The organism is Streptomyces sp. NBC_00207, from assembly GCF_045160965.1.
Taxonomy (GTDB): domain Bacteria; phylum Actinomycetota; class Actinomycetes; order Streptomycetales; family Streptomycetaceae; genus Streptomyces.
Map to the genome: position 1 here is coordinate 1,458,070 of NZ_CP130715.1, position 56,192 is coordinate 1,514,261.

The window sequence follows — 56,192 nt, forward strand, 5'->3', positions numbered from 1 at the left end:
TCACGCTCCCCGCCGAAAAGGTCACCCTGGTCGCCGGATTGCTTGCCGACCGGGTCAGACAGTACGACGCCACACACGATCACCGGGCCGCCTTCGCCTACACCTACTACCGCCTCACGACGACGCTCGCCACAGGCTTGGATACGGGCACCCCCGCGTTCAACGACCCGCCGTGGGTCGCCGAGCTGTGCGAGACGCTCGCATCGGCCTACTTCAGCGCGATGGACAGCATCGACGAATGGCTGGCAGGACGATCCGGCGGCTCTGCAGACGAGATTCAGCCCGGTGATCTGCCGGACTCCATCCCTCAACCATGGCGAGATGTCTTCGCCGCTTCGAGTGTCCGGCGCACCTACCTGCTGGAAGACGTGATCTTTTCCATGATGGCGCACATGTCGTACGACTTGCCGGAGGCATTGCGGCGCATGGCGACGACCACGGGCGACCGCAGCCACATCGCCGACTTCCACCGCATGAACGACGTGCTGGCGTCCTGTATCGACGGGGTCCAGGACGACCTTTCGTCCAGGTACATTCGCGGGATCAGCTCTTTGGACAGGCTGTTCACCCGTAGTGACGAACTGTTGACCAATTACGGGATCCGGGTCGCACGGAGCTTGGCCTGGTTCAACTGCGACAGACTCCTGGACCCGGATTCGACCGAGGAGGCGTCGCGGTCGATCGGCAGGAGCACCGCCGCGCTCATCTCCGAGATCCGCTCCCCCGGCGACTGGAAACTGCGCGCCGGCCTGTGGATCCTGCGCAGGTTGATTCCCGACCGCCGGCGCTGGCCCGAAGCGAGTACGCCCTTCGCATAGAAGGCCGAAGCCTGTACGGACCGGCCCGCTGCCGATCGGACAGCAGGGCGACGAGCCGCGCGCGCTTCGCCTCGAACACGGCTCGGAATCACCGTACGACCGACCGCCGGCGGCCGGCGGGCAGGGCCCATCGGTCCGGGTTTCACATCGGGTCCACCGGATTCACAGGGGATTCATACGGAACACCGGGCTCCGGACATAGGTTCGGCGGGCAGGGTGGAGTCATGATCCACCGCATGCACCCCCGGCCGGCCCGGCGCATCCGTGCGCGGCGGGCATCACGGATCCTGCTCGCGCTGACGGCAATGGCAGCACTGCTCGGCGTGGACGTGCCCGACGCCACGGCCGGAGCGCCGCCCGGGATCACCGCGCAGGCGCTGCCCGACGCCACGACGGACCGGGTGGGGGCGCTGTTCGCGGACGGGCTCGACGGCGGGCACTTCTGCACCGCCTCCGTGGTGCACAGCGACGACCGCGACGTGATCGCCACCGCCGCGCACTGCCTGGAGAGCCCGTACACCACCGTCTTCGCGCCGGGCTACCGGGACGGCGAGGCCCCGTACGGCCTCTGGAAGCTCACCGGGGTGTACCTCGCCGCGGGCTGGACGGAGGGCCAGGACCCGGACGACGACATCGCCTTCGCGACGGTGGCCCCGGTGGACGGCGGGCGGAACGGATCCGTCGAGGATCTCGTGGGCGGCTTCCCGGTCGCCGCCGAGCAGCCGGACGACGCCGCGGTGACGGTCATCGGATACCCGCGGACCCTGGAGACCCCGCTGCGCTGCGCCAACAGCACCGAACTGTTCTCCGAGACCCAGCGGCGGATCGGCTGCCCGGACCTCAGCGGCGGAACCAGCGGCAGCCCCTGGCTGGTGGACGGCGCGCTGGCCGGGGTGCTCGGCGGCCACGAGGGCGGCGGGAGCGTACCGGAGGTCTCGTACAGCGCGGTGATGGGCGACCAGGCGGTGGAGCTGTACCGGGAGGCGGCCGACGCCGGCTAGGTCGTCTCTTTTGGATCTTGCCCGGGGCAGGCCGGATCCGAAGGAGACGGCCCAGGTCCGACAGGGGCTAGCGGACGGCCGGGATGCGTTCCGCCTCGGGCGCGGAGGGCTGCGCGGGCAGCCGTTCGAGCGGGGGCCGGCCCGGGGTGGCCGAGCGGATGTCCTGCATGCCGCGCCGCAGCCTGTCGCGCAGGAAGCGGCCCAGCGGGCGTTCGACGAACCGGTGGATGAGCCAGGCGAGCAGCACCATGAGGGCGGTGACGCCGACGGCCAGGGGCACGGGCGCGACCTCGTGGCGGAAGTGGTGGATGAAGGTCAGCCCGGCCAGCATGTGGATCAGGTAGAGGGGGTAGGTGATCGCTCCGGCGTGCGGGAGCCAGCGCCACCGGATGCCGTCGAGGGCCCCGAGGGCTATCGCCGCCATGACGGTGAAGCCGAGCAGGATGATCACGTGGGCGGGCCAGGAGGGCGTCTGCCGGGCGACGCCGGGGCCCAGGCTGGCGATCATGCGGGCGTCCACGTGGTGCTGCGCGAGGAGGAACTGGACGCCGACGACGGCCCACAGGACGGCGTTCGGCCCGAAGCGCCGCATCAGGTAGAAGGCGATTCCGGCGATGAAGTACGGGGAGGCGGACGACGCCGCGAAGAAGGACAGCACGCCGCTGTCGACGGTGGGGGCCACGACGCCCGCGAGGGTCCAGGCCCCGCAGAAGAGGACGCAGTTGCGGTAGGTCACGCCGCGCATGACGACGACGGCGAACAGGACGTAGAACTTCAGCTCGACGAAGAGCGTCCAGTACGCGTCGTCGACGTGGGGGACCCCGATGCCGCCCTGCAGCATCGACAGGTTCACCACGACGTCGCTGACCTGCTTGATCTTCCTCACCTCGGGCCAGTTGAACAGCACGAGGGAGGTGAACGCGACGGCCGCCCAGTAGGCGGGGAACAGCCGGGAGACCCGGGACACCGCGAAGTCGCCCACGGTCCGGCCCCAGGTGCTCATACAGATGACGAACCCGCTGACCAGGAAGAAGATCTCGACGCCGAGCCAGCCGTAGACGGCGACCCCGTGGGCGGCCGGGAAGAGGCCCGCGGTCGGTTCGCCCCAGGCGCTGTCGAGGACCACGTAGTGGTAGAAGAGCACGGAGAGTGCGGCGAGGATCCGGACACCGTCGAGGGCCGCCAGGCGTCCGGCGGCGGCTCCGGTGCGCTGACCGGCTCCGGTGCGCCGGCCGCCGTCACGTATGCCGCCGTCACGTATGCCGCCGGGCTGCGGGCCGCCGCTCGGCTGCGGCCCTCCGGCTGAACTGCGCGCGCCCATTCCTCGACCGTCCCCCGTTGAACGTACGACTGTCCGCTGACCGCCGTCGGATCAGCGGAACCTTACAGCGCACCCCGGCCACTGCCGGGTGAGCCGGACCACACCCGGCCGGTTTGCCGGCCGCACCTATTCCGGGATCTCCACGGGCGCCGCGAACCAGGTGGGCTCGTCCCGCAGGGCCCGGTGGATCCGGTCCAGGCCGAAGGGGTCCAGCGGCGGCAGCGCGTCCACCGCGAACCAGGCCACTTCGAGGGACTCGTGGTCGTTGGCCCGCGCCTCACCGCCCGTGGCGCGGCAGCGGAAGGTGATGTCCTGGAACTGGCAGATGTCGCCGTTGGGGTAGGTCATCGGCTCCGTCATCTCGACGAGGACCACGCGCTCGACGACGCAGCGCACCGCCGTCTCCTCGTACACCTCGCGCACGGCGGTCTCGGCGGGCTGCTCCCCCGGCTCGGCGATCCCGCCGACCACCGCCCACTGCCCGGTGTCGGAGCGCCGGCCGAGCAGCACCCGGCCGAGGTCGTCGAAGACGATGGCCGTGACTCCGGGCAGCAGGAGCAGCTGGTGCCCGGCGGTGGCGCGGATCCGGCGGATGAAATCGGGTGTGGTCATGCCCCGACCCTACGAGGCCGGGGCGCCGGCCCCCGCCTCAGACCGCCCGGCGCGCGCGGATCCGCCGGGTCAGGATCCAGCCGAAGCCGCCAGCGGCGAGGAGGAGCAGCGCGTACTCGGGCAGCGGTCCGACGACGGTGGCCGGGGTGCGGGTGGAGCGCAGCGGGATCTCGGCGACCAGCGCGTCAGCGGTGAACATCTTCGTCTGCGCCGTGATCCTGCCGTCGGGGCGGATGACCGCGCTGACCCCGCTGGTGACGGGGACGAGGACGGTCCGGCTGTGCTCGACGGCGCGGACCCGGTCCATGGCCAGCTGCTGGTAGGTCATCTGGGTCCGGCCGAACGTGGCGTTGTTGCTGGGTACGGCGATCACCTGGGCGCCGTCCCGGACGGTGGAGCGGACGGCGTCGTCGAAGGCGGCCTCGAAGCAGGTGACCATGCCCACGCCGCTGCCGGCCATGTCGAAGACGCCGGGGTCCTTTCCGGGGCCGAAGTCCCGGCGCACCCGGTCCACGTCGGAGCTGAAGAGCCGGACGAAGGAGCGCATCGGGATGCGCTCGCCGAAGGGCTGGATCTTGCGCTTGTCGTAAGTCACGGTGGGGCCCGCGACGGGGTCCCAGAGGATCATCGTGTTGCGCAGCGGACCCGTCTCCGGGGACACGACGGCGCCGATCGCGACGGGCACGCCGATGGCCTTGACCGCCTCGTCGATGACGGCGCGGGCGTCGGCTTCGGCGTACGGGTCGAGGTCGGAGGAGTTCTCCGGCCAGACGACGAAGTCGGGCTTCGGGACGCGGCCGGCCTTGACGTCCTCGGCGAGCTGGACGGTGCGCTTGACGTGGTTGTCGAGGACGGCGCGGCGCTGGGAGTTGAAGTCGAGGCCGAGGCGCGGCACGTTGCCCTGGATGACGGCGGCCACGACGGTGCCGTCCTCGGCCGCGTCGGAGACCAGCGGGCGGGCGGCGAGGCCGGCGCCGATCGGGGCGGCGACGGCGAGTGCGGCCAGCGCGGCGGTGGTGCGGCCGGGGTGGCGGCGGGCGATGCGCAGGGTTTCGTAGAGGCCGAATCCGCAGAGGGCCACGCCGAAGGAGAGCAGGGGTGTGCCGCCGAGGGCGGCGAGCGGGGTGAAGACGCCGTCGGCCTGTCCGAAGGCAAGCTTGCCCCAGGGGAACCCGCCGAAGGGCGCCCGGGCGCGCAGGGCCTCGCCCGCGACCCAGACGGCGGCGGCGAACAGCGGCCAGGCCGGGAGCCGGCTGACGAGGGCGATGCCGAGGCCGGTGAGGCCGATCAGGAGGGCTTCGAGGCTGACCAGGGCCAGCCAGGGCACCGGGCCGACCTCCTCGCCGGTCCAGACGAGGAGGGGCAGCAGGAAGCCGAGGCCGGCGAGGAAACCGAGGCCGAAGCCGGCCCGGGCGCGGCGGCCGTGGAGGCAGCCGGCGAGCAGGGCGATGCCGAAGGGGGCCAGCCACCACAGGGGGCGGGGCGGGAAGCTGAGGTAGAGCAGCACGCCGGAGAGGACGGCGAGCACCGCGCGCACCAGCCAGGCTCCCTTCCGCGGCGCGGGGGCGGAGGCCGGGGCGGGGGCGTTGCCACGGGCCGTGGCGTGGGGCGGCGCGGCCTCGGCCGGGGCTCCGTCGGCGGGCTGCGAGGGCTCGTTCCCGGCCGCGCGGGTGACACTGCTGCTCATCTGGCGGAGTGTACGTCCCCGGGCCTCCGGGACGGGTAAGCGCCCGGGCCGGTCCGGACCCGTCGGAACCACCACCCAAGTAATCCCAAATGGGACAAGTAGCCCATATCTCGCATTCAAGTCAGCTCAATACATACGCCTCTTGAGGGTGTGTCAGTCGCAAACGCGCGGGGCATAATCGGGCCCGGTCGTCTCCGGAAGCGGTGGAGCCATCGGGACACCGACTCACTCCCTCGGCGGAAATTCCGCACCGGACCGATCCTCAAGGCGTTGCAGATGTCCCTGGCCAGCCGCAGCCGCCTCGCTGCCCTGCTCACCGTGCTCACGATCAGCGCCGCCGGGGTCACGACCTGGGCCTACGGATACGGGACCGTGCAGGAGCCGGCGGCCCCCGAGACCGTCTTCCGCCCGAGTGTGACCGAAGGCACGGTCCTCCACGTCGTCGCGCACCCCGACGACGACCTCTTCTTCATGAACCCCGACCTGAGCCGCTCCATATCGACGGGCGTGAAGGTCGCCACCGTGTACCTGACCTCCGGCGAGTCCGACGGCAGGAACGAGGCCCACAGCCCGCACCTGGAGGACCCGGAGCGCCCCGCCGACCACGCCGCCTACGCGGAGGCCCGGCAGAACGGCATCCGGGCCGCCTACGCACAGATGGCCACCGGCAACCGCGCCAGCGCCTGGCAGCGCCGGTCCATACCCACCGCCGGCGGCGGGAGCGCCGAGGTGGACGTCCTCGTCGCCCGGCCCGAGGTCAATCTCATATGGATGCAGCTGCGCGAGGCCCGCAGCATCTCCGGTGACAATCCGGACAGCCTGCGCGGCCTGTGGGACGGCAAGGTTCCCGCCCTGGGTGCCCAGCTCACCTCCGGGACGCCGGTCAAGCCCTGGTTCTCGTACACCAAGGAACAGGCCGTGGAGGCCATCGCGGACGTCTTCGCGAGGTACCGGCCGACCACGATACGGACGCAGGACCCGACGCCCGGCCGGGCGCAGGGCGGCGGCGCCTTCCTCGACCACCAGGACCACATGTACGGGGCCCGGTTCGTGCAGGCGGCGGCCGAGCGCTACGCGAAGTCCACGGACCGCCCGCACTTCTCCGTCCAGAACTACGTGAGCTACCCCAACAGCTCCCTGCCCCCGACGCTCGACCCGCAGGCCGCCGAGGAGAAGCTCGGCTACCTCAAGACCTACGCCTGGACGGACCACCAGGACTGGTGCGGCAGCACCGCCGGATGCGGCGACCGCAAGACGGCGACCCGGCCCACCGGCGCCGGATGGAACCAGACCATCCGCTACAGCCGGGGCGACGGCACCTCCTGGATGACCGAGGGCGCCCCCGGCCGGCTGTGGGCCTTCGCCGTCCTGGACGGCCGGATGGCGTACTGGACGCGCAGCGGCCCCAAGGCCCCCTGGCAGGGGCCCGAGTTCCTCCCCGGCTCCGGGATCGACGCGGGCGCGACGTCCGTCCGGCTGTCCGACGGCAGGATCGCGGTCTTCGGCACCCGCACCACCCTGGGCACCGCACCCCAGGAGTACGGACGCGACCTCGTGTACGCCGTCCAGACCGCGCCCGGCGGCGCCTTCGGCCCCTGGCAGTCGCTGGGCACCCCGGACACCGTCGACATATCCGGCACCTCTGCGATCAGCGCTCCGGCCGTCGCCGTGGACGGCGCGGGCCGGATGACCGTGTACGTACGCGATTCCCGGCGCACCCTGCGCGCCCGCGCGCAGGACGCCCCCGAAGGCGCCTTCGGCGCGTGGCAGGCCCTGGGCGGCGCCGGCCTGCAGGGCGACCCGGTCACCGCGACCGACGCGGCGGGGCGGCGCCACGTGTACGCGGCCACGGCCCAGTCCGTGCTGGCGTGGGTCCGGCCGACGCCGGACGCCCCCCTCGGCGGCCCCTTCCCGACCGGGCTGCCGGCGACCACCGGACCCCTGTCGGCGAGCCCGCAGGGCGACGGCGTCCGCCTCTACTTCCGCCGCCCCGGCACGGGCACCGTCGGTACGAGCCTGGCCACCGCGGGCGGCCCCGTGCCGACGTTCTCCCCGGTCGCCGAGGCCGGCGGCGACGGCGGCTACGGCGCCGTCGGCGTGACGGGCGGGCTCCTCACGGGCCGCGCGGGCGCGGGCACGATCGGCGTGTCGGGCCCGGGCGACGCGCCCTCCTGGTACGAGTCCCAGATGCTCTACACCGGTGCGCCGGCGGCCGTGGCCGAGCCGGACGGCACGGCCCTCGCCGCCGCCCTCGGCCTGGACGCCGGCCTGCACGTCACGACGGCTCCCCCGGCCGGATCCGAGCCGCCCGGCAGCCGCCCGCCCTCTTCCCCGTGGCACCGGGCGGTCCAGCCGGCGACGGTCGTACAGGCCGGGCGCTAGGTCGGCCGTCGGCTCCGGGTGGCCGGGCCGGCCGGTGCGGGCGACGATGGCGGGCACCACGTCGGGACGCGGACGGGGCCGGCGCCCGACCGGCCGACCCGACAGACCGGCTGACCGCTGGTGATCGGAGCTCCCATGGCCGCTCGCTCCACCGCGCGCGGGAGCGCGGGACCGGGAAGGGTCCGCGCCGTGGCCTGCGCCGCCGTGCTGGTGGCCCTCGCCCCGGGATGCCGGAACGACGCGGCGCCGGCCTGGGGGTATCCGGAGCTCGGGGCGACCGTGCGGTCGCTGTCCCGGGCCCTCGACGAAGGCTGCGCCGGGCAGGGCCCCGCAAGCTGCTCCGACGACCTCGACCGGCTCGACGCCCTGGCGGAGCGCGCCCTCGCCGAGGTCCTCGACCAGCGGCTCCTCGACGACGCGTACGTCGCGGCCACGAACGAGGTGCGCCGCACGAGGCGGCTCCGCCTCGCGGCCGCGGCACAGGCCCGCTCCCGCCGCGATCCGCACCACCCGCCCCTCGCGCGGGCGGTGGCGGCCGAAGTGCTCGCCTACCGGCACCTGCTGACCGCGATGGAGCGGGTCCGCACCGCTCCGCCGCCGGGCGACGGGACGGACCCCGTCTGAGACACCCCTACGGCCGCATGGGCGGCGTGGGCAGCCCCGTGCCGTCGAGTGCCACGAGGGCCAGGACGGTGATCGAGCCCGTCCACGCGAGGGGGGCCACCGAGGCGGCCCTGCCCTCCTTGTCCACCTTCTCCGGCAGCTCGCCGAGCGAGTTCCGCTTGGCGATGATCCAGTCGAGGACCGGTCCGGCCTTCGCCGTGTCGCCCGTGGCGGCCCAGGCGAGCGCGAAGAGCGCCGTACTGGGTGTCCAGGCGTTCGCACCCCAGGGCGCCGTGGAGTCGTTTCCGGGGGTCAGTCCCCCGTTGGGCAGGAGCAGGGCCCGGTAGGTGGCGTCCAGCGCCCCGGGCAGGCCGGCGGGGGCCGCGTTGAAGGGGGGCGCCATGAACGTCACCGCGCTGTCGCGTCCGTGCCGGCCGTCCACGGTGCGCTGGTACCCCAGGGGGGCGAACCGCGCGGAGATCCCCGAGTCGAGCCGCCGCGCGGCCCGCGCCCAGCGCGCCGCGTCGTCCGGGCGGTTCGCCTCCCGGGCGAGGTCCGCGGAGGCGTTGAGCCCGGCGAGCAGCGGCGCGGCCGTGCCGATGTTCGTGGTGGGCGTCATCAGTTCCCAGTAGTCGGGGGAGGCCGGGGGCAGCCCGTCCGCCCGCAGGGAGGCCGCCGCACGGTCGGCGGCCTTGCGGACCATCGGGTAGAGGGTGGCCAGCCGGGCGCGGCGGCCGGCCGCAGGGGCGGTCCGGTACCACTGCCAGGTGGCCCAGGGGACCCATCCGTTGGCGTCGAGCTGCCACCACCTGCCGTCGGGCGGGCCGGTGGCGTCGAGCTTCGTCCGCGCCTCCCAGGTGCCGTCCTTGCGCTGGGTCACGGCGCTGTAGGACAGGATCCGGTAGGCCTCCGCGTCATGGCCGGTGTGCGCGAACGCGGCGGAGGCGAAGCTGGAGTCGCGCGGCCAGGAGTAGTTCCAGCCGGGGCTCCACGCCGCGGCCACGGCGCCGTTGGGCCGGAGCAGGGCGCGCATGGCCAGCAGGGCCCGCCCGGCCGCGGCCCGCTGTGCGGGCGACCGGCCCGGGACCCGGCCGGAGGCCAGCCAGGCGCGGCTCTCCGCGATCTGCCGCACCGCCGGCGGGTGACCGGCCGGGACCACGGCCGACTCCTTCCCGCCGGCGGGAAGGTACTTCCACCGGCCCGACGCCAGCCGCAGGACGTTGCTCCCGTCGACGTACCGCGCGCCCTCGGCGACGGACCGCGGAACGCCCTCGGCGGCGGTCGTGTTGGAGAGGAGGCCGACGGTGGGGGCGACGAGCGCCGACAGGGGTGCGTAACTTCCGGTGGGGCACAGGGGAACGGCGAAGCTCGCGAAGGCCGCCGTGGCGAGCGCCCAGCAGCCGAGGACACCGGGCATCGCCACTCCCTCCGCCGGCCCCCGGGTCCGCGCGGACCCGGCTTCCCCATCCTGGGAGAACGGGGCGGAGGCTGCCACGGCTCGCCCGCCGCCCGGGTGAACGAGGAGCTCCGAGGGGTGCCCGATCGGCGCCGAGGGGTTTCAGGGGCTTCCGGGGGGCTTCGCTGCTCCGTACCCGTCCAGGCGCACCCGGGATGCAGGTGGCGGCGGACCGTGCACACGATGGGGGTTCCCGGGCCCCCGCTGCGAAGAGCGGGCCCTGCTGCGAAGGGGTGGTGGATGAGCACTGCTGCGATAGAGGACGAGGGCGTCCGGGCCCCTGGTCCCGCGGTGGGCGGGGGAACGGGCCGCCGCCCCGTCCTGCGCAGGCTCCTCCCGGCGGCCGGGGCGACGCTCGTCGCGGCGGCCGGAGCCCTGATCGCCGTCGGATGCTTCCTCGGTCTCTACGTGCGGCCCACGTCCGACGACTGGTGCGCCGCGTGGAAGGCCCGCGATCTGGGGGTCCTCGGCATCACGTCCGACTTCTACCGGACCCAGAACGGCAGGATCACCAACGCCCTCCTGAGCGGCGTCGTCTACGGCGACGGACCGGCCGGGACCAAGATCCTGCCGACGGTCATCGTCGTCTGCTTCACGGCCGGACTGGTCCTGCTGGGGCGTGAGCTCGTCCGGTTCCTCGGCGGCAGGCCCCGGCTGCTGGTCCTGACCGCCTGCGCCCTGGTCGTCCAGGCACTGGTCTACTTCGCGGGCACCCACAGCTACCAGGTACTGCTGTGGGCCCCGTCGACGATCTCGCACACCCTGCCGAGCGTCATCGGCGTGTGGGCGATCCTGCTGGCCCTGTGGACCGTACGCCGCCCCCGGGGCCCCGCCCGCGTGGCCGGCTTCGTCTCGGCGTTCCCCATCGCCTTCGCGATCGGCACCCTGAGCGAGCCGTTCGCGCTCGTCAGCGCTCTGCTCGCCGGCCTGGTCGGGCTGGTCTGCGTGCCCAGGTTCGGCCTGGCGCGGAACTGGCGTCCGTTCATCTGGTGCCTGCTGTGGTGCTCCGGCCTCGTCTGCGGTCTGGCCGTGCTGTACACCTCCCCGGGCGCCCGCTGGCGGCGGGCCCAGCGGCTGAACCAGGAGTCCATGCTCTCCGCGGGCGAACTCCGGAGCGCCTTCGCGGACTGGCTGCGCGTGTGGGACACCGTCACCGGCCAGTGGGCGTACCTCGGAGCCGCGGCCGCCGGCGTCCTGTTGGGCCTGGCGTGCTGCCTGCGTGGGCAGGCGTCCGAAGGGCGGGAGCCGCGGCGGACCGTCCCGCGCCCGACGCTGACCGCCGCGCTGCTGCTGCCGGTGCCCGTGGTGGTGCTGGGGTCGTTCGCGGTGGTGTTGGGGCTGCACAGCGGCTACGGCCCGAGCGGGTGGACCTTTGGCCGCGCCTGGACGAACTTCATCGTGCCGATGGAACTCGCGCTCTGCGGCTACGGCGCACTGCTGGGAGCCCGGGGCGGCCGGTGGCTCGCCGTCCGCCGCTCCGCCGACCGCCGCTCCGCCGACGCGGCCCTCGCGACCGGCGCCGTGGTGGCGGGCTGCCTGGCGCTGGCCTCGTTGACCGCGCTCGTCCCGAGCGTCCGGGAGCTCACCACGAACACGGTCGCCCGCTCCGTGGCCTGGGACGCCCAGAACTCCCGCATCCTCTCCGAGACCGCGCAGGGCGCCACGGACGTGGGCTACCGGCCCATGTACATCGGGGTCCTCTCCGAGCCCTTCTTCACGGAGGACTACGACCGGGACTGGGTCGCCTCGTGCGTGTCGAACTGGTACGGCGTCGACCGCATCCACCGCCTCTGACACAAGGGCAGCGCCGTCGGAGTGGCCCCGTCGGTCAGGGTCCGGGTCACGGCCGGGAAGAGGCCCGTTCAGCGGGCGAGGGCTCGCAGGTGGGCGCGGATGACGCGGACGGCGTCCTCCGCGTCGTCGACGGTGACCGTGAAGAGCTTTCCGTCGCCGAGCCGGAGCTCCAGGCCCTCGCCGCGGCGGACGATCACTGCGGTGCCCTTCTCGGGGCGCCAGCGGTAGCCCCACCCGCCCCACTGCTGCGGGGTGATCCGCGGGAGGAACTCGGCGGAGGTCACCTCGGCGAGCCGGATCGTGCGGCGCGGCAGCCCGATGTGGCCGCAGCGCACGATCAGGGCCTCGGAGTCGATGGTGACGGCGACGTGTACGAAGGCGAGCGTGCCGTAGAGGATGAGCAGTCCGGCGGCGAGGCAGCCGGCCACGGCCATGAGGAGCGGGACGAAGCCCGAGGTCCAGGCGTTGTCGACGGCGAGCTCGATCCCGAGCGCCAGACAGGCCGCACCGGCCGCTGCGAGCAGCCACTGCACGCGGTTGGAGGCCCGGCCCGTCCAGAACGGACCCGGGGGGTGAGCCGTCATGTGTAGCAGCGTACTCACGTTGCGCTGGTACGCCACTGCCCCTCGCCCAGTCGGATCAGCGCGTCCGGTCAGCGCCTCGGATCAGCACGCCGCGCCGGCCCGCCACCGGGCAGCAGGCCGAGGAGCGCGTCGCGCAGGGCGGGCCGGCGGGTGGTCACGAACCGGTGCAGGTTCCGGGAGCCGAAGGCGATGCGCTGGGCGCTGCGGCGGCGCTCGGCGTCGTACGCGCGCAGGGCGCCGGGCAGCCCGGCCGGTCCGCCGGTGGCGCCGATGCCCGCGACGGCGCGGGTCAGCGCCTCGGCGTCGAGCAGGGCGGTGCAGGCGCCCTGGCCGAGGTTGGGTGTCATGGCGTGGGCGGCGTCGCCGACGAGGGCGATCCGGCCGTCGGCGACGAAGGTGGGGAGCGCCGGGTAGAGGTGCCGCATCTCGTACCGGATCCAGGTGGCGGGGTCGGTCTCGGCCAGGACGCGCGGGACGGGGTCGTGCCAGTCGGCGAAGGCGTCCCGTACGTCGCGGGCGGTGGTGGCCCCGGGGACCGTGGCGTACCAGTTGGTGCGGCCGGGCTCCACGGGTGTCATGCCGAAGAAACGGCCGTCGCCCCAGGTCTCGCCGTACAGGCCCGTCTCGAATCCGGCGATGCCGATCCAGGCGACCGTGCCGATCGGGCGCGGGCGGCTGCGGCGGCCGAAGTACGCCGTGCGGACCACGCTGTTGATGCCGTCGGCGCCGACGAGCAGGCAGTCCGGATCCGCGGCGAGCGCTGCCGGGTCGGTGAGGCGCTGCCCGTACGCGATCGGCACGCCGCCGAGCCGGTCGAGCTCGGCGAGCAGTGCGTCGATCAAGTAGGGCCGGGATATGAGCAGTTCCGGCCTGCCCGCCTTGCGTTCGATCCGTTCGAGCGGGAGCGCGGCCAGCACCGTGCCGTCGGGGCGGCGGATACGGGCGCCGCGGTACGGGACCGCGCGTGCCCGCAGCGCGTCGCCGAGGCCGAGCCGGTCGAGCGCGGCCTGGGCGGTGGGGTGGATCCCGAAGGCGGTGCCGTAGCGGTCGAGTTCCGTCCGGCGCTCCAGGACGGTCACCGTCCAGCCCGCGCGGCGCAGGCCGATGGCGGTGGCGAGCCCGCCGACCCCCGCCCCGACCACGACGGCCGTACCCGCTCCGCGCCCCCGCCCGCTCTCGGCCCCGCCCCCGCCCCCGTCCTGCGTCCTGGTCCCGGTCTCGCTGCTCATGGCGCGCCCCCTCACCTGCATCCCAGCCGACTACCACATCCGTGGTACTACATCTGTGGTACCACGGATGTAGTTAAGGTGGCAACGTGAATCAGGACCGGAGGGACCGGCTGCGGGACGCCGCCGTCGCCGTACTGGCCGAATCGGGCGGGCGCGGGCTGACGCACCGCGCCGTCGACGCGGCCGCCGCCGTGCCCACGGGCACGGCCAAGAACTACTTCCCGACCCGAGACGCCCTGCTGCGGGCCGTCGCCGAACGCTGCGTGGAGCAGTACCGGGCGCTGGCCGCGTCCCTGGCCGGGGCCGGCCCGGGACCCGCCGACGCGCAGCAGCTCGCGGCCCTGCTCGCCGGGCTGCTGCGGGATGTCGCCGGGCCCGGCCGGCCGCGCGTCCTCGCGTACCTGGAGCTCCAGACGGAGGGGACGCGCCGGCCGTGGCTGGCCGGGCTGCTGGACCCGATCGCCGCGGCGGACTTCGCCGCGCACGCGCACCTGCTGCGCGGGGCGGGGCTGCCGGCCGGGCCGGAGCAGGCCCGCGCCCTCACCCTCGCGCTGCACGGCGCCATCCCCCACCTGCTGTCCGGCGCTCCCGCCACCCTGGCGGCGGCCGGCCTGGACGACCTCGACCGGTTCGCCCGCGCAGTGCTGGCCGCCGTATGCCCTGAGGAGATGCCTTGACCACTCGTCTCGACCGCGCCGTGGGGGCCGTCGTGGGCTCGGCGGCGGGCGACGCGCTCGGTGCGCCGTACGAGTTCGGCCCGGCGGGACAACTGACCGCGCGCGGGGAGGAGATGTGCGGGGGCGGCGGCTGGGATCCGGGCGAGGCGACCGACGACACACAGATGGCCGTGCTGGTCGGCGAGTCTCTGCTGGAGCGGGGCGGTCTCGAACTCCCGGACGTCTTCGCCCGGTTCCAGCGGTGGGCGGCCGGGCAGCCCAAGGACATCGGCCTCCAGACGGAGGACGTGCTGACGAACGGCGAGCCGTGGGACCTCGCGGCCGCCCTGCACTTCCGGGTCAACACCCGGGCCGCGGGCAACGGTTCCCTCATGCGGGCCGCCACCTCCGCGGTGTACTTCGCCGCCGCCGGCCGGGAGCGGACCATGGACGCCGCGCGCCGGATCGCGGCGCTGACGCACGGCGACCGGGCCGCCTGGGAGGGGACGGCGGTCCTGCACGAGCTCGTCCGCGTCGCCCTGGACGGGGCCGATCCGCTCGCCGCCCTCCCGGGGACGCTCGCCGTGGTGCACCCGGACCACCGCGAGCGGTACGGCCGCGTACTCGCCCCCGACTGGCATCCCGACATGGCCACCGAGTTCAACGGGGCGGTGTGGCCCTGCCTGGGCTCCGCGGTGTGGGCGCTGCGGACCACCACCGGCTTCGCGGACGCCGTACGGGCCGCGGTGGACCTCGGCGGCGACACCGACACGGTGGCCGCCGTGACGGGGGCCCTGGCCGGGGCCCGGTACGGACAGGGGGCGGTCCCCGAGGCCTGGACGGCCGCGCTGCACGTGCCGCTGCCCGGGTTCGGGGACCGGGTCCTGGACGCGGACGGCCTGCGGGCGCTGGCTCAGCGGCTCGCGGCGGCCGGCCCGCCGGCGGCCGCCGGCTCCCGCTGAAGCTCCAGGCGGCGTCCCCGGAAGGCGGCGCGGAGCCGCCGGTCGTGCGTGACCAGGATCAGGGTCCCGCCGAAGTGGGCCAGGGCTGCCTCCAGTTCCTCCACCACGGCCGGGGCCAGGTGGTTCGTCGGCTCGTCCAGGAGCAGCAGGTCGAGCGGGCGGGACACCAGCCGGGCCAGCTCCAGCTTGCGGCGCTGGCCGGCCGAGAGGAGGCGGACCGGCCGGATGAGGTCGTCCGGGGTGAGCAGGCCGTTCCGGGTGGCCTGGTCGGCGTGCTCCTCGCCGAACACCTCGACGGCCGACCGGGGTTCGCGGGCCCACCGGTCGTCCTGCCGGAGCAGTCCCACGCGCGGGGGCGTCCGTACGAGCCCCTGCGCGGGCTCCAGTTCACCGGCCAGCAGGTGCAACAGGGTTGATTTGCCGGTCCCGTTGGGGCCGGTCAGCAGGAGCCGCTCCCCCGGGGCGAGCGTGAGCGAAACGGGTTCGAACCGTCCCGGCACGGCCGCGCGGTCCAGCTCCACGGCTCCGGCGGCGCCTCGGGTGAACCGGCCGGTGAAGACGAGCGGCTGCGGGGGCGGCGGTACGGGGTTACCGGTCAGCCGGTGCAGCCGTTCGCGGGCGGTACGGATCCGGCCGGCGGCGCCGTGGGTCCGGGAGCGGGCCCGGAAGGCGCCGGCTCCGCTGAAGCCGCGGGGCAGCTTGCGCGGGATGGCGGCGAACCGCCCGATGTTGGTGTCCGCGAGCCGCTCGGCACTGCGGACCTCCTCGCGCCACTCCTCGTACTCCCTTTCCCGGCGGGCGCGTTCGGCGGCGCGGGCGGTCAGGAACCCGGCGTAGCCGTTGCCGTAGCGGCGGACCGTCCGCCGGTCCTGGTCCACCTCCAGAATGGTGGTCGTGACGCGGTCGAGGAAGAGCCGGTCATGGGTGACGGCGACGACGGTTCCGGGGTGGGCGCGCAGGTGCTCCTCCAGCCAGCCGACCGCCTCGTCGTCGAGGTCGTTGGTCGGTTCGTCGAGCAGCAGCAGCTCCGGTTCGGCGGCGAGGGCCGCCGCGAGTGCGAGCCGGGAGCGCTGACCTCCGGAGAGGGTGCCGAGCCGGCGGTCCGGGTCGAGCGCGCGGCGTTCACCGAGGTGGCGCAGGGTGGTCGCGACGCGTCGTTCGGCGTCGCGGCCGCCGCGGGCCTCGTGGGCGGCGAGGAGGTCCCCGTACGCGGCGAGTTCCTCGGGGCCGGCCCGGTGCAGGCAAGATTCGGCGGCGCGGATCCGGCGTTCGAGGGCGCGCAGGTCGGCGAGGGCGAGGTCGACCGCGTCGCCGACCCGGGCAGAGGGCGGGAGTTCGAGGGTCTGCGCGAGGTGCCCGAGGCCGCCGGGGGCGGTGACGGTGACCTCGCCGCGGTCGGGCCGTTCCCGTCCCGCGAGGAGGCGGAGCAGCGTGGACTTGCCGGAGCCGTTGTCGCCGACGACGCCGACCCGCTCGCCGGGCCGGACCGTACAGCTCACGCGGTCCAGGACGACACGGGTGTCGTAGCTCTTGGTGACCTCGGACAGGACGATCTGGGTGGAGGCGAGTGGAGCACGCAAGGGCGATCCTTTCGAATGAGACGAACCGTTTCGTCTCGTTAGACGGCCATCGTAAACGGCGCCTCGATCGCACACAAGACGGTACGTCTCGCTATCTCTTGTCAGCCGGCGTGTGTCAGCCCGCGTGTGTCAGCCGGCGGCCGTCAGCCGACGGGCGCGTCCTGGCCCGCCAGCAGTCGGCCCTCCGCGTACCGGAGCGCGGCGGCCGGCAGGGACCCCTCGCGCCCGCTGCGCAGTACGGTCAGTCCGCCGGTGCGGGGCAGGGCGGGCTCGGGCCGGGAGCCCAGGCGGCGCAGCGCCTGGACGGCGACGGCCTCGGCGGAGCCGTGGTAGACCAGCTCGGCGCCCCCCGTGCGCGCGGCGAGGGAGGCCCTGATGGCGCTCTCGACCAGTTCGTAGTGCGTGCAGCCGAGCACCACATCGGTGACGTCGGCCGGGGTCAGCGCGGCAGCCGCGGCCACGGTGTCCGCCACGGCGGCGTCGTCGGCGGCCTCCACGGCGTCGGCCAGCCCGGGGCAGGGCACCTCGGTGACGCGGACCCCGTCGGCGAAGTCGCGGATCAGCCCGCGCTGGTAGGCGCTGCCGGTGGTGGCCGGGGTGGCCCAGATCGCGACGCGGCCGCCGGCGGCCGCAGCGGGCTTGATCGCCGGTACCGTCCCGATGACCGGGATGGCGGGCTCCAGCTCCGCACGCACGGTGTCCAGGGCGTGCACGGTGGCCGTGTTGCAGGCCACGATCAGCGCGTCCGGGCGAAGCTCGGCGGCGGCCCGGGCCACGGCGAGTGCCCGCTCGGTGAGGTTGGCGGGGGTCCGCGGGCCCCATGGCATGCCGTCGGGGTCCGAGGACAGGACCAGGTCCGCGTCCGGCCGCAGCCGGCGCACCGCCGCGGCCGCCGCGAGGAGGCCGATTCCGGAGTCCATGAGCGCGATCTTCACCGGGCCACCTTAGTCGACCCCCACCCGGCCCGGGCCGTCGCCGCCGATACCCGCCCTCGATCTCCGCGGCCGGCCGACACCTTCCACCCCGGCCACCCCGTCCTCAGCGCGGGCCCGGACCCGGGCATCCGGACCAGGCATCCGGATCCGGCGAACACCTCCGGCGGCACCCCACGCCGGCCACCCGGCGAACGGCCGCAACCACCCGGCGAACCAGGTCACGGAGCCCGCCCAGCCCAGCCCGGCCCTGGTTCCGGGCGCTCGCGCGCACCCACCGTCACTGTCCGGCATGCCTGACGCCCCGCCCTGGTCCCCGTACGGCACGCTCTGCCGCCCGACCCGGCCTGCCCCGGCCGCAGGGACCGCACGGGGCACGCGCCCCGGCCACCGGCGGCCCGGGCGGCAGCCGCATCCCGCCCGGCCCTAGTCCCGGGCGCTCGCGCACACCGGGCCGTCACCGTCCGGCGGGCCCGACGCCCCGCCCCGGTCCCCGTACGGCACGCCCTGCGGCCCGGCCCGGCGGCGGGACCGCACGGGGCACGCGCCACGGCCACCGGCGGCCCGGGCGGCAGCCGCATCCCGCCCGGCCCTAGTCCCGGGCGCTCGCGCACACCGGGCCGTCACCGTCCGGCGGGCCCGACGCCCCGCCCCGGTCCCCGTACGGCACGCCCTGCGGCCCGGCCCGGCGGCGGGACCGCACGGGGCACGCGCCACGGCCACCGGCGGCCCGGGCGGCAGCCGCATCCCGCCCGGCCGTCCGAACTGCCCGCCCGGCGAGGGCCGCCGCACCCGGCGCGGGCGGATGCGCGACACGCCCGCCGGGGCCCGGCACACTGCCGCCATGGGCCTCTACACCGCCGCCTGCGCGGCCTACGCCTCCCTCGCCGCCTGGCTCTGGCTCACCCTCGCCCAGGGCATGTTCTGGCGGACCGACGTCCGCCTCCCCCCGCGCACCGCCCCCACCCACTGGCCGTCCGTCGCGATCGTCGTCCCCGCCCGGGACGAGGCCGAGGTGCTGCCCCGGAGCCTGCCCTCGCTCCTCGCCCAGGACTATCCCGGCGAGGCCGAGGTGATCCTCGTCGACGACGGCAGCACCGACGGTACCGGCGGCCTCGCGCTCCGGCTCGCGGCCGGGCAGCCGGGGCTCCCGCTCACAGTCGTCTCCCCCGGCGATCCCGCCCCCGGCTGGACCGGCAAGCTCTGGGCGCTGCGCCACGGCATCTCCCTGGCCCGCACCGCGCACGCCGCCGAGCCCGACTTCCTCCTCCTCACCGACGCCGACATCGCGCACGAGCCCGACAGCCTGCGCGAACTCGTCGCCGCTGCGACCTCGGCCGACCTCGACCTCGTCTCCCAGATGGCCCGCCTGCGCGTGGCGGGCTTCTGGGAACGGCTCGTCGTACCGGCCTTCGTTTACTTCTTCGCCCAGCTGTACCCGTTCCGCCGGATCAACCGGCCCTCCGCCCGGACCGCGGCCGCCGCCGGCGGCTGCGTGCTGCTGCGCACCGAGGCCGCCGTGCGGGCGGGGATCCCCGACTCCATCCGCCAGGCGGTCATCGACGACGTCTCCCTCGCCCGCGCGGTCCACCGCTCCGGCGGCCGGATCTGGCTCGGACTGGCGGAGCGGGTGGACAGCGTGCGCCCGTACCCGGCGCTCGCCGACCTGTGGCGGATGGTCTCGCGCAGCGCCTACGCACAACTGCGCCACCAGCCCCTCCTGCTGGCCGGGACGGTCGCCGGGCTGGTGCTCGTCTACCTGGTGCCCCCGGCCGCCCTCCTGGCGGGGCTCGCGACCGGACACCCCGCCGTCGCCTGGGCCGGGGGGCTCGCCTGGCTCCTCATGGCCGGCACGTACCTGCCGATGCTGCGCTACTACGGGCAGCCCGCCGCGCTCGCGCCGCTGCTTCCGCTCACGGCCCTGCTGTACCTCCTGATGACCGTCGACTCGGCCGTTCAGCACTACCGGGGTCGCGGTGCGTCCTGGAAGGGCCGTACCTATGCCCGTCCCAGCGACGCCTGAAACGACGAACCGCTGCCCGGAACCGAGTCATCCGAGGTCACCGCGTTGTGACACTGCGTCAGCGCGAAGTCGGTGCAACACCCAACCTGTGAGTACGAGTAGGAACAAGGTGGGGTGGAAGTGGCGAATCGTGCACGTGAACGTCAAGTGAAAGGTGAGGCTCTGACCTGCGAAGATGCAGGTCAGGGCGGTGTTGACGGCACCTCGCTATGGACCCGGTGAAGTCGTGGGCTTAACTTAGGTCCCATGACCTCCCCCCGCTCCACTTATGGCGGCGGTTACTACTCCGCGCCCTCCTTCCCGGACACCCCCATCTACGACTCCCTCGTCGCCGAACGCGGCACCCCGCAGATCGCCCCGATCCGCGTTCCGGCCGCCTACGAGTCTCCGAGTGCCGGATATTCGAGCGGCGGGTACCTGCCGGCTCTGGCGTCGGCGCTGCCCGCGCTGCCGCCGGCCGCCCCTCAGCAACAGCAGGCTTCGGGTTACGGCTACCCGTACCAGCAGCAGGCCGCCCCGCAGCCGATGCCGCTGCAGCACGCGCCCGCCCCGTACATCCCGCAGCAGCAGCCCGTGCGGACCGGATACGTGCCGCAGCCCCAGCCGCAGCAGCCCCGCCCGGCCGCCATGGCCACCGGGTACGAGGCGATGCGCCCGGCCGCGCCGCGTCCGATGCAGGTGCCCGCGCCGGTGCCCGCGGCCTCGTACGAGGACCCGTACGGCCGCCAGTACCAGGGACGTGGTTACTGACCGGGGCACCGACCGGCGCCGGGACAGCGGAGGGGGCTGGCAGTATTCCCCCATGTCGAATTTGCACGTCCAGGCGCTCCACGTCCATCCCGTCAAATCGGTAGCGGGTACCGCTCCCGAAGAGGCGGCCGTGGAGCCCTGGGGTCTGTCCGGAGACCGGCGGTGGGCGCTGGTCGACACCGGGGGCACGGTCATCACCCAACGCCGCCATCCGCAGCTGGCCTTGGCGGCGGCCCGTCCGATGGCCGGCGGCCGGATCGCGGTGACCGCGCCGGGCATGGCGGAGCTGGTCGTGGAGGTGCCCGACCCGGGTCCGCTGGAGCCGGTCGTCCTGTTCGGGAAGAAGGTCGAGACCGTGGTCGCGGCGGCTGCCGCGGCCGACTGGTTCAGCGCGTACCTGAAGGAACCGGTGCGGCTGGTACATCTGGACGATCCGTCCGTACGCCGCCCCGTGGATCCGGACTACGCACTGCCCGGCGAGATGGTGAGCCTGGCCGACGGCTATCCGCTGCTGGTCACGACCCTCGCCTCGCTGGACGCGCTCAACTCGCTGATCGCGCAGGGGGACCACCCCGAAGAGGGTCTCCTGCCCATGGACCGTTTCCGCCCCAATGTGGTGGTATCCGGTGCCGAGGCGTGGGCGGAGGACGGCTGGCGGCGCATCGCGATCGGCGACGCCGTCTTCCGTGGGGCACGGGAATGCGGCCGGTGCGTCGTCACCACCACCGACCAGGCGACGGCCGAGCGGGGCAGGGAACCGCTGAAGACCCTGGGGAAGCACCGGCGGATCGGCAAGTCGCTGGCGTTCGGGCGGCTCCTGGTCCCGGTGCGGCTGGGCACGGTGCGCGTCGGCGACGAGGTGCGCGTCCTGGAATGACGCAAATGACGTGAATGGCATGAATGACGCCCCTGCCCGGGACGACGCGGGTGGCACGCACGGCATGGATGACACGGATGCCCCGGCACTGACCAGCCGACCCGGAATGACACCTTCGGGGGGCTCCGCATCCACGCTGGAACCAACAGGCACGGCCACGCCGTTGGAGCAGTCAGGACACGTGGGCAGAGGGAGACTGGCACAAGTTGGGGGAGCCGGACCGTGCGGACAGCAATGGGTGTGTGGCGTTGGCGGCGCAATCCGCTGCGCCGGCCGACCGATCTCTTCGAGGCGTGGGTGGCGTTCGCCGCGCTGGTGTGCGTGATCGTGGTGGCTCCGGCCGTCGGATGGGTCGCGGGCCTGCGGGTGGACGGCACACTGCAGCAGGCCGCGCAGGAGCAGCGGCAGGAGCGTCATCTCGTTCCGGCCGTGGTGGTCCGGCCGGCGCCGGAGTCGGCTGCGGAGGTGGAGGTGACGGCCGACGCGTCGGCGCAGCGGACCGCCCCGCGCCGTACGCAGATCGTGGCCTCGTGGACCGCGCCGGACGGCAGCAGCCACGAGGGCACCGTGCCGGCCGCGGAGGAACCGCCGCGCGCCGGCGACCGGTTCCGGATATGGACCGATGCGCACGGCCGGCTGGTCGGGCAGCCGCTCGACCCGTCCGCGGCCGCCTTCCACGCGGGGATGGCCGGCCTGGCCGCAGCGATCGGGGTGGCCGCGCTGGGCGAGACGGTCCGGCGGCTGGTCGTACGACGGCTCGTGCATCGGCGGTACATACGTCTGGACCGGGCCTGGGCGGCCGCCGGGCCGGACTGGGGTCGAGCGGGCGCGGGCAGTTGACCTGGCACCTCCCCGGCTCCGCGCGCGCTACGGTGGGGCGGCCGGAACGGTCGCTCCGGCAGCTTAGGTGGCCCCGGCCGTTCCCACGGTTCTGAACCACACGGATCGGCTGCGGCGGATCCGGTGACTTCAGTGGTTCCGGTGGATTCAGACTTCAGTGGCTTCGGTCGCATCGGCAGCGCGAGTACGAGGGTGGGGGCACGACAGCACCATGGTTCAGGGCACGGTCCAGGTGACGCACGGCGGGTCCTCGCGGTGGCGGCGCCGCTCCGGTGAATATCCGACGCTGGCCGCCGCGCTCGCCGTCGCGGGAGACGGAGACGTGCTGACCGTCGCCCCCGGCACCTACCGGGAGAACCTGGTGCTGCACCATGCCGTGACCCTGCGCGGAGCCGAGGGCGGCCTGGGGTCGGTGCGCATCGCCCCGCTCGACGGGGTCGCGCTGACCGTGCGCGCCTCGGCCGTGGTCCAGGACCTGTACCTGGAGGGCCAGGACCGGGCGGCGCCCGCGCTGCTGGTGGAGGACGGCTGCCCCGAGCTCACCGATCTGCGGGTCAGCACCCACTCGGCGGCCGGCATCGAGGTACGCGGCCCGGGGGCCCGGCCCCTCGTGCGGCGGTGCACGGTGGAGAACCCGGCCGGTGTCGGGATCGCCGTGGTGGACGGCGGCGGCGGGGTATTCGAGGAGTGCGAGGTCGTGGCCGCCGGGCAGACCGGCATCTCGGTGCGCGGCGGCGGCCGGCCCCGGCTGGAGCGCTGCCGCGTCCACCACGCCACGGGCGCGGGCATCGGGGTGACCGGCGAGGGCTCGGGCCTGGAGGCCCTGGGCTGCGAGGTGTACGAGGTCAAGGGCTCCGGGGTGCAGATCGCCGCCCGCGCCACGGCCCGGCTCACCGACTGCGCGGTGCACCGCACCTCGGCCGACGGGGTCACCCTCGACACCGACGCGGTCCTCACCCTGACCGGCTGCGACATCCACGACATCCCGGAGAACGCCGTCGACCTGCGGTCCCGTTCGGTGCTCACCCTCAGCCGCACCACGGTCCGCCGCTTCGGCCGCAACGGGCTGTCCGTGTGGGACCCGGGCACCCGCGTGGACGCCGAGTCCTGCGAGATCCACGACAGTACGGGCGACTATCCGGCGGTGTGGATCAGCGACGGCGCCACCGTCGCCCTGGATTCCTGCCGGGTCCACGACGTGCCGGACGCACTGTTCGTGCTGGACCGGGGCTCGCGCGTCGACGTGGTCGACAGCGACCTGTCCCAGGTGCGCAACACCGCCGTCTCGGTGAGCGACGGGGCGACTGCGCAGCTCGACGACTGCCGGATCCGCGAGGCGGCCACCGGCGCGTGGTTCCGCGACCACGGCAGCGGCGGCACGCTCGCCAACTGCACCATCGACGCCGTGCAGACCGGCGTGATCGTCACCAAGGGCGCCGACCCCGCTCTGGAGCGGTGCACGGTCACCTCCCCGGCCGAGGCCGGGTTCTACGTGTCGGCGGGCGGGCGCGGCACCTTCACGGCCTGCCGGGTGACGGGCAGTTCCGGTTTCGGCTTCCACGTCATGGACGGCTGCCGCACCACGCTGACCCGCTGCCACACCGAGCGCTGTGCCCGCGGGGGCTACGAGTTCGCGGAGGACGGGCCGCTCGCCGAGGAGTGCACGAGCGACGAGTCCGGCCCGCGCCTGGCGGCCCAGTCGGCCTCGGGCGGCGGATTCGCAGGGGCGCAGGCGGGGATCCGTACGGTCACGGCGGCGCAGAGCTCCGTACCGCAGCCGGCCCCGGCGCCCGCGACCGTACCGCGGCCCGCGGCGGAGCGGCCGGAGGCCGGCGCGGATGCGGGCGTGCGGGGTTCCGGCGAGGTGCTGGGACAGCTCGACGCGCTGGTGGGCCTGGACAGCGTCAAGCGCGAGGTGCGCGCGCTCACCGACATGATCGAGGTGGGCCGGCGGCGGCAGCAGGCGGGCCTCAAAGCCGCCTCGGTGCGCCGGCACCTGGTCTTCACCGGCTCCCCCGGCACGGGCAAGACCACGGTCGCCCGGCTGTACGGGGAGATCCTCGCCTCCCTGGGGGTACTGGAGCGCGGTCACCTGGTCGAGGTGTCCCGTGTGGACCTGGTCGGCGAGCACATCGGCTCCACGGCCATCCGTACGCAGGAGGCCTTCGAGCGGGCGCGCGGCGGGGTGCTGTTCATCGACGAGGCGTACGCGCTGGCCCCGGAGGACTCGGGCCGGGACTTCGGGCGCGAGGCGATCGACACGCTGGTGAAGCTGATGGAGGACCACCGGGACGCGGTGGTGGTGATCGTCGCCGGGTACACGGCGGAGATGGACCGTTTCCTGACCGTCAACCCCGGTGTGGCCTCGCGGTTCTCCCGGACCATCACCTTCGGCGACTACGGGCCCGGGGAACTGCTGCGGATCGTGGAGCAGCAGGCGGAGGAGCACGAGTACCGGCTCGGGGAGGGCACCTCCGAGGCCCTGCTGACGTACTTCACGGAGCTCCCCAAGGGTCCGGCGTTCGGCAACGGCCGCACCGCGCGCCAGACCTTCGAGTCGATGGTGGAGCGGCACGCGGGCCGGGTGGCCCAGCTGTCGGAGCCGAGTACGGACGAGCTCACCCTGCTGTTCCCGGCGGATCTCCCGGCCCTGCCGGCGCTGCCCGCTCCTTGCTGACGCGGGCCGGCTGAGCGGGTACTCCCCCGGCTGCCGCCGGGCGGGGCCCCCGGCTCCCCGCGGCCGTGTCCAGCCGGGCGAGCAGGGCGTCGCGTTCGGCGGCGAAGGCAGGATCGGCCTGGTAGTCGGAGTGGCCCAGGATCGGCGCGGGCAGCGGGTGGCGGGCGCTGCGTCCGTAGGCGATCGGGTCGGCGAGCGGGCCGCGGTCCACGTCCGGCCCCGCGCCGGGAAGCGCCGGGCCGCCGATGGGGTCGGTGGCCCGCCAGAGGTTGCGCCAGCAGTCGACCTCCTGGTGCAGGGCGGCGAGCGGTCCGGGACCGAAGTAGGCGGGGAACCAGCGGCCGTAGAGGCGGCCGAGCGGGGATCCGTACGTGAGCAGGGCGACCCGGCGGCGGGCGGGCGGCGGGAGTTGCCAGACGGCCGCCGCGGCGAGCACGCTGCCCTGGGAGTGGCCGGAGATCACCAGGCGGCCGCCGGTACGGCCGGTCCAGCCGGCCATCCGCCAGGTCAGGTCGGGGACGGCGCGCTCGGCGTAGCAGGGCGGTGCGAAGGGGTGGGCCGCGCGCGGCCAGAAGGTGCCCACGTCCCACAGGATGCCGATGGTCCGGCGGGCGGAGGGGTCCCGGTAGGCGCGGCGGCCCCAGGTGACGAAGACGGCGATGCCGAGGCCGATGAGCCAGGACCCGGTGTCCTGGGCGGCGCGGGCGGCGCCCTCCAGCAACGGCCGGGTCCCGCGGGCCGCTTCGCCCGGGACCTGTCCGCTGAGCCAGGCTCCGGCGAGGGCGCCCGCGCCGAGCACCAGGGTGATCCCGGAGACGGCCGCCACGAACCAGGGCGCGGAGTCGGTGAGCGCGGCCGCGGTCCGTGCCCCGGCGATCCGGCGGCTGCGGGCCCCGTCCGGCGCCTCCCCCGGATACTCGGCGGCCACGGCTGCGGCGAGCCGGGCCCGGGAGCGGGCACCGCGGACTGCGAAGCAGACGGCGAGCAGGGCCAGTACGAGGAGCATCGGCGGTAACACGGCGGCCTGCCAGGACAGCAGCACGGGCGGCCCGGGCAGCGGGGTGCCGGCCATTCCGGGGGTGCCGCCGCCGTCCAGCCAGTCGGCGACGCGCTGGGCGACTCCGCCGGACATCACCCCGCCGAGCGCGCAGCCGAGCATGGCGACGGCGGGCCCGCCGAGGCCGTGCAGGGCGGCCGACGGATCGGGGGCCCGCCGGTGCAGGGACCGGGCCACGGCGGCGAGGGCGAGCACGCAGCAGCCCTGCCCCAGCATGAGCACGCCGAAGGCGAAGTCCCCGGGGAGCCGTCCGGTGGAGGCCCAGCCGGGGCGTGACCAGCAGGCGTGGAGGAGGACGGCGGCGAGGAGGGCGAGGGCGGCGCCGGGCAGCAGGGTGACGGCGGCCCGGTCGAGCCGGTGGTCGGCCCGGGCTTCGGTGCGGCCGCGCCGGCAGACGACCCAGGCCACGGTGACGGCGCCGGCGGCGAGCAGCGCCTGGATGGTCCAGCCGAGGGCTTCGAGGGCGGGGGCGCCGGCCCGCCGGTCGTAGCGGGCGGTGGGCATGGCGACGGCCACCGCCACGGTGAGCAGCCCGGCGGCGGTGTGCGCGGCGCGCAGCCGGGCGACGATCCGGCGGCCGTACCAGAATCCGGGGCGGCCGAGCGCGGGCTCCGTGTCGGAGGCGGCGTCCGGGTCGGCGGAGCCGGCGGGCGGCGGCTGGGACTCGTAGGCGCTCCAGGTGCGGTTCGACAGGAACCAGAGCAGCCCGGTCAGCGCGGCGGGGAGCAGCGCTCCGAGGGCGAGGCGGCGCCCCGGCTGGGCCCACCAGCCGCCTCCGGGCGCGAGGAAGCCGAGCCGGGAGCGGGAGCCGGTGCAGGTGCGGGAGCCCGCGCACTGCCAGGCGAACAGGTCGAGCGCGACCTCGCAGGCGGCCGCGATCAGCAGCACGGTCAGGCTGAGCGCGAGGATCCGTACGAGGACCCCGTACGTGCGTACCGCGCGCGGGGCGGGGTCGGCGGAGGGTGTGGCGGGCCGGGCCCAGTGGGCGAGGTTGGCCACCATGAAGGGCAGGAGCAGCAGCCACAGCGCGCGGGCGCCGTTGCCGGAGGTGAGCCGGGACCAGCAGTAGGCCTCGGGGACGGGCCGCCCGGCGTAGCGCTCGGGGTGTGCTTCGGCGTCGGCGTCCTCGGTGCGGCGGAAGACGGCGGCGGTGGAGTCTCCGGTGACGCGGACGGTGCGCGGGTCGCCGAGCAGCTCGCCGGGGGCGGCGCCGGCGACTCCGTGGACGAGGAGTTCGAGGGCGAGGGGGTGGTCGGGCGTGGAACGGTCCGGCACAGCGGCCTCCGCTTGCGGGGGCGGGATCGGCGCGACTCCAGCATCCCGCGCACCGCCTCCCGTGCCCAGGCCCCGCGCCGCGCGAATCCCCCACGCGGGGTGAAAGCACCGGGACCGCGACCGGGACGGGAATCCGCGCGAGATCGCAGCGGACATCTCGGGGCCGCCCGGCTATGGTGACGCCCACGCAGACCCGAACCTCGTCCCAGGGGGTACCGCCATGGCTCGCCGACTCCGTCCGGTGGGGCTGGACTTCATCGACGCCGCGCCGATCCGGCTGGTGTTCGCCACCGAGGCGGCGGCGCCGCCCGAGGCCGTGTACCAGGCGCTCGCCGAGGAAGTGGCGGGCTGGCCGGGCTGGTTCAAGGCGGTGACCCTGGCCCGGCCCACGCACGGCGGCGCGGGCCGCGAGGTCCGGTTGATGGGCGGGGTGCGCTTCCAGGAGACGATCATGGCCGCGGATCCCGAGCAGCGCTACGCGTACCGGGTCGACACGACCAACGCCCCCGGGGTACGGGCGCTGCTGGAGGAGTGGCGGCTGACACCGGCCGGCTCCGGCACGCACGTCCGCTGGACCTTCGCCGCGGACGGCTCGGCCCCGTTCCGCCTCGGCCTGACCGCCGCCCGCGCGGGCCTGGGCCACTCCTTCCGCACCGCGGTCCGCACACTGGACGGGCGGCTCACCGCCCGGCGCGCGGCGGATCAGTAGCCTGGTCCGCCACCGTGCCGGTCGCGCGGTGCACTTCGGCCAGGTCGCCGTAGTCCCCCGCACCCCAGACCGCCCTGCGGAACTCCTGCAGGGTCATCGCCGGCCCGGTGCCGAAGTGGACCACCGCGCACCGTGCGCAGCACCAGCCGCGGGACCAGACCTCCTCGGCGGCGTCGCGGCCGGCCGCGAGCCGGGCGCGGAACGCCCGTTGGACCCGTACGGCCGAGACGATCAGCACGGCCGCCCCCAGCAGGGCGAACCCCGAGATCCAGGCCAGGAAGAGGAGCTCGGCCCCGGGCTCGGGCGGGGTGGCCCACGTCGCGCCGCCCCACAGCGTCATCGACCCGTGGTTCTCTTCGGCCGCGGGCGCACCGGCGAACCAGTGCCCGCCCTGGGCGCCGCCGATGAACGTACCGATCGACACCAGGACCAGCAGCACTCCCAGCGCCGTCCGTCCTGCGGTCACCGGCGGCGGCGGGGCCAGGGCCAGCGCCTCGGCCAGCCTTGGGACGACCTCGAGGGCGCCGGCGCTCCGGTCGCGGCCGCCGGCTTCCTCCTGGTACCTGGTGTGCCCGCTCACGCAGATGGCGGGGACGGCCCGCACCTCGTCGGAACGGTGGCAGCGCGGACACTCCAGCTGCGTCGCCCGGGGCTCGGCCCGGGACTCGGCCCGGGACTCGGCCCGGGACTCGGCCCTGGGCCGGTCCGGCCGGTCAACCGGCCGCGGCCGCCCGCCCGCACCGGTCTGTTCCCGTGTACGGGCGTCCCGTTCCGGTCTGTTGTACTCGATGCCCGCCATGGCTCCCCCGAAGCTCCGCCGCGCTCAAAAGTCCGCACAGCGTAGCCAGCCGATTCGGCTCCGCCCAGGGCGTTTTCGTCCCCGGACCGTCACGGTCGCGCCACGGACCGGCCGGGCCGGCCGCTCCCGCGACAGGCCGGTCAGGCCGACGGCTCGCGCCAGACCCCGGTCGTCAGCAGGGTGTCGATGGTCTTCGCGTACGGGGCGATGTCGAGCCGCTGCGCCGCCAGCCACTCGTCGGAGTAGTACTTGTCCAGGTAGCGGTCGCCCGGGTCGCACAGCAGGGTGACGACGCTGCCCGTGCGGCCCTCCGCCACCATCTCCGAGATGATCTTCAGGGCGCTCCACAGGCCGGTACCGGTCGAACCGCCCGCCTTGCGCCCTATCGCCGTCTCCAGCGCGCGGCAGGCGGCGACGCTCGCCGCGTCCGGGACCTTCATCATGCGGTCGATGGCGCCGGGCACGAAGCTCGGTTCCATCCGCGGCCGGCCGATGCCCTCGATGCGCGAGCCGCAATCGCTGCTCGCGTTCGGGTCGTTGTCGGTCCAGCCCTCGAAGAAGCAGGAGTTCTCCGGGTCCGGGACGCAGATCCGGGTGTCGTGCTGCATGTAGTGCACGTAACGCGCGATGGTCGCCGAGGTGCCGCCCGTACCGGCGGTCGCCACGATCCAGGCGGGCTCGGGGAAACGTTCCAGCTTCAGCTGCTGGTACATCGATTCGGCGATGTTGTTGTTGCCGCGCCAGTCGGTGGCCCGCTCGGCGTACGTGAACTGGTCCATGTAGTGCCCGCCCGTACGGGCGGCGAGCTCCGCGGACTCCTCGTACATCTTCATCGGGTCGTCCACGAAGTGACATGCGCCGCCGTGGAATTCGATGAGCCGGCACTTCTCCGGGCTGGTCGTGCGCGGCATGACGGCGATGAAGGGCACGCCGATCAGCTTGGCGAAGTACGCCTCGGAGACGGCGGTGGAGCCGGACGAGGCCTCGATCACCGGGCGGCCGGGGCGGATCCAGCCGTTGCAGAGGGCGTACAGGAACAGCGAGCGCGCGAGGCGGTGCTTGAGGGAGCCCGTCGGGTGGGTGGACTCGTCCTTGAGGTAGAGGTCGATGCCCCACGCCTCGGGGAGCGGGAAGCGCAGGAGGTGGGTATCCGCGGAGCGGTTGGCGTCGGCCTGGACCTTGCGGACGGCTTCCTTCAGCCAGGCGCGGTAGTCCGCGTCGCTGCGGTCGACGTCGATGGTGGTGACCGTCGTACCGGTGCTGCTGGTGGTGCCGGTGGTGCTCATGCGCCGCGCTCCTTCATGGGTGTAATTCGCCCCCTCCTTTCGCAATGTACCTCGCTCACCTGCACAAACGTTCGCTTTGGGTTTCCATGCACATCGCTTTCGATGGCGTTCGGTTGCACTGCGGCGCACCGTGGGTGACCCTGGTGGAGCATTACCGAGGGTGCAGCACCCGTAACACTCATGTCGGGGAGTCGCAGCCGTGATCACTCATTCCCGCAGGCACTGCGTCGTCGAACTGCAGGCCTTGCCGTCGCGGATCGGCCAAATCCGCAGAATCGTCTCAGCACAACTGCGCCACTGGCAGCTCGATCCGCTCATAGACCGGGCTGCGCTCGGCGTGACGGAACTGCTCACGAACGTCCATCGCCACGCGCAGCCGGACAAGACCTGCACCGTCGAGATCGAACTCCGCCTCGGGCGCCTCACCGTCTCGGTGATCGACAGCGATCCGCGGCTTCCGGTGCTCCACGAGGCGCAGGCCGGCTCGCTGGAGACCTGTGGACGGGGCCTCGCCCTCGTGGCGGCGCTCAGCGAGTCCTGGGGCGCACGGCAGCAGTCCGACGGGCCGGGCAAGGTGGTGTGGTTCTCGCTCACGGCGGCTCCCGCCCAGGCGGCGCCCCCACAGCCGGTGCGGATCGAGACCAGGCCCGTACGAGAACCCGCGCGGACGGTGCTCGTCGCCGTCGACCCGGGTGCCGTCGGAGCGGGCCTGCCGGTGGCCTCCCCGGTCGGCGCCGGGCCCGGGTAGTCCCACCCCGCGCCCCCCTCCCGCCCGGCGCGGTCCGGGGGGAGACGGCCTAGGCCAAGGCTCCCAGCGGATCGTCGAGCACAGGCTGCCAGGCCAGTTCCGCCGCGCCGACCAGACTGTTGTGGTCCAGGGTGCACGGCAGGATCGGCACGCCGCCGCTGCGCCCCCACAGGCTGCGGTCGGCGACCACCGCGCGCAGCCGTTCCGGGTCGGCGTGCAGCAGTTCCCGGTGCAGGCCGCCCAGAATGATCCGGTCCGGATTCAGGATGTTCACCAGGCCGGCGAGGCCGAGGCCGAGCCGGTCGATCAGCTCCTCCGTGGCGGCCCGTACCGCGGGCTCCGCGGGTTCGTCGCGCAGCAGGTCGCGGGCCTGCTGGAGCAGCGAGACCTCGGGGCCGGGGCTGCGGCCCGCCGCGGTGAGGAAGGCCAGCGGGTCCGCCTCCACGTCCAGGCAGCCGCGGCCGCCGCAGTGGCAGGCCCGCCCCTCGGGGTTCACGGTGAGGTGACCGACCTCCAGGGCCAGGCCCGAACTGCCGCTGTGCAGGCGGCCGTCCAGCACCAGCGCCCCGCCGACCCCGCGGTGCCCGGTGGCCACGCACAGCAGGTGCTGCGCGCTGCGCCCCGCGCCGTGCCGGTGCTCCGCCAGTGCCGCGAGGTTGACGTCGTTCCCGGTCAGTGCCGGACCGTCGATCCCGGCCGCCTTCACGCACTCCGCGAAGATGGCCCGTACGGGAGAACCGGCCGGCCAGGCCAGGTGCAGCGGGTTCAGCGCGGTGCCCTCCGGCTCGGCGACCGCCGAGGGGACCGCGAGCCCCGCGCCGATGCAGCGGCGGCCGCTGTCCGCGAGCAGTTCGGCGCCCGCCTCCACGACCGCGCCGAGCACCTGGGCCGGGTCGGCGGAGACGGTGACCTTGCCGGGGGCGGTGGCCACGATGCGGCCGCCGAGGCCGACCAGGGCCGCCCGGAAGCCGTCCGAGTGCACTTGGGCCGCGAGGGCCACCGGGCCGTCCTCGGCCACGGAGAGGCGGTGCGAGGGGCGGCCCTGGGCGCCGCCGGCCCCGCCGGGGCGGGAGTCGACGCGGATCAGCCCGAGCGCTTCCAGCTCGGCGGCGACGGCTCCGGCGGTGGCGCGGGTGACCCCGAGCTCGGCCGTGAGGACCGCGCGGGTCGGGGCGCGGCCGGTGTGGACGAGCTCCAGCGCCGGCCCGAGCGCGCCGCGACCGCGTTCCAGCCTGGTCCGCGTGGCGGTCGTGGACGCGGATGGCGTGGTCACATCCCCCACCCGCGGCGGGGCCCCGTTGCCGTTCATGGCATCGATCCTCGCATGATCGGAGGGTGCCGGGCGCCGCTGCTCAGCCGAGCCCGCCGACCCGGAGTGTGATGTTCAGCCGCCCGGTCAGCCCGAGGGCCCGCGGACCCGTGCCCGGCAGGACCTTCGGCACGCCGTGGTAGGCCAGCCGGCTCGCGCCCCCGAAGACGAAGAGATCCCCGCTGCGCAGCTCGACGTCCCGGTACGGGCGCCCGCGCGAGGCGGTGTTCCCGAAGCGGAAGACACAGGTGTCGCCGAGGCTGAAAGAGACCACCGGGGCGGCGGACTTCTCCTCGGCGTCGCGGTGCATGCCCATGCGGGAGTCGCCGCCGTAGAAGTTGATCAGCGCGATGTCGTAGGCCGCCGCCGGGTCCGGCAGGTCCGTCGCGCCCCCCGGGGTCCCGTACGCGGCGGCCACCGCCTCCCGCCCCAGCTCGGCGAGCCAGCCCGGCATCGGCTTGACCGGAGCCCCGTCCCCGTCGACGGCGGTGCGGGCGTACCCGTACGGAAACCAGTGCAGCCCGAGGCACACCTGCCGGGCGGTCATCACCCCGCCGCCCGGGGTCCGTACGGTGCGCAGGCCGGCCGGCGGACGGGCCCACGCGCGACAGGCCGCCAGCAACTCGCCCTGCCGCTCGGCCCCGAGCCAGTCGGGCACGTGCACGGCGCCGGGAGCGATCACGGCCCGCTCGCGCGGGAAGAGTTCCGCATCCATGTCCCCCATTGTCGCGGGCGGGCTGATAAGACTCCCGGTATGGAGATCACCGAACTTGTGAAGACCCTCGCACGAGAAGGCGAGCTGCTCGCCGACGTGGCCGAACAGGCCGGCACGGACGCCCCGGTCCCCACCTGCCCGGGCTGGCACGTCACCGATCTGCTGCGCCACACCGGGTCGGTGCACCGCTGGGCGGCCGGGTACGTCGCAGAGCGGCGGCTGGAGCCGGTGGGCTTCCCGGACGCGCCGGAACTGGCCGACGGCGAGCTGCTGGCGTGGTTCCGGCAGGGCCACGCGGACCTGGTGCGCACCCTGACCGAGGCCCCGGCCGACGTGCAGTGCTGGACCTTCCTCCCGACGGCGCCGCCGTCGCCGCTGGCGTTCTGGGCGCGGCGGCAGGCCCACGAGACGACCGTGCACCGGATGGACGCGGAGGCTGCGCGGGGTGTGGTCTTCTCCCCGGTGGAGCCGGAGTTCGCGGAGGACGGGGTGGACGAGCTGCTGACCGGCTTCCACGCGCGGCCGCGCAGCCGGGTGCGTACGCCGGAGCCCCGGGTGGTACGGGTCCGGGCCGCCGACACGGGCGCGGTGTGGACCGTGCAGCTGTCGCCGGAGCCGGCCCGGACGGTGCGGGGTGACACGGGCGAGGCGGCCGACTGCGAACTGACCGGAGAGGCGGCCTGGCTCTACGCGGCCCTGTGGAACCGGCTCCCGCTGGCGGGTCCGGGCGTTACGGGCGACCTGGCGCTGGCCCGGCTGTGGAGCGCGACAGCCGGGATCTGAGCCGGGCGGCGGGAGCGGCGCGGCCCAGGCCTCCTTGTGACGGGCAGTGCGCGCTGTGACACTGCCCGCATGGAGCAACGTACTCAGGCGGACCGTGACGCGATCACGATCGAGATCGGCTACGCCCTCGTCAGCGCCTGCTTCGCGGCCGCCCTCGCCTTCGGCGCGGTTTACGGGCCCGCGCTGGCCTTCTCCCTGTCCCCCGCGGCCAGCCGCGCCCTGGCGGTGGCCGGAGGCATCGTGGCGGGCGCGGTGTTCCTCCTCCGGGTCACCCATGTCCTGTGGCGCTTCGCCCGCCGCCCCGAGAACGACGGCCGCTGAACCGCCGGGCCGCCAGACCACAGGGCCGCTAGGACGCCGGGCCCACCGCGGCCCACCAGGCGACCAGCCGGTCGGCCATCGCGTCGGTCCGGTGGTCGACGGGGTCCAGACCGAAGTGGTCCTCCAGCTCGTACCAGAGGAACTCACCGATCTCCGCCCTGGTGGCGCCGCGGTGGAGGCGCTGGAACAAGGGGACGAGCATGCAGTCGTACTCGTCCGGCGACAGATCGGCGACGCCGATCGGATCCCACTCGTTGAGCAGGTACCGCAGGTTGTCGAACAGCACCGCCGACGGAGTCCAGGTAGGCATCGGGCCAGACTGCCACCCGGCGACGGGTGCCGCCGCCGAATATCGCGGGCCTAGCCCAGGGTGGCCGCGTAGGTGGTCTGGGCGCGGTACTTCCATGTCGGTCCCGCGTTCCAGGGGTTGGGCATGACCGTGCTGGTCGCGTAGGCGTAGCCCGCGCCTCGGTCGAAGGCGGTGCGCAGGGTGGCGCGCATGGCCTCGGCGTCGGGGACGTCGTGGACCAGGTGCCAGAACGCCGTTCCGCTCGGGTCGAGTTCGGCTCCGGCGCGGTAGCCGGAGAGGGGGTCGAAGACGTTGCCGCCGAGCCAGCCGCCGCCGGTGTACGCGGCGTAGGTGTCCTCGTAGGTGACGAAGATGTCCGCGGTGCGGCGGCCCGGCTCCAGGTAGCAGTCGGCTATGGCGGTGCCGGGGTTGTTGACGACGAGGTCGGGGGCGGCCGGGTCGGCGGCGCTCATCGCGTCCTGGACGTAGCGGCGCAGTTCCGCGTAGTGGTCGCGGGTGGCGTTGGCGGGGCCGCAGTCGCGGCTGACGACGTCGAAGAAGATGCCGTCGACGTGGAGGCGGCCGTCGGGGGTCTCGAGGTAGTTGTCGACGGAGGCCTTGACGGCGGCGATGTCGCGGTTGCCGTGGTCGGTGTGGACGTAGCCGAGGACCTTGGTCTTCTCGCCGGTGGAGGTGGTGCGTTTGCGCAGGGCGTCGGCGCGGGCCCGCCAGGGGGCGTCGAACGGGGAGTCGCCGTTGCCCGGGTTCAGGACGACCACCGAGGCGGCCGGGCCGGTGGCGGTGAGGTCGGTCAGCATGCGGTCGTTCGCGGAGACGTACGCGGGAACGCCGATCTCCAGACCCCGCACACCGGGCATCCTGGGCATGCGCGGCGGGGCGGGCGTCGGGGCGTCGGCGGCGGCTGCGGGTGCGTCGCGCGCCGACGCGGTGACGGCCGGCGCCGGCGCGGCCAGTAAGAGGGTGGCCAGGACGGCGTACAAGGCCTTTACGGCGCGAGGCATGAACGTTCCTCCGGCGGCGGCAGGGGGCGACCCGAGGAACACTAGACGGGCGGCCCATCGTTCAAGGCTGAACTGCCCGCATTGGTATGAGGAACAGAAGAGCGAGCCATCGCCTCATCATGTGAATCTCCGCAAGAGCCCCCCGCCGCCCGCCCTCCCGTCATACGGCCGGCAGGCCTACGCCGTGCGCCAGTTGGGCGGCGGCATGCGCGAAGAAGGTGGGGCGGTCCTCGACGACGCGGTTGAACTGGCCGAACAGTTCGAAGGAGACGAGGCCGACCAGTTGGGCCCAGGCGGCGACGAGGGCGGCCGTGACCTGCGGGGGGAGGCCCTCGGCGAAGTCGGCGGTCATCCGCTCGGCCTCGGGACGCAGGGCCGGCGGCAGCGGCGGGAGGGCGAGGCCGCGCCCTTCGTAGGCGGCACGGAGGATGCCGACGAACGAGTTGCCGACCCGGGAGGCGGGGCCGACGGTGTCCATGGGCGCGCTGTAGCCGGGCACCGGCGAACCGTAGATGAGGGCGTACTCGTGCGGGTGCCCCAGCGCCCAGGCGCGGACGGCCTCGCAGACCGCGATCCAGCGGGCGCGGGGCGGGGACCCGGCGGCGAGGGCGCGGGCGTCGGCCTCCTCGGCGGCGGCGCCGATGCTGTCGTACGCGTCGATGATCAGCGCGGTGAGCAGCTCGTCGCGGCTGGGGAAGTAGCGGTAGAGGGCGGAGGAGACCATGCCCAGCTCGCGGGCCACGGCGCGCAGGGAGAGTTTGGCGGCGCCCTCGGCCGCGAGCATGCGGCGCGCCTCGTCCTTGATGGCGGCGGTGACCTCGATGCGGGCCCGTTCCCTGGCCCCTCGCACGGTGTTCATGCGGGTCAGTGTGCCACGCATCTGGAGCACTGCCCAGAAAGCGGACCCCCGCTCCATTTCGAGAGCAGTGCTCTTGCTTTGGTGCGGCGATCCGTGCACACTGTTCTCAAGCGAGAGCAGTGCTCTCTCAACGCGGAAAACGGCCCCGGAGGTCACCATGAACGCGACGCCCACCCCGTACTACGTCCAGGCCGGCCCGCTCGCCACCCGCTTCAACTCGCTCTTCGGCAAGCTGGCCCGCTTCGGCATCAGCCTGGCCGGCAGCGCCGAGATGTCGGTGCGCGGGCGCAAGTCCGGCAAGATGCAGCGGATCCCGGTCAACCCGCACACGTACGAGGGCGCCCAGTACCTGGTCTCGGCCCGCGGCCACTCCCAGTGGGTCCGCAACATGCGGGTCGCGGGCGGCGGCGAGCTGCGCGTGGGGCGCAAGGTGCGGACGTTCACCGCCACGGAGCTGACCGACCCGGTCCAGCAGGCCGCCGTCCTGCGCACCTATCTGGAGAAGTGGGGCTGGGAGGTCGACCGGTTCTTCCAGGGCGTCTCCGCGAAGTCCTCCGACGCGGAGATCCAGGCGGCCGCCGCCGACCACCCGGTCTTCCGGATCACGGTGTCGAACTGACCCCGCGGACGCGCCGCAGCGACCTCCACGACCTCCGCGACCTCCGCGATCCACGGCCTCCTGGTCCGGCCGTGACCGCGCCCCGGCCACGGGGACGGCGGCGACACCCGCGACGGCCGCAGCGGCCGCTACCGCTCAGCCGAACGGCCGGCGCAGTCGCTCGACCAGCCGTTCCCGCAGGTGGTGCCGCCACAGCCACAGCGGCAGCTCCCGGTGCGGCACGAAGGACCACAGGTCGTCGTCGGCCTCGTTGCCGCGGGGGCAGCGGCGCAGCAGTTCCAGGCAGCGCCGGTCCACCGTGCGGTGGAGCCGCGCCACATGTGCCAGGGCCACCACTCCCTGCCGGCGGACCTCCCGGTCCGCCGACTCCAGCGCCCTGGCGACCACGGGCAGCACGGCCGCGGGATCGGGGTGGTTCAGGGCCAGGGCGATCACCGCCACACCGACGAACCGTTCACCGCGTTCGAAGGCCGCGAGGACCTGCTCCGGCCGCTCGACCTCGTTCAGGTTCAGGCCGCCCCACCAGTCCGGGCCGCCCGCACCCGGAGCACCCGCAGCACCCTGAACACCGCCCGCGCCCCGGACCACGACCCCTCCCTAGCCCTTGCCGCCGCTCCGGGCCGCGGCCTCCTGCCTGGCGTCCATCATGTGCAGCGCCTTGCGGGCCAGCGGGTACGTACGCACCAGGTCGGCCAGGGTCGTCGAACCCCGCGTGATGCGGGCGAAGGCCCGCCACGCCGGGCGGAAGCCGGTGATCGCCGCGTGCAGCAACCGCGGCCGGGCCTCGAAGAGGGTCAGCATCCGCTTGCCGACGCCCATCTCGACTCCCAGCCCGGCCTTCACCGCGAAGGCGTAGTTGAGGGCCTGCCGGCGCGCGTCCACCGCGTCCTGCGCCTCGGAGATCTTCACCGCCCACTCCCCCGCCAACCGCCCCGAACGCAGCGCGAAGGAGATGCCCTCCCGGGTCCACGGCTCCAGCAGCCCGGCCGCGTCGCCCGCCACGAGGACCCGTCCGCGCGAGAGCGGCGAATCGGGCTTGCGGCAGCGGGTCAGGTGCCCCGAGGAGACGGCCGGTTCGAAGCCGGCGAGCCCGAGCCGGGCGATGAAGTCGTCCAGGTAGCGCTTGGTCGCGGCGCCCTCGCCCTTGGCCGAGATGACCCCGACGGTGAGGGTGTCGCCCTTGGGGAAGACCCAGCCGTAACTGCCGGGCAGCGGGCCCCAGTCGATCAGCACCCGCCCCTTCCAGTCCTCCGCGACCGTCGCGGGAACGGGGATCTCCGCCTCCAGGCCGAGGTCCACCTGGTCCATCTCGACGCCGACGTGCGCGCCGATCCGGCTCGCGCTGCCGTCCGCGCCGACCACCGCGCGGGCCAGGACGGTCTCCCCGTCGGCGAGCACCACGGCGACGGTGCGCCGGTCGGGCACGGCCGCCCCGTGCTGTTCGACGCGGGCCACGGCCGTACCCGTACGGACGGTGGCGCCGGCCTTCTCGGCGGCGGCGACCAGGCCGGCGTCGAACTCCGGCCGGTTGATGAGCCCGAACAGCATCTGCTTCGAGCGCCGGGTGCGGGTCAGCTTCCCGTCCATCGAAAAGGTGACCGCGTGGATGCGGTCCTTGAGGGGCAGCACGAAGCCCGGGGGCAGGGCGTCGCGCGAGGGGCCGATGATGCCGCCACCGCAGGTCTTGTAGCGGGGCAGTTCTGCCTTCTCCAGCAGCAGGACGCGCCGGCCGGCCGTCGCCGCCGCGTACGCCGCCGAGGATCCGGCCGGTCCGGCTCCGACCACGACCACGTCCCACACTTCGCCGGTCCCGCCGCTCCCCCCGGATTCCTCGTCGGCCTCCTCGTCGATCTCCTGGTCGGCCGCCGCCCGGACGGTCTGCCCCGCGTCCACGCCTGCGTCTGCGCCCTCGCCCGGGCCCGGGCCTGCGTCTGCGCCCGCGCCCGTGTCCTCGCCTGCGCCCGACCCTGCGTCGCGTACGTCGTCGTCGCTGCTCACGATGTGTTGCCGCTCCTGATCAACCGGTTGCTCCGATGCCGGGGAAATCCTACGGCGAGACGACGCACCGTCCCGCTGTGCGAGGATCGGGACTGTCTTTTTCGCCGTACCCGGCATACGCACACCCCGCGGATGCGGGCGGCGTACACGGAGAACAACGTCGCACCCAAAAGGAGCGTGCCCATGTCCCAGCATCCGATCGCCGAGACCATCGCCTCGCTGATGCCCCGCGCCAAGCAGGAGCTGACCGAGCTGGTGGCCTTCCAGTCGGTGGCGGACTGGGCGCAGTTCCCCAAGAGCGAGAGCGAGGGCGCCGCGAACTGGGTGGCCGACGCCCTGCGCGTCGAGGGCTTCCAGGACGTGGCGCTGCTGGACACCCCCGACGGCACCCAGTCCGTGTACGGCTTCCTGCCCGGCCCCGAGGGCGCGCCGACCGTTCTGCTGTACGCGCACTACGACGTCCAGCCGCCGCTGGACGACGCGGCCTGGATCTCCCCCGCCTTCGAGCTGACCGAGCGCGACGGCCGCTGGTACGGGCGTGGTGCGGCCGACTGCAAGGGCGGGTTCATCATGCACCTGCTGGCGCTGCGCGCGCTGAAGGCCAACGGCGGTGTCCCGGTGGCCGTGAAGATGATCGTCGAGGGCTCCGAGGAGCAGGGCACGGGCGGCCTCCAGCAGTACGCCGAGGCGCACCCGGAGCTGCTGGCCGCCGACACCATCGTCATCGGTGACGCGGGCAATTTCCGCCTCGGCCTTCCGACGGTGACGGCCACGCTGCGCGGGATGTGCCTGCTCAAGGTGAAGATCGACACGCTGGGCGGCAACCTGCACTCGGGCATGTTCGGCGGCGCCGCCCCGGATGCGCTGGCCGCGCTGATCCGCGTACTCGACTCGCTGCGCGCGGCGGACGGTTCGACGACGGTGGACGGGCTCGCCTCGGACGAGGTGTGGGACGGCCTGCAGTACCCGGAGGCGGACTTCCGCGCCGACGCCAAGGTCCTCGACGGGGTCGAGCTGATCGGCGCGGGCACGGTCGCGGACCGGCTGTGGGCCCGCCCGGCCGTCACGGTCCTCGGCATCGACTGCCCGCCGGTGGTCGGGGCGACGCCGTCCGTGCACGCGAGCGCAGGCGCACTGATCAGCCTGCGCGTGCCGCCGGGCGTGGACACCGCCGCGGCCGTCAAGCTGCTGCAGGCCCACCTGGAGGCGCACACCCCGTGGAAGGCGCGCCTCGAACTCGAGGTGGTCGGCCAGGGCCAGCCGTTCCAGGCGGACACCGACAGCCCGGCGTACGCGTCGATGCGGTCGGCGCTGGAGGCCGCGTACCCCGGCCAGGAGATGCAGATCAGCGGCATGGGCGGGTCGATCCCGCTGTGCAACACGCTGACGTCCCTGTACCCGGAGGCGGAGATGCTGCTGATCGGCCTGAGCGAGCCCGAGGCGCAGATCCACGCGGTCAACGAGAGCGTGTCGCCGGAGGAGCTGGAGCGCCTGTCGGTGGCGGAGGCCCTCTTCCTGGTCAACTACGCGGAGTCCAAGCGCGCCTGACCCCCGCTCGGAGTGCTCGTACGCCCAGGGCGGAGTGCGCCCTGGGCGTACTTCGCTTCCGGTGAAGTCGCGTGTGCGAGCCCGCCGGCCGTGCCTACGGTCGGCGTATGGATCTTGTAGAAGTGCTTCCGGACCGGCTCCACCTGCTCCGCTTCCCCATCGGCCAGGCGTATCTCTGGCAGGACGGCGAGGCCCTCACCCTGATCGACGCGGGCCACGCGGGGGCCGCCGCCGAGATCGAGGGGGCGATACGTTCCCTCGGGCGGCTCCCCGAGCGGCTGGAGCGGATCGTCCTCACCCACTGCCACGGCGACCACGCCGGCGCGGCCGGTGAGCTCGCCGCCCGCTGGGGCGCGCAGGTGCTCGCGCACCGCCTGGACGCGCCGGTGATCCGGGGCGAGCGGCCCGTTCCCGAACCGGTGCTGCTGGACTGGGAGATTCCGCTGTACACGCACGCCCTGAGCGTCGTCCCCGAGGCCCCGCCCACCCCGGTCGACCGCGAGCTGGAGGACGGGGACGCGCTGGGCTTCGGGGACGGTGCGTACGTCGTCCACGCCCCGGGGCACACGGACGGCAGCATCGGGATCCACCTCCCGGGCCACGGAGTGCTGTTCGCCGGCGACTGCATCGCCGCCGTCGGCCCGCTGATGCTGGGCGTCTTCAACGTGGACCGGGGCCGGGCGATCGACTCCTTCCACCGCCTGGCCGGGCTCTCCCCGGCGATCGCCTGCTTCGGCCACGGCGATCCCCTGACGGCGGACACGGCGGCCGCACTGGTCAAGGCGGCCGCGGGAACCCCCGCCTGACGGTTCGCTCTCCCGTCCTCGGGCACCCGCCCGTCGCCGGGCTCAGCCGACCGGGGTGCCCGCCTCCAGGTAGAGGGGGCGGCCGCGTTCGCGGGCGCGCAGGGCCCAGCGCAGGCGTTCGTGACGGTGCGGCGGGAGGAGGCCGGCGGCCTCGGCCTCCGTGACGAAGCGCCAGGCCCGCAGCTCCGGGCCCGGAAGGCGGAGCCGGGCCGTCGCCTCCGCGGAGAGCCGGCCGCCGTCGAAGAGCAGCCGCAGTCCCCCGTACCCGGGGGGCTGCGGGGGCTCCCAGTCGACCACGAGCAGGCCGGGCGCCCGGTCCAGTACGAGTCCCAGTTCCTCCGCGACCTCCCGTACGCCCCCGCACGCCGGTGCCTCGCCCGCTTCGACGACGCCGCCGGGGAACTCCCAGCCGGCCTTGTACGTCGGATCCACCAGCAGCACCCGGTCCTGCTCGTCGAAGAGCAGGACCCCGGCCGCCACCGTCTCCCGCGTGGGCTCCGGGGTCTGCACGATGTCGCAGACCGGGGCCGTCTCGGAGCGGACGGCCTCGGCGATGCGCTGCGCCGTCTCGCGGGGGGTCAGGCTGCTGTTGTCGATGACGTGGGCGTCGCCCGTGAGCCAGCCGAGGGCCTGCTGGTAGACCGGGATGTGGTCGTAGGCCCACTGGCGGACCCGGAGGTCCACCTGGTCCGGCTCCCCCGGCTCCTCCCGGGTCGCGATCCGCTCGCGAAGGATCGTTTCCGCAGGGGCCAGCAGCACGTGCCGCACCGGTATCCGGCGCGCCGCGAGCCCGCCGAAGATCTCGTCCCGGTACTCCTGGCGCAGCAGCGTCATCGGGACGACGAGCACCCCGCCCAGCTCCGCGAGCATCGCCGCCGCCGTGTCCACCACCAGCCGCCGCCAGCTCGGCAGGTCCTGGTAGTCGGTGACCTCCGCCAGCCGTTTGGCCGGCAGCAGCACGCGCAGCGCGTCGCCGATGAACTCCGGGTCGAACAGGGTGCTGTCCGGAAGGATTCCGGCCAGTTCGCGGGCCGTGCTGGTCTTTCCCGCGCTGAATGTGCCGTTGATCCAGACAATCACGTCTACCCCTCTCCCCATGGCTCGTCCGGAGCCCCCAGTGGCTTGCCCGCACCACCCTGCCACGGAAACCTCACTATCGGCCGAGTGCTTATCCTCAAGGTCACAGCCCTGCCCGAGACTCCGGAGGATTCACGACCGTGCCCCACAACCGCCGCCCGTCCGATCCCCTCTACGGCAACCGGCCGACCATGAAGGACGTGGCGGCCCAGGCGGGCGTCGGCCTGAAGACGGTGTCACGGGTGGTCAACGGCGAGCCGGGCGTCACCCCCGAGACCGAGAAACGGGTCCAAGAGGCCATCGACGCCCTGGGGTTCCGCCGCAACGACAGCGCGCGCGTCCTGCGCAAGGGCCGTACCGCCACCGTGGGCCTGATCCTGGAGGACCTCGCCGACCCCTTCTACGGCCCGCTGAACCGGGCCGTGGAGGAAGTGGCCCGCTCGCACGGGGCCCTCCTCATCAACGGCTCCAGCGCCGAGGACCCCGACCGCGAGCGGGAGTTGGCGCTCGCGCTGTGCGCCCGCCGGGTGGACGGCCTGATCGTGATCCCGGCCGGGGACGACCACCGCTACCTGGAGCCGGAGATGCGGGCCGGCGTGGCCACGGTGTTCGTGGACCGCCCGGCCGGGCGGATCGACGCGGACGTCGTGCTCTCGGACAACTTCGGCGGCGCCCGCGGCGGAGTGGCCCACCTGATCGCGGGCGGCCACCGCCGGATCGGCTTCATCGGCGACCACCCCCGCATCCACACGGCGGCCGAACGCCTGCGCGGCTATCGCGCCGCCATGGCCGACGCGGGCCTCCCGGTGGCCGATTCCTGGGTCTCCCCCGGCTCCACCGACCCGGTCCGGGTGGCGGCGGCGGCGAGGTCGATGCTCGCGGGCCAGGACCCGGTCACCGCCGTCTTCGCGGGAAACAACCGTGTGACGGTCACGGTGGTACGGGTCCTCGCGGCCCTGGAGCACCCGGTGGCCCTGGTCGGCTTCGACGACTTCGAACTGGCCGACCTGCTCCGCCCCGGCGTCACGGTGGTGGCCCAGGACCCGGCGGCCCTCGGCCGAGTGGCCACGGACCGCCTCTTCCAGCGCCTGTCGGGCGCCGCCCTCCCGACGACCCGCACCGAACTCCCGACCCGCCTGATCCCCCGGGGCTCGGGCGAGCTCCCCCCGGCGGACTGACCTCTCACCGGATCAGCCCGCGCAGTACGGGTACGGAGGCCCCGGCGGCGGCCAGCCCGGCGAGTACGGAGAGCGCGGCGCCCGACCCGCCGAGGAAGGTCAGGCCGCCCGCCGTGAGCCCGATCAGGAGGGCGGCGAGCAGTACGACGGCGGTGTGCAGGGACACGAACGGTTCGGGGTCGATCGGGTTTCCAGGTGTGGTCATGGCCCGATCCCAGCGGACGGGCCGGACTGTTCCCGCATGGGCGGAACGGATCCGCGCCCCTCGCGATCACCTCCGAACTCGCCTGAAATCCGCAGGCGTTCGCTGCTGTTCCGAAAAGTCCGGGACTGTTCGGCGGATCGCGCTCTAGCCTGGTCGTCCGCACGGTCCAGGGGGCGCGCAGGTGGATTCGAGCAGTGGCTTCGAGGAGGAACTGAGCCGCCTCGCGCGCGACTTGCGCCAACTCCGCCTCGAACGCGGCAAGCCCTCCTACCGGAAGCTGGAAACCAGGGCGGCGAAGTCCCGGATCGGGATCCAACTGCCGGTGGCCACCCAGAGCGACGCGTTCCGGGGGCGGCGGCTGCTGGGCCTCGACAAGCTGATGGCCTTGGTGCGGATCCTGTACGCGTACGACGAGTACGGGCAGGAAGCGGCCGTTCCGCCGCACAACTCCCCACAGCTGGAAGCCTGGCGGAGCCGCTGGCGCGACCTGGCCGCCCTCCAGCCGTCGACGCCGGGCCGGGCCCGGGACGCGGCCCCGCCCGTGGCCTCCCCTGAGGCCGATGCGACGGTCGATGCGACGGCTGACCCGAAGGCCGGCGCACGGGCCGGGGCCATCGCCGCGTACCGTGCCGGGGCGCTGGCGGCTGCCGCCCGCCGGGCCGAGGCCGCCCGGGTACCCGTGCCCGCGCTTCCGCCTCTGCCCTCACCGGCCGAGGAGAGCGGCTTCTTCCCGGCCCGGCTGGTGACCTCCCCGACGAACCACCCCCTCGGTGCGGTCTTCTCCCCCGACGGACGGTTCCTGGCGACCCGGGCCGAGGGGGTGGTACAGCTGCGGGACCCCGTCCATGGCCGGCCCGTGGGCGAGATCGACGCCGGGGTCCGGAGCGTCCGCACCATGGCGTTCTCGCCGGACGGCCGTGTGCTGGCTACGGGTGCCGACAACTGCACGGCGAGACTGTGGGACCTGGCGGCCCACACCGCGGCGGGACCGGCCCTGCTCGGACACGAGGAGCCCATCACGGTCGTGGCCTTCTCCCCCGACGGCCGCGTGCTGGTCACCGCCGCGGACGACGAGAGCGTGCGCAGGTGGAACACGGCCACCGGCGAGCCCGCCGGACCTCCCCTCATCGGACACTTCGGGGAGGTCGGGGCGTTCGCCTTCCTCCCCGATGGCGGCCTGCTGGCCGCACTCAAGGGCAAGCACGTCATCCGGGTATGGGATCTCACCGCGGGAGCGAGCATCGGCGAGCCCCTCATCGGCCACCGGGGCACGGTGCACGGGATGGCCTTCTCCCCGGACGGCCGCGTGCTGGCCACGGCCGGTGCCGACGGGGCGCGGCTGTGGGACACCGCCACGGGTGCCGCCGTCGCCGGACCGCTCGGCGGGCCGGACCGGTTCACGCGGGGAGTGGCGTTCTCCCAGGACGGCCGGCTGCTGGCCACCGGCTGCGACGACGGGACCGTGCGCCTGTGGGACCCGGCGACCGGTGCCCCGGCCGGGACGCCGCTGACCGGGGACGGTCGGCCGGTCCACAGCGTCGCGTTCTCACCGAACGGCCGCGTGCTCGCCGCTTGCGGGGAGAGCGGCACGATGGTCGTCTACCACCTCGATCCGGACGTCGCCTCGCGAGCCCCTTCGCCGCTCGGATCCCGGGCCCTGAGCGCCGCCCTGCGCCAGGGACACGTCCTGCCCCTCCCCGCTGCTTCGACCATGGCCGGGACGCCGCTGCGCCGGCTCGCCTTCTCCCCGGATGGCGGCCGGCTGATGGTCCGCACCGCTGACCGCACGGTGCTGACCTGGGATCCCGTGACGCGCAACCTGCTGCCCGAGGTGCTGTTGCCGCCGGTGGATTCCCCGTGGGGCCTGGAGTTCCCGGTCGAGGGCGGCCCGGCCGGACTGTGGACCCCCGACTTGCTCCCGTCCGCCCCGCTGATCCAGCCCGTCTCCCTCAAGGAAGGCGTCGCGTTCGCCCCCGACGGCCGGTGGGCGGCGATGGTCAATGGGGCCGGCCGGATCCTCTTCTGGGACGCGGACGCCGACCTGGGGGCCACCGCACGGGTGCCCGACGGGGTGTCGGACGTCCACGCCCTCGCGGTCTCTCCCGACGGGCGCACCATGGCCGGCGCGGTCGACGAGAAGGTGGCGCTCTGGGACCGCACCACCCGTGAGCCGTCCGGTCTGGAGCTGGCGTCCCACTGGACCTCCATCCGCACCCTGGCCTTCTCACCGGACGGCCGGTTCCTGGCCACCGGAGACACCGGCGGCACCATCCGGCTCTGGGACGTGCCGCCGGGCCGTCGCCCAGCCTGAAGCTGTCCGGGCACACCGGGCAGGTGTACGACCTCGCCTTCTCCCCGGACGGCCGGCTCCTGGCCGGCGCCGGTACGGACGGCACGGTGCAGCTGTGGGACGCGCACGCGGGCGGGTTCGCCACCGGCCTGCCGCTGACCGGGCACACCGGCGCCGTCCGGGGCGTCGCCTTCTCCCCCGACGGCAGCCTGCTCGCCTCCTCCGGAGAGGACGGCACCCTGCGGTTCTGGCTGCTGCCGGTCCCGCACACACCGACGGCCCGGCCCCGGTGAACCGGGGGCCGGGCCGTTCGCTGCGGCTGGATCAGGCGGTCGCCGTCAGGGTCGCCGAGCGGCGGGGGATCGCGAAGGCGTCCAGTTCCGCGCGGGTCAGGCCGGTCAGGGCGGTGACCTCCTCGGGGCCCACCGCGCCGCAGTCGAGGCCGCGGACCAGGTAGCCGGCCAGGGCCTTCGCCGTGGCGGGCTCGTCCATCACGTCGCCCTCGATCTTCGCGACGTACGCCTTGAGGCGCGCGGCGGCGGTCTCCAGGCCCTCGCGGTAGAAGGTGAAGACGGCCGCGTAGCGGGTCGGCAGGTGGCCGGGGTGCATGTCCCAGCCCTGGTAGTAGGCGCGGGCCAGGGCGCGGCGGGTCAGGCCGTAGTGCAGCTTCCAGGCCTCGTGGACCTTCTCGGTGGTGCCGATCGGCAGGACGTTCGTCGATCCGTCGGAGACCCGTACGCCGGTGCCGGCGGCCGCGACCTGCATGATCGCCTTGGCGTGGTCGGCGGCGGGGTGGTCGCTGGCCTGGTAGGCGGCCGAGACGCCGACGCAGGCGCTGTAGTCGAAGGTGCCGTAGTGCAGGCCGGTGGCGCGGCCCTGGGAGGCCTCGATCATGCGGGCCACGGTGGCGGTGCCGTCGGAGGCCAGGATCGACTGGCTCGTCTCGATCTGGATCTCGAAGCCGATGCGGCCCGGGCGCAGACCGCGGGAGGTCTCGAAGGCCTCCAGCAGCTTGACGAAGGCGGTGACCTGCTCGGCGTAGGTGACCTTGGGGAGGGTCAGGACCAGGTTGTCCGGCAGGCCGCCGTGGGCGAGCAGGCCGGAGAGGAAGACGTCGGTGGTGCGGATGCCGCGGTCGCGGACGTTGGACTCCATGCACTTCATGCGGATGCCCATGTAGGGGGCGTTGGTGCCGTTGGAGTACGCCTCGGAGATCAGGCGGGCCGCGCGGGCCGCGGCCTGGTCCTCCTCCTCGTCGGAGCGGACGCCGAAGCCGTCCTCGAAGTCGACGCGGAGGTCCTCGATGGGCTCGCGCTGCAGCTTGGCGCGGACGCGGTCGTAGACCGGTACGGCCAGCTCGTCGGAGATGCCGAGTACCTTGGCGAAGGTGGCGGCGTCCGGGGCGTGCTCGTCGAGCGCGGCGAGGGCCTGATCGCCCCACGAGCGGATGGTGTCCGCGGCGAAGACGTCACCGGGTACGTAGACCGTGTGGATGGGCTGACGGGTGCCGGGGTCGCCCGGGTAGTGGCGCGCGAGCTCCGCGTCCACCGGCGCGAGGGAGGCGCTGATGCCCTCGCTGACCGCGCCTGCGAGGCTCGTCGCCACCTTCTCCTGCTGACCCATCGTGCACTCTCCTCTTTTCCGCTTCACGGAAGCTTAGATCCGCATAGCAGAATTTAGTCACGGGGTTCCGCTCCGTCAATGGTCCCTCCGACGCGTGGGACAAACGACTCGGGGCCGTGCGGTGAGAAACACCACACGGCCCCGGAGAAGTGAAGCTGCGAACAGAAGCGCAGGTCAGCCCTTACGCGCCTTGATCTCGTCGGTCAGCTGCGGGACGACCGCGAAGAGGTCGCCGACCACGCCGTAGTCGACGAGGTCGAAGATCGGGGCCTCGGCGTCCTTGTTGATGGCGACGATGGTCTTCGAGGTCTGCATGCCGGCCCGGTGCTGGATCGCGCCCGAGATACCGGAGGCGATGTAGAGCTGCGGGGAGACCGACTTGCCGGTCTGGCCGACCTGGTTGGAGTGCGGGTACCAGCCGGCGTCGACGGCGGCACGCGAGGCGCCGACGGCTGCGCCGAGGGAGTCCGCGAGGTCCTCGATGATGTGGAAGTTCTCGGCACCGTTGACGCCACGGCCGCCGGAGACCACGATCGCGGCCTCGGTCAGCTCGGGGCGGCCGGTCGACTCGCGCGGGGTGCGGCCGGTGACCTTGGTGCCGGTGGCCAGGGCGCCGAAGGTGACGGCGAGCGCCTCGACGGTGCCGGCGGCCGGGGCGGCCTCGACCGGGGCCGAGTTCGGCTTCACGGTGATGACCGGGGTGCCCTTGGAGACGCGGGACTTGGTGGTGAACGACGCGGCGAAGGCGGACTGCGTCGCGACCGGGCCCTCGTCACCCGCCTCCAGGTCGATGGCGTCGGTGATGATGCCGGAGCCGATGCGGACGGCCAGGCGCGCGGCGATCTCCTTGCCCTCGGCGGAGGACGGGACGAGCACGGCGGCCGGGGAGACGGCCTCGTACGCGGCCTGGAGCGCGTCCACCTTCGGTACGACGAGGTACTCGGTGAACTCGGGGGCGTCGGCGGTGAGGACCTTGACCGCGCCGTGCTCGGCGAGCACCGCGGCGGTGGCGTCGGCACCGGCGCCCAGGGCGACGGCGACGGGCTCGCCGATGCGGCGGGCCAGCGTCAGCAGCTCGAGGGTGGGCTTGCGGACGGCGCCGTCCACGTGGTCGACGTAGACGAGAACTTCAGCCATGGGACTGCTCTCCTGCGATTGCGAAGTGTCTGGGGGCTATGGAGGGGTTGGCCGAAGCTCTTAGATGAACTTCTGGCCGGCCAGGAACTCGGCCAGCTGCTTGCCGCCCTCGCCCTCGTCCTTGACGATCGTGCCGGCGGTACGGGCCGGGCGCTGCGCCGCGGCGTCGACCGCGGTCCAGGAGCCTTCCAGACCGACCTCGTCGGCCTCGATCTCCAGCTCCTCCAGGTCCCAGGACTGAACCGGCTTCTTCTTGGCGGCCATGATGCCCTTGAAGGACGGGTAGCGGGCCTCGCCCGACTGGTCCGTCACCGAGACGAGCGCGGGGAGGGAAGCCTCCAGCTGCTCGCTCGCGGTGTCGCCGTCACGGCGGCCGGTCACGGTGCCGTCCTCGACCTTGACCTCGGAGAGCAGGGTGACCTGCGGGACGCCCAGGCGCTCGGCCAGGATCGCCGGCAGCACGCCCATGGTGCCGTCGGTCGACGCCATGCCCGTGATGACCAGGTCGTAGCCGGCCTTCTCGATGGCCTTGGCGAGCACCAGCGAGGTGCCCATGACGTCGGAGCCGTGCAGGTCGTCGTCCTCGACGTGGATGGCCTTGTCGGCGCCCATCGAGAGCGCCTTGCGCAGCGCGTCCTTGGCGTCCTCGGGGCCCACCGTCAGAACGGTGATCTCGGCGTCGTCGGCCTCTTCGGCGATCTGCAGCGCCTGCTCGACGGCGTACTCGTCGAGCTCCGACAGCAGGCCGTCGACGTCGTCACGGTTGACGGTCAAGTCCTCGGTGAACTGCCGGTCGCCAGTGGCGTCGGGCACGTACTTCACACAGACAACGATCCTCAGGCTCACGCCGGCTCTCCTACCGCATCGTCTTTTCTGGTACCGCCTTATGCAGGCAGCATAGGCGCCTTGTCGGGCGGATCCCGGTCGGGGCGGCCCGCGCTCCGAAGGGAATGTTACTCGTCAGTACACAGTGGGTCCCGCCAAGTCGCAAGGCTGGTGAACTGTGATCTGCCCAACGCCGCCCGACCGTCCCAAGCAGGGATGATTCAGTCGCGCAACGCGTTGAAGCGTCCCTGGTGGTACAGCAGCGGGCGGCCCTCGCCGGCCGGATCCCCGGCGACCGCCTCAGCGATGATCACACGATGTTCGCCGGCGGGCACCCGTGCCACCACCCGGCAGACCAGCCAGGCCAGTACGCCGTCGAGCACCGGGACCCCGTGCGGCCCCGCGTTCCAGCCGGTGGCCGGGCCGAAGCGGTCGGCTCCGCTGCGGGCGAAGAGCCCGGCCAGCTCCCGTTGGTGCTCGCCGAGTATGTGGACGCCGAGGTACTCGCTGTCGCGCACCCCCGGCCAGCTGGAGGCCCCCGTGCCGATCGTGAAGGACAGCAGCGGCGGGTCGGCGGAGACCGAGTTGAGCGAGGTCGCGGTGAAGCCCACCGGCTGCGCGCCGTGCAGGGCAGTGATCACGGCGACTCCGGCGGCGTGCTGCCGGAAGACCGAACGCAGGAGGTCGGGCGAGCCGGGGCGGCCGTCGCCGGAACGGGGAGGACGGGGGGAACGGGGAGACGGAGCGGTGTGGACCGTCGGGACCGTCGGAGCAGTCATCAGGGTTCTGCCTTCTGCCGCGGGACACGCGGGCGCTGTCGGAGATCGGGGGCCGGGGGCGTTCAGCGATTCCGACAGCGCGCGCTCGCGTATCGGACCAGGTCCACATGGACCCGTCCGTAGAGCAGGAGTTCATACCGCATGCCGCCAGCCTGGCGATCTCCCGTGGACACAGTCAAGCGGGATCGGGCAGATGTCAGGCGCGTCACGCTGCGTGCGGGCGCGCGCACCGGCGCGCCCGGCACCCCGGCACCGGACCGGGCCACGGGCCGGGACCCGGACGGGGAACCGGGCCCGGCCGCGAGGCCCGGCCGGGAACCGCCCGTCATACGGCGGCCCCCAGCGCGGCGATCACGTCCACCTTGCGCGGCATGCCGGCCGCCCGCCGGACGATCCGGCCCGCCGAGTCCAGGACGAGCACGGTCGGGGTCTTCTCGATCCCGAGGGCGCGCACCAGCCCGAGCCGTTCCTCCGCGTCGATCTCGATGTGCGCGACCCCTTCGACCATCGCCGCGACCTCGGCGAGGATCCGCCGCGTGGCCCGGCAGGGCTGGCAGAAGGCGCTGGAGAACTGCACCAGGCTCGCCCGCTCCCCCGGCTCCGCGCCCAGTTCCGCGGCGCCCAGCCGAACGGGGCCGCCGTCCCGCCCGAGCTCCGGTCCGCCGGGCCGGCCGTCCCGCCCGCCGTCCCGCCCGCTTTCGCGCCCGTCGCACCCTTCGCGCCCGTCCTGCCCGAGCACCCGCGCTCCCCTCGCCGTCTTCGTCCGTGTACCCCATGCTCGTACGCTCGTACGTGGATCGGAGCATCCTGGAGACGTACGACATTCCCGGCGTGACGAGAATCTCCCCGGGCACGGGCCTCTGGGCTGGCCAGCAGCCCGCGTATGGGGCACCATCCCCATGGTCGCGTACCTACGCTTCCGTAACTTCCGGCCGGGAGCACCTCCCCAGGCAGAAAGCGGGGTCTCCCCACCATGGCTGAGCTCGTCTACCCTCCCGTGATCGGCGCCGCGCACGGACTCTTCCGTGCCCTCGACATCCGCATCGACATGAAGGGCACCGAGAACATCCCCCGCAAGGGCGGTGCGGTCCTGGTGTCGAACCACATCGGATACCTCGACTTCATCTTCGCCGGCCTGACGGCGCGGCCGCAGAAGCGCCTGGTGCGCTTCATGGCGAAGGAGTCGGTGTTCCGGCACAAGGTGTCCGGTCCGCTGATGCGCGCGATGAAGCACATCCCCGTCGACCGCACCCAGGGTGAGGCCGCGTACCAGCACGCCCTGGACTCCCTGCGGTCCGGCGAGATCATCGGGGTCTTCCCGGAGGCCACGATCTCCCAGTCGTTCACCCTCAAGAGCTTCAAGTCGGGTGCGGCCCGGATGGCGCAGGAGGCCGGGGTCCCGCTGATCCCGGTGGCGCTCTGGGGCACCCAGCGGCTGTGGACCAAGGGCCGCCCGAAGAACCTCAAGCGCAGCCACATCCCGGTGACGATGCGCGTGGGCGAGCCGATCGAGGCCCCCACCGACCAGTACGCCGGCGCCATCACGCGCCGGCTGCGCGAGCGCGTGCAGGAGCTCCTGGACGCCGCCCAGCGCGCCTACCCGGCCAAGCCCAGCGGCCCCGAGGACTCCTGGTGGCTGCCGGCCCACCTGGGCGGCACCGCGCCGACCCCGGCCCAGGTCCGCGAAGCGGGCTGACGCCCCGCCCCGGCGCACTCCCGTGCGACGACGGCCTCCGGGACCACGGCCGGGTCCCGGAGGCCGTCGTCGTCGCCGCCTCCGGTCAGCCCAGGTCCTCCAGCTGCCGCTCCACCCTCTCCAGGGCCCCGGCGAAGCGCCCGGGATCGGCCTCGGCCAGTCGGCGCAGGACGCCGACGCGCTCCCGCGCGGCGCTCCGGGCCTCCTCCCGTCGGCCCAGCAGGTCGAGTTGGCGGGTGAGTACGCTGAGCAGCTGTTCCAAGTGCTGGGCGTAGAAGGCGAAGTCCCCGGCCGCCTGCACGCGGCGGATGTCGGTGGCCTCCCGCAGTGGTCCCAGGGGCTCCCCGTGCCGCCCCAGCCCGAGGAGCGCCACACCGAGGTTCTGCAAGGCCCCGGCCAGCTCGACGTCGTCCGGGACCGAGTCCCCGTGGACGAGGCCGCGGCAGGCCTCCACCGCCTCCTGGGCCACCTCGAGGCGCTCTGCGGGGCCGAGGAGCACCCGGCCCGCGAGATTGGCCAGGACGTACGTCAGCCGCCTCTGGAGCCTGCCGTACGTCTCCGGCCGGTCCTTGTGGCGTGCCGCCAGCTCCTGGAAGAGGGCGGCGCACTGCCTGGTGCACTCCAGGGCCCGCACGTGGTCGCCCTTGAACTCGTTCATGATCCCGGCCCAGTCCAGACAAGAGGCCAGCCGTTCCACGTAGAGATCACCCTGCCCGGCCAGTTCCTCGAGGAGCTTGACGGACGCCTCGATCCGGATGACGGCGGCCCCGTAGGCGCGGACGGTGTGGAGGCGGTGGGCGAGATCGCCGTGGATCTCCGCCCGGGCCGCCGCGTCCTGGCCCGCACGCCGTAGTCGGAACGGCGTGACGTGCAGAGCGATCTCCGCGGCGCCGGCGTCGAGTTCCGGGTTGCGGAACGGCAGGCCCGACTCGATCGCGTCCAGCAGCTCCCGCGGCAGGGAGCGGATCCGTACGAGTGCGGAGAGCGCGGCGGACCCGGCCCGGTGCACCAGCGCGGGCTGAGCGGTGAGCAGCGGTACGAGCTGCCGATCGGCGACGTGGTCCCAGCGCCGGGCCGTCTCGATCAGGGTGATCAGCGCGCGCCTGGGCCAGGACAGGCCCTCGGCCGACCCGTCGGAGAAGGCGAACAGGGGAACCGGGGCGGTCCGCCGGTTGCGGCCGAGGCGCCTCAGCGTCACCCGCGAGCGGCCCCGTACCCGGCGGACCGAGATCTTCGACCCGCCGACGTATTCGGAGCCGGGCGCGGGCGGCGCAGCGGTGCGGTGGGCCATGACCAGGGAGAACACCTGGCCCGCCAGGCCGAGCAGGGTGACCGGCCACGTCATACCGTCAGCATGGCCGTCACCGACCGGTGGTGAAACCCGCTCAGTTGGGGTTGTCGGCGTGGGTCAGGGTCTCCCAGGCCTCGAAGTGGTTCTCGGTGCCCGCCGGGCGCCGTCCCTCGGTGAGCCTGCGGGTGTTCTCCATCGTGACGCCCAGCCGGGTGTGCAGGGCGTTGTAGCCGACCTCGGTCGCCGGACCGATGCCCCTGGTCAGGGTGCCGCCGCAGAGCCAGGAGGGGACCGCCGCACCGAGTTCGTACGTGGCGTGGAAGCCCAGCGCATGCCGGAACCGGTCCTTGAACTGCGGGTAGAGGTCGCGGCCCTGGATGCGTGAGGTCTCGGCGACGTGCATGGCCGCGGCGATCCCCATGCCGGTGTGGCCGAAGTCGCGGCAGGTCTCCTGCGCGAGGCCGTCCACGAAGGTGCTCTGGCCGTGCCAGTAGTCGATGAGCTCGCCGCGGGTGTCGATGGACGAGCGCGGCGGGTACGCGGGCTGCGCACCGTCGGATGCCAGGTAGAAGTAGGCGGGGACGCGGCCGAGGTAGACGCCCATCGCCTTGTCGTAGCTCGCGCGGTCGTCGAGGTGCACCGAGATCCCGACGGCCGCGTCCATCATGATCAGTTCCCAGTTGCCGTTGCTGTTCGGCCGCCCGTTGATCACCTCGGGCAGGTAGACGTCCCGCAGCATCGTCACGAAACGCCCCTGGTGGGGCCAGCCGCCCGTGTACGTGTGCTTGATGATCTCGGCGGCGCGCGGCCAGGTGGAGCCCGCCCAGCCGCTCTGCAGCGGTGCGTTGCTGTTGGTGTGGTCCTTGATCTTCGCGGACCAGGCGTCCATCAACTCGATGGACTTGCGGGCGTACTTGGCGTCCCTGGTCATGTACCAGGCGAGGGCCTGGCTGTACGCGGCGATGGCGTCCTCGCGCTCGTCGGTGCAGCCGATGTTCGGGTTCGAGTACGAGCCGCATTCGACGACCTCGCGCGGCTTGGGCGTGCGCGACAGCGAGCCGTACTTGCCGGCCAGCATCTGGTCGTAGGCGGCCTTCCACGGCTGCCGGCCGGCCTGCACCTGTGTACGTACGAAGTCCAGTTGGGCGCGGCTGTTGAGGACGCCGGGGTGGGCGAACTGCGCGGGTGCGGCCGCGGTTCGGGGTGTTTCGGCGACTGCGGAGTGGAGGGGGACGAGGGTTGCGGCCAGGCCGAGGGCAAGGGCGGCCAGCCCGGCGGGAACTCCGTAACGCATGAAGCGCCTTCCGGTCGGAGGTGGGGGATTCCGGGATTCCGGGGGTCTCCGTGGGGGGATTCCGCAACCGAATCTACTCATGCCCATGCCAATCTGACAACGATGTCAGACAGGAAACCTTCCTATTAACCAAACGTCAAAGAGCCGTCGGCAGCTTCGTCCACAGCTCCGGCCGGTCGGCGGACTCCCGCAGGGCGCTCAGCGTGGCCGGGTGCGGGGCGGCGTAGAGCTCGGGATAGTCGATCTCGCCGAGCTCCGGCCGCACGGGGAAGGCCAGCTGCTCGCGGTCGGGGCTGAACTGCGCGTCCACCCCCGGCTTGTTGCCGCGGGGGTCCAGGCGGGACCAGCGGTCACCGCCGGGCAACCGGACGGCCACCAGGCCGTGGACGACCGGGTTCGAACCGTCGTCGTCGGCCAGCCGCTGGTAGCAGAGGGCCGCCGGGATGCCCTGGGCGCGCAGCAGGGCCGCGAGGACGTGAGCCTTCGGGTAGCAGATGCCGTTGCGCGTGGCGAGGACGTCGGAGGCGCGCCAGGAGACCCGCAGGTCACCGGAATCGGCCGAGTGCGGGATCGTGTCGCGGACGAACTCGAAGGCCGCCTTTGCGTATGAGTATGCGTCGCCGGTGGCAGACCAGAGGGCGTCGGCGGTTTCCTGGACGAGGGGGTGCCAGTGATCGATGGCCTCGTCCGACGCCAGATAGGCATGGATATCGGGGTTCTGCTGGATCAGTTGCATGCCCCGGAGCATAGACAAGCCCCCGACCGAAGATCAATAGATTTTCAGTCGAAGGCATATCTATGCATGCATCGGCGCTAGCGCGCCATCTCTTCCTTCAGGGCCTGCAGGAAGCCGTCCACATCCTCTTCCTGGGTGTCGAAACCGCACATCCAGCGGACGTCGCCCGCGGCCTCGTCCCAGAAGTAGAAGCGGTAACGCTTCTGCAGTCGCCGCGACACCTCGTGCGGCAGCCGTGCGAACACCGCGTTCGCCTGCACCGGGTAGAGGATCTCCACCCCGTCCGTCTCCCGCACGCCCGCGGCCAGCCGCTGCGCCATCGCATTGGCGTGCCGGGCGTTGCGCAGCCACAGGTCCTTGGCGAGCAGCGCCTCCAGCTGCACCGACACGAACCGCATCTTGGACGCGAGCTGCATCGACATCTTGCGGATGTGCTTCATCTGCCGGACCGCGTCCGGGTTGAGCACCACCACGGCTTCGCCGAACATCATGCCGTTCTTGGTGCCGCCGTACGACAGCACGTCCACACCGACGGTGTTCGTGAACGTGCGCATCGGCACGTCGAGCGAGGCCGCGGCGTTGGCTATCCGGGCACCGTCGAGGTGCACCTTCATGCCCAGGCCGTGCGCGTGCTCGCAGATGGCACGGATCTCGTCCGGCGTGTAGACCGTGCCGAGCTCGGTGTTCTGCGTGATGGAGACGACCTGCGGCATCGCCCGGTGCTCGTCCTCGAAGCCCCAGGCCTCCTGGTCGATCAGCTCGGGGGTGAGCTTGCCGTCCGGAGTGGGGACGGCGAGCAGCTTGATGCCCGCCATCCGCTCCGGCGCGCCGCCCTCGTCCACGTTGATGTGGGCGGTCTTGGCGCAGATCACGGCGCCCCACCGGTCCGTCATGGCCTGCAGGGCGACGACGTTGGCGCCCGTGCCGTTGAAGACCGGGAAGGCCTCCGCGTACGGACCGAAGTGGCTGCGGAAGATCTTCTGCAGGTGTTCGGTGTACTCGTCCTCGCCATACGAGACCTGGTGGCCGCCGTTCGCCAGGGCGACGGCGGCCAGCACCTCGGGGTGGACCCCCGCGTAGTTGTCGCTCGCGAAACCGCGCACCGCCGGATCGTGGTGGCGCCGGGCGTCGGTC

The 56,192-nt window shown here is 73.7% G+C and carries 52 protein-coding genes (2 of these 52 only partly in view); 23 read left to right on the top strand and 29 right to left on the bottom strand.

Features of this window, described 5'->3' with window-relative positions:
• Together OG472_RS07235 and OG472_RS07240 are read left to right on the top strand one after the other, a co-directional pair.
• Positions 1–818, top strand: partial view of a DUF5995 family protein gene (locus tag OG472_RS07235; protein ID WP_405941164.1) — the 3' portion only. Its footprint begins 13 nt before the window's first position; 818 of the gene's 831 nt are visible here — the last part of the coding sequence; the start codon falls outside the window, past its left edge; it ends in the stop codon at positions 816–818.
• A 224-nt stretch (positions 819–1,042) separates the two neighbouring features.
• On the top strand, positions 1,043–1,819 hold the full coding sequence (locus OG472_RS07240; protein ID WP_405828581.1) for a trypsin-like serine peptidase: 777 nt from the start codon (positions 1,043–1,045) through the stop codon (positions 1,817–1,819).
• Positions 1,820–1,886: 67 nt separating this feature from the next.
• Here OG472_RS07240 and OG472_RS07245 read toward each other — a convergent pair whose 3' ends face one another.
• The 3 genes from OG472_RS07245 to lnt all read right to left on the bottom strand — a co-directional run bounded on the left by OG472_RS07245 (position 1,887) and on the right by lnt (position 5,439).
• A complete protein-coding gene (locus OG472_RS07245; protein WP_401603832.1) occupies positions 1,887–3,140 on the bottom strand; it encodes an acyltransferase family protein in 1,254 nt (417 codons plus the stop codon).
• Between the two features lie 126 nt (positions 3,141–3,266).
• Entirely contained in the window at positions 3,267–3,752 is a 486-nt protein-coding gene (locus tag OG472_RS07250; RefSeq protein ID WP_401603834.1) for an NUDIX hydrolase, read from the bottom strand.
• 37 nt (positions 3,753–3,789) lie between these two features.
• A complete protein-coding gene (lnt, locus tag OG472_RS07255) occupies positions 3,790–5,439 on the bottom strand; it encodes an apolipoprotein N-acyltransferase (protein ID WP_401603836.1) in 1,650 nt (549 codons plus the stop codon).
• 276 nt (positions 5,440–5,715) lie between these two features.
• On the opposite strand from lnt, the gene OG472_RS07260 reads away from it, so the two are divergent.
• On the top strand, positions 5,716–7,821 hold the full coding sequence (locus tag OG472_RS07260) for a PIG-L family deacetylase (RefSeq protein WP_401603838.1): 2,106 nt from the start codon (positions 5,716–5,718) through the stop codon (positions 7,819–7,821).
• A 135-nt stretch (positions 7,822–7,956) separates the two neighbouring features.
• Positions 7,957–8,445 carry a hypothetical protein gene (locus OG472_RS07265; RefSeq protein WP_405941165.1) on the top strand — a complete coding sequence of 163 codons (489 nt, stop codon included), beginning with the start codon at positions 7,957–7,959 and terminating at the stop codon, positions 8,443–8,445.
• Between the two features lie 7 nt (positions 8,446–8,452).
• Here the strand turns inward: OG472_RS07265 and OG472_RS07270 are convergent, their stop codons facing one another.
• Positions 8,453–9,841: a hypothetical protein gene (locus OG472_RS07270; RefSeq protein WP_405828587.1), complete on the bottom strand. Its 1,389-nt coding sequence runs from the start codon at positions 9,839–9,841 to the stop codon at positions 8,453–8,455.
• Between the two features lie 279 nt (positions 9,842–10,120).
• Between OG472_RS07270 and OG472_RS07275 the strand changes: the two genes are divergently transcribed.
• Entirely contained in the window at positions 10,121–11,674 is a 1,554-nt protein-coding gene (locus OG472_RS07275) for a hypothetical protein (RefSeq protein ID WP_405941166.1), read from the top strand.
• Between the two features lie 68 nt (positions 11,675–11,742).
• Here OG472_RS07275 and OG472_RS07280 read toward each other — a convergent pair whose 3' ends face one another.
• Positions 11,743–12,258 (bottom strand): hypothetical protein, encoded by a 516-nt coding sequence (locus OG472_RS07280; protein WP_401603847.1) that lies wholly within the window; start codon positions 12,256–12,258, stop codon positions 11,743–11,745.
• Positions 12,259–12,326: 68 nt separating this feature from the next.
• Positions 12,327–13,400 (bottom strand): FAD-dependent oxidoreductase, encoded by a 1,074-nt coding sequence (locus tag OG472_RS07285; RefSeq protein WP_405943148.1) that lies wholly within the window; start codon positions 13,398–13,400, stop codon positions 12,327–12,329.
• Positions 13,401–13,573: 173 nt separating this feature from the next.
• On the opposite strand from OG472_RS07285, the gene OG472_RS07290 reads away from it, so the two are divergent.
• Both OG472_RS07290 and OG472_RS07295 read left to right on the top strand, forming a co-directional pair.
• Positions 13,574–14,164 (top strand): TetR/AcrR family transcriptional regulator, encoded by a 591-nt coding sequence (locus OG472_RS07290; RefSeq protein WP_401603852.1) that lies wholly within the window; start codon positions 13,574–13,576, stop codon positions 14,162–14,164.
• On the top strand, positions 14,161–15,105 hold the full coding sequence (locus OG472_RS07295; RefSeq protein ID WP_405941167.1) for an ADP-ribosylglycohydrolase family protein: 945 nt from the start codon (positions 14,161–14,163) through the stop codon (positions 15,103–15,105). The genes OG472_RS07290 and OG472_RS07295 overlap by 4 nt, the downstream gene beginning before the upstream one ends.
• On the opposite strand, the gene OG472_RS07300 is transcribed toward OG472_RS07295, so the two are convergent.
• Together OG472_RS07300 and OG472_RS07305 are read right to left on the bottom strand one after the other, a co-directional pair.
• On the bottom strand, positions 15,057–16,685 hold the full coding sequence (locus tag OG472_RS07300) for an ATP-binding cassette domain-containing protein (RefSeq protein WP_405941168.1): 1,629 nt from the start codon (positions 16,683–16,685) through the stop codon (positions 15,057–15,059). The two genes, OG472_RS07295 and OG472_RS07300, sit on opposite strands and share 49 nt — an antisense overlap.
• Positions 16,686–16,828: 143 nt before the next feature.
• Positions 16,829–17,620, bottom strand: a complete 792-nt coding sequence (locus OG472_RS07305) for a glutamate racemase (RefSeq protein WP_405941169.1) — start codon at positions 17,618–17,620, stop codon at positions 16,829–16,831.
• Between the two features lie 841 nt (positions 17,621–18,461).
• Here OG472_RS07305 and OG472_RS07310 point away from each other — a divergent pair.
• From OG472_RS07310 to OG472_RS07330, 5 genes are all read left to right on the top strand, one after another.
• Positions 18,462–19,640 carry a glycosyltransferase gene (locus OG472_RS07310; protein WP_401603859.1) on the top strand — a complete coding sequence of 393 codons (1,179 nt, stop codon included), beginning with the start codon at positions 18,462–18,464 and terminating at the stop codon, positions 19,638–19,640.
• 246 nt (positions 19,641–19,886) lie between these two features.
• Complete coding sequence (locus OG472_RS07315; protein ID WP_401603861.1) at positions 19,887–20,390, top strand: DUF6643 family protein; 504 nt, start codon at positions 19,887–19,889, stop codon at positions 20,388–20,390.
• 52 nt (positions 20,391–20,442) lie between these two features.
• Positions 20,443–21,267 (top strand): MOSC domain-containing protein, encoded by an 825-nt coding sequence (locus OG472_RS07320; RefSeq protein ID WP_405941170.1) that lies wholly within the window; start codon positions 20,443–20,445, stop codon positions 21,265–21,267.
• 222 nt (positions 21,268–21,489) lie between these two features.
• Entirely contained in the window at positions 21,490–22,107 is a 618-nt protein-coding gene (locus tag OG472_RS07325; RefSeq protein ID WP_405941171.1) for a hypothetical protein, read from the top strand.
• A gap of 211 nt (positions 22,108–22,318) precedes the next feature.
• Positions 22,319–24,784, top strand: a complete 2,466-nt coding sequence (locus OG472_RS07330) for a right-handed parallel beta-helix repeat-containing protein (protein WP_405941172.1) — start codon at positions 22,319–22,321, stop codon at positions 24,782–24,784.
• On the opposite strand, the gene OG472_RS07335 is transcribed toward OG472_RS07330, so the two are convergent.
• A complete protein-coding gene (locus OG472_RS07335; RefSeq protein ID WP_405941173.1) occupies positions 24,726–27,116 on the bottom strand; it encodes a hypothetical protein in 2,391 nt (796 codons plus the stop codon). The two genes, OG472_RS07330 and OG472_RS07335, sit on opposite strands and share 59 nt — an antisense overlap.
• Before the next feature lie 220 nt (positions 27,117–27,336).
• Between OG472_RS07335 and OG472_RS07340 the strand changes: the two genes are divergently transcribed.
• Positions 27,337–27,825 (top strand): SRPBCC family protein, encoded by a 489-nt coding sequence (locus tag OG472_RS07340; RefSeq protein ID WP_383564004.1) that lies wholly within the window; start codon positions 27,337–27,339, stop codon positions 27,823–27,825.
• Here OG472_RS07340 and OG472_RS07345 read toward each other — a convergent pair.
• Together OG472_RS07345 and OG472_RS07350 are read right to left on the bottom strand one after the other, a co-directional pair.
• Positions 27,797–28,624, bottom strand: a complete 828-nt coding sequence (locus tag OG472_RS07345) for a hypothetical protein (RefSeq protein WP_405941174.1) — start codon at positions 28,622–28,624, stop codon at positions 27,797–27,799. The genes OG472_RS07340 and OG472_RS07345 overlap by 29 nt on opposite strands.
• 140 nt (positions 28,625–28,764) lie before the next feature.
• Complete coding sequence (locus OG472_RS07350) at positions 28,765–29,910, bottom strand: PLP-dependent cysteine synthase family protein (RefSeq protein WP_401603876.1); 1,146 nt, start codon at positions 29,908–29,910, stop codon at positions 28,765–28,767.
• A gap of 199 nt (positions 29,911–30,109) precedes the next feature.
• Here OG472_RS07350 and OG472_RS07355 point away from each other — a divergent pair, with 199 nt between their 5' ends.
• Positions 30,110–30,658, top strand: a complete 549-nt coding sequence (locus tag OG472_RS07355) for an ATP-binding protein (RefSeq protein WP_383563998.1) — start codon at positions 30,110–30,112, stop codon at positions 30,656–30,658.
• A gap of 49 nt (positions 30,659–30,707) precedes the next feature.
• Here OG472_RS07355 and OG472_RS07360 read toward each other — a convergent pair whose 3' ends face one another.
• Both OG472_RS07360 and OG472_RS07365 read right to left on the bottom strand, forming a co-directional pair.
• On the bottom strand, positions 30,708–31,967 hold the full coding sequence (locus tag OG472_RS07360) for an ROK family protein (RefSeq protein WP_383563996.1): 1,260 nt from the start codon (positions 31,965–31,967) through the stop codon (positions 30,708–30,710).
• Between the two features lie 43 nt (positions 31,968–32,010).
• Positions 32,011–32,682 (bottom strand): alpha-ketoglutarate-dependent dioxygenase AlkB family protein, encoded by a 672-nt coding sequence (locus tag OG472_RS07365; RefSeq protein WP_405941175.1) that lies wholly within the window; start codon positions 32,680–32,682, stop codon positions 32,011–32,013.
• Positions 32,683–32,721: 39 nt separating this feature from the next.
• Here OG472_RS07365 and OG472_RS07370 point away from each other — a divergent pair, with 39 nt between their 5' ends.
• Both OG472_RS07370 and OG472_RS07375 read left to right on the top strand, forming a co-directional pair.
• Complete coding sequence (locus OG472_RS07370; RefSeq protein WP_401603881.1) at positions 32,722–33,465, top strand: maleylpyruvate isomerase family mycothiol-dependent enzyme; 744 nt, start codon at positions 32,722–32,724, stop codon at positions 33,463–33,465.
• 69 nt (positions 33,466–33,534) lie between these two features.
• Complete coding sequence (locus OG472_RS07375; RefSeq protein ID WP_401603883.1) at positions 33,535–33,786, top strand: DUF6332 family protein; 252 nt, start codon at positions 33,535–33,537, stop codon at positions 33,784–33,786.
• A 28-nt stretch (positions 33,787–33,814) separates the two neighbouring features.
• Here the strand turns inward: OG472_RS07375 and OG472_RS07380 are convergent, their stop codons facing one another.
• The 3 genes from OG472_RS07380 to OG472_RS07390 all read right to left on the bottom strand — a co-directional run bounded on the left by OG472_RS07380 (position 33,815) and on the right by OG472_RS07390 (position 35,956).
• On the bottom strand, positions 33,815–34,096 hold the full coding sequence (locus tag OG472_RS07380) for a hypothetical protein (RefSeq protein ID WP_405941176.1): 282 nt from the start codon (positions 34,094–34,096) through the stop codon (positions 33,815–33,817).
• Between the two features lie 50 nt (positions 34,097–34,146).
• Entirely contained in the window at positions 34,147–35,097 is a 951-nt protein-coding gene (locus OG472_RS07385) for a spherulation-specific family 4 protein (protein ID WP_405941177.1), read from the bottom strand.
• A gap of 160 nt (positions 35,098–35,257) precedes the next feature.
• A complete protein-coding gene (locus tag OG472_RS07390; protein ID WP_405941178.1) occupies positions 35,258–35,956 on the bottom strand; it encodes a TetR/AcrR family transcriptional regulator in 699 nt (232 codons plus the stop codon).
• A gap of 157 nt (positions 35,957–36,113) precedes the next feature.
• On the opposite strand from OG472_RS07390, the gene OG472_RS07395 reads away from it, so the two are divergent.
• A complete protein-coding gene (locus OG472_RS07395) occupies positions 36,114–36,575 on the top strand; it encodes a nitroreductase/quinone reductase family protein (RefSeq protein ID WP_383563982.1) in 462 nt (153 codons plus the stop codon).
• A gap of 135 nt (positions 36,576–36,710) precedes the next feature.
• On the opposite strand, the gene OG472_RS07400 is transcribed toward OG472_RS07395, so the two are convergent.
• Together OG472_RS07400 and OG472_RS07405 are read right to left on the bottom strand one after the other, a co-directional pair.
• Positions 36,711–37,163, bottom strand: coding sequence for a hypothetical protein (locus OG472_RS07400; RefSeq protein ID WP_401603896.1), 453 nt, complete (start codon positions 37,161–37,163; stop codon positions 36,711–36,713).
• A gap of 9 nt (positions 37,164–37,172) precedes the next feature.
• Complete coding sequence (locus OG472_RS07405) at positions 37,173–38,375, bottom strand: geranylgeranyl reductase family protein (protein ID WP_405834795.1); 1,203 nt, start codon at positions 38,373–38,375, stop codon at positions 37,173–37,175.
• A gap of 381 nt (positions 38,376–38,756) precedes the next feature.
• On the opposite strand from OG472_RS07405, the gene OG472_RS07410 reads away from it, so the two are divergent.
• Both OG472_RS07410 and OG472_RS07415 read left to right on the top strand, forming a co-directional pair.
• Positions 38,757–40,121 carry a dipeptidase gene (locus OG472_RS07410; RefSeq protein ID WP_405828614.1) on the top strand — a complete coding sequence of 455 codons (1,365 nt, stop codon included), beginning with the start codon at positions 38,757–38,759 and terminating at the stop codon, positions 40,119–40,121.
• A 107-nt stretch (positions 40,122–40,228) separates the two neighbouring features.
• Positions 40,229–40,927 carry an MBL fold metallo-hydrolase gene (locus tag OG472_RS07415; RefSeq protein ID WP_405941179.1) on the top strand — a complete coding sequence of 233 codons (699 nt, stop codon included), beginning with the start codon at positions 40,229–40,231 and terminating at the stop codon, positions 40,925–40,927.
• A 42-nt stretch (positions 40,928–40,969) separates the two neighbouring features.
• Here the strand turns inward: OG472_RS07415 and OG472_RS07420 are convergent, their stop codons facing one another.
• Positions 40,970–42,007 carry an NUDIX domain-containing protein gene (locus OG472_RS07420; RefSeq protein WP_401603904.1) on the bottom strand — a complete coding sequence of 346 codons (1,038 nt, stop codon included), beginning with the start codon at positions 42,005–42,007 and terminating at the stop codon, positions 40,970–40,972.
• A gap of 188 nt (positions 42,008–42,195) precedes the next feature.
• On the opposite strand from OG472_RS07420, the gene OG472_RS07425 reads away from it, so the two are divergent.
• The gene (locus OG472_RS07425; RefSeq protein ID WP_405834796.1) at positions 42,196–43,182 is read left to right on the top strand and encodes a LacI family DNA-binding transcriptional regulator; all 987 of its coding nucleotides are present in this window, start codon (positions 42,196–42,198) and stop codon (positions 43,180–43,182) included.
• A gap of 4 nt (positions 43,183–43,186) precedes the next feature.
• Here the strand turns inward: OG472_RS07425 and OG472_RS07430 are convergent, their stop codons facing one another.
• Positions 43,187–43,387, bottom strand: a complete 201-nt coding sequence (locus OG472_RS07430; RefSeq protein ID WP_405828617.1) for a hypothetical protein — start codon at positions 43,385–43,387, stop codon at positions 43,187–43,189.
• A gap of 181 nt (positions 43,388–43,568) precedes the next feature.
• Between OG472_RS07430 and OG472_RS07435 the strand changes: the two genes are divergently transcribed.
• Both OG472_RS07435 and OG472_RS07440 read left to right on the top strand, forming a co-directional pair.
• Positions 43,569–45,698 (top strand): hypothetical protein, encoded by a 2,130-nt coding sequence (locus OG472_RS07435; protein WP_405941180.1) that lies wholly within the window; start codon positions 43,569–43,571, stop codon positions 45,696–45,698.
• A 2-nt stretch (positions 45,699–45,700) separates the two neighbouring features.
• Positions 45,701–45,970: a WD40 repeat domain-containing protein gene (locus tag OG472_RS07440; RefSeq protein WP_405943149.1), complete on the top strand. Its 270-nt coding sequence runs from the start codon at positions 45,701–45,703 to the stop codon at positions 45,968–45,970.
• Positions 45,971–46,001: 31 nt separating this feature from the next.
• Here OG472_RS07440 and OG472_RS07445 read toward each other — a convergent pair whose 3' ends face one another.
• From OG472_RS07445 to OG472_RS07465, 5 genes are all read right to left on the bottom strand, one after another.
• The gene (locus OG472_RS07445) at positions 46,002–47,300 is read right to left on the bottom strand and encodes a DUF6986 family protein (RefSeq protein ID WP_401603908.1); all 1,299 of its coding nucleotides are present in this window, start codon (positions 47,298–47,300) and stop codon (positions 46,002–46,004) included.
• Positions 47,301–47,474: 174 nt separating this feature from the next.
• Positions 47,475–48,437, bottom strand: coding sequence for an electron transfer flavoprotein subunit alpha/FixB family protein (locus OG472_RS07450; protein ID WP_314241909.1), 963 nt, complete (start codon positions 48,435–48,437; stop codon positions 47,475–47,477).
• Between the two features lie 60 nt (positions 48,438–48,497).
• The gene (locus tag OG472_RS07455; RefSeq protein ID WP_327417918.1) at positions 48,498–49,283 is read right to left on the bottom strand and encodes an electron transfer flavoprotein subunit beta/FixA family protein; all 786 of its coding nucleotides are present in this window, start codon (positions 49,281–49,283) and stop codon (positions 48,498–48,500) included.
• A 200-nt stretch (positions 49,284–49,483) separates the two neighbouring features.
• The gene (locus OG472_RS07460; protein ID WP_405941181.1) at positions 49,484–50,041 is read right to left on the bottom strand and encodes a flavin reductase family protein; all 558 of its coding nucleotides are present in this window, start codon (positions 50,039–50,041) and stop codon (positions 49,484–49,486) included.
• Positions 50,042–50,366: 325 nt separating this feature from the next.
• Positions 50,367–50,666, bottom strand: coding sequence for a thioredoxin family protein (locus OG472_RS07465; RefSeq protein WP_327419510.1), 300 nt, complete (start codon positions 50,664–50,666; stop codon positions 50,367–50,369).
• A 348-nt stretch (positions 50,667–51,014) separates the two neighbouring features.
• Between OG472_RS07465 and OG472_RS07470 the strand changes: the two genes are divergently transcribed.
• The gene (locus OG472_RS07470) at positions 51,015–51,737 is read left to right on the top strand and encodes a lysophospholipid acyltransferase family protein (RefSeq protein ID WP_401603913.1); all 723 of its coding nucleotides are present in this window, start codon (positions 51,015–51,017) and stop codon (positions 51,735–51,737) included.
• 85 nt (positions 51,738–51,822) lie between these two features.
• Here OG472_RS07470 and OG472_RS07475 read toward each other — a convergent pair whose 3' ends face one another.
• The 4 genes from OG472_RS07475 to OG472_RS07490 all read right to left on the bottom strand — a co-directional run.
• Positions 51,823–53,082 carry a hypothetical protein gene (locus OG472_RS07475; RefSeq protein ID WP_405941182.1) on the bottom strand — a complete coding sequence of 420 codons (1,260 nt, stop codon included), beginning with the start codon at positions 53,080–53,082 and terminating at the stop codon, positions 51,823–51,825.
• A gap of 40 nt (positions 53,083–53,122) precedes the next feature.
• The gene (locus OG472_RS07480) at positions 53,123–54,322 is read right to left on the bottom strand and encodes an alginate lyase family protein (protein ID WP_405941183.1); all 1,200 of its coding nucleotides are present in this window, start codon (positions 54,320–54,322) and stop codon (positions 53,123–53,125) included.
• Positions 54,323–54,458: 136 nt separating this feature from the next.
• Positions 54,459–55,058, bottom strand: a complete 600-nt coding sequence (locus tag OG472_RS07485; RefSeq protein ID WP_405941184.1) for a transglutaminase family protein — start codon at positions 55,056–55,058, stop codon at positions 54,459–54,461.
• Between the two features lie 77 nt (positions 55,059–55,135).
• Positions 55,136–56,192: the 3' portion of a threonine aldolase family protein gene (locus OG472_RS07490; RefSeq protein ID WP_376616905.1), read on the bottom strand. The gene runs 38 nt beyond the window's last position; 1,057 of the gene's 1,095 nt are visible here — the last part of the coding sequence; the start codon falls outside the window, past its right edge; it ends in the stop codon at positions 55,136–55,138.

Coding starts and splice junctions, on each gene's coding strand:
- OG472_RS07240 (WP_405828581.1), top strand. CDS start 1,043: ATGATCCACCGCATGCACCCCCGGCCGGCCCGGCGCATCCGTGCGCGG.
- OG472_RS07245 (WP_401603832.1), bottom strand. CDS start 3,140: ATGGGCGCGCGCAGTTCAGCCGGAGGGCCGCAGCCGAGCGGCGGCCCG.
- OG472_RS07250 (WP_401603834.1), bottom strand. CDS start 3,752: ATGACCACACCCGATTTCATCCGCCGGATCCGCGCCACCGCCGGGCAC.
- lnt (WP_401603836.1), bottom strand. CDS start 5,439: ATGAGCAGCAGTGTCACCCGCGCGGCCGGGAACGAGCCCTCGCAGCCC.
- OG472_RS07260 (WP_401603838.1), top strand. CDS start 5,716: ATGTCCCTGGCCAGCCGCAGCCGCCTCGCTGCCCTGCTCACCGTGCTC.
- OG472_RS07265 (WP_405941165.1), top strand. CDS start 7,957: ATGGCCGCTCGCTCCACCGCGCGCGGGAGCGCGGGACCGGGAAGGGTC.
- OG472_RS07270 (WP_405828587.1), bottom strand. CDS start 9,841: ATGCCCGGTGTCCTCGGCTGCTGGGCGCTCGCCACGGCGGCCTTCGCG.
- OG472_RS07275 (WP_405941166.1), top strand. CDS start 10,121: ATGAGCACTGCTGCGATAGAGGACGAGGGCGTCCGGGCCCCTGGTCCC.
- OG472_RS07280 (WP_401603847.1), bottom strand. CDS start 12,258: ATGACGGCTCACCCCCCGGGTCCGTTCTGGACGGGCCGGGCCTCCAAC.
- OG472_RS07310 (WP_401603859.1), top strand. CDS start 18,462: ATGGGCCTCTACACCGCCGCCTGCGCGGCCTACGCCTCCCTCGCCGCC.
- OG472_RS07315 (WP_401603861.1), top strand. CDS start 19,887: ATGACCTCCCCCCGCTCCACTTATGGCGGCGGTTACTACTCCGCGCCC.
- OG472_RS07320 (WP_405941170.1), top strand. CDS start 20,443: ATGTCGAATTTGCACGTCCAGGCGCTCCACGTCCATCCCGTCAAATCG.
- OG472_RS07330 (WP_405941172.1), top strand. CDS start 22,319: ATGGTTCAGGGCACGGTCCAGGTGACGCACGGCGGGTCCTCGCGGTGG.
- OG472_RS07340 (WP_383564004.1), top strand. CDS start 27,337: ATGGCTCGCCGACTCCGTCCGGTGGGGCTGGACTTCATCGACGCCGCG.
- OG472_RS07345 (WP_405941174.1), bottom strand. CDS start 28,624: ATGGCGGGCATCGAGTACAACAGACCGGAACGGGACGCCCGTACACGG.
- OG472_RS07350 (WP_401603876.1), bottom strand. CDS start 29,910: ATGAGCACCACCGGCACCACCAGCAGCACCGGTACGACGGTCACCACC.
- OG472_RS07360 (WP_383563996.1), bottom strand. CDS start 31,967: ATGAACGGCAACGGGGCCCCGCCGCGGGTGGGGGATGTGACCACGCCA.
- OG472_RS07365 (WP_405941175.1), bottom strand. CDS start 32,682: ATGGATGCGGAACTCTTCCCGCGCGAGCGGGCCGTGATCGCTCCCGGC.
- OG472_RS07370 (WP_401603881.1), top strand. CDS start 32,722: ATGGAGATCACCGAACTTGTGAAGACCCTCGCACGAGAAGGCGAGCTG.
- OG472_RS07375 (WP_401603883.1), top strand. CDS start 33,535: ATGGAGCAACGTACTCAGGCGGACCGTGACGCGATCACGATCGAGATC.
- OG472_RS07380 (WP_405941176.1), bottom strand. CDS start 34,096: ATGCCTACCTGGACTCCGTCGGCGGTGCTGTTCGACAACCTGCGGTAC.
- OG472_RS07385 (WP_405941177.1), bottom strand. CDS start 35,097: ATGCCTCGCGCCGTAAAGGCCTTGTACGCCGTCCTGGCCACCCTCTTA.
- OG472_RS07390 (WP_405941178.1), bottom strand. CDS start 35,956: ATGAACACCGTGCGAGGGGCCAGGGAACGGGCCCGCATCGAGGTCACC.
- OG472_RS07395 (WP_383563982.1), top strand. CDS start 36,114: ATGAACGCGACGCCCACCCCGTACTACGTCCAGGCCGGCCCGCTCGCC.
- OG472_RS07410 (WP_405828614.1), top strand. CDS start 38,757: ATGTCCCAGCATCCGATCGCCGAGACCATCGCCTCGCTGATGCCCCGC.
- OG472_RS07415 (WP_405941179.1), top strand. CDS start 40,229: ATGGATCTTGTAGAAGTGCTTCCGGACCGGCTCCACCTGCTCCGCTTC.
- OG472_RS07425 (WP_405834796.1), top strand. CDS start 42,196: ATGAAGGACGTGGCGGCCCAGGCGGGCGTCGGCCTGAAGACGGTGTCA.
- OG472_RS07430 (WP_405828617.1), bottom strand. CDS start 43,387: ATGACCACACCTGGAAACCCGATCGACCCCGAACCGTTCGTGTCCCTG.
- OG472_RS07445 (WP_401603908.1), bottom strand. CDS start 47,300: ATGGGTCAGCAGGAGAAGGTGGCGACGAGCCTCGCAGGCGCGGTCAGC.
- OG472_RS07450 (WP_314241909.1), bottom strand. CDS start 48,437: ATGGCTGAAGTTCTCGTCTACGTCGACCACGTGGACGGCGCCGTCCGC.
- OG472_RS07460 (WP_405941181.1), bottom strand. CDS start 50,041: ATGACTGCTCCGACGGTCCCGACGGTCCACACCGCTCCGTCTCCCCGT.
- OG472_RS07470 (WP_401603913.1), top strand. CDS start 51,015: ATGGCTGAGCTCGTCTACCCTCCCGTGATCGGCGCCGCGCACGGACTC.
- OG472_RS07475 (WP_405941182.1), bottom strand. CDS start 53,082: ATGACGTGGCCGGTCACCCTGCTCGGCCTGGCGGGCCAGGTGTTCTCC.
- OG472_RS07480 (WP_405941183.1), bottom strand. CDS start 54,322: ATGCGTTACGGAGTTCCCGCCGGGCTGGCCGCCCTTGCCCTCGGCCTG.
- OG472_RS07485 (WP_405941184.1), bottom strand. CDS start 55,058: ATGCAACTGATCCAGCAGAACCCCGATATCCATGCCTATCTGGCGTCG.